The 57,671-nt window shown below is 54.9% G+C and carries 46 protein-coding genes (2 of these 46 running past the window's edge); 23 read left to right on the top strand and 23 right to left on the bottom strand.

Annotated features, from left to right (window positions below; translation table 11 throughout):
• From VK738_16125 to VK738_16105, 5 genes are all read left to right on the top strand, one after another.
• On the top strand, positions 1 to 717 hold the 3' portion of the coding sequence (locus VK738_16125) for an MdtA/MuxA family multidrug efflux RND transporter periplasmic adaptor subunit (protein ID HTD24186.1). Its footprint begins 513 nt before the window's first position; 717 of the gene's 1,230 nt are visible here — the last part of the coding sequence; its start codon lies off the left edge, out of view; its stop codon occupies positions 715 to 717.
• Entirely contained in the window at positions 714 to 3,824 is a 3,111-nt protein-coding gene (locus tag VK738_16120; protein ID HTD24185.1) for a multidrug efflux RND transporter permease subunit, read from the top strand. Before VK738_16125 ends, VK738_16120 begins: the two co-directional genes overlap by 4 nt.
• Before the next feature lie 3 nt (positions 3,825 to 3,827).
• The gene (locus VK738_16115) at positions 3,828 to 6,974 is read left to right on the top strand and encodes a multidrug efflux RND transporter permease subunit (GenBank protein HTD24184.1); all 3,147 of its coding nucleotides are present in this window, start codon (positions 3,828 to 3,830) and stop codon (positions 6,972 to 6,974) included.
• A 250-nt stretch (positions 6,975 to 7,224) separates the two neighbouring features.
• On the top strand, positions 7,225 to 7,782 hold the full coding sequence (locus tag VK738_16110; protein HTD24183.1) for a hypothetical protein: 558 nt from the start codon (positions 7,225 to 7,227) through the stop codon (positions 7,780 to 7,782).
• 288 nt (positions 7,783 to 8,070) lie between these two features.
• A complete protein-coding gene (locus tag VK738_16105; protein HTD24182.1) occupies positions 8,071 to 9,006 on the top strand; it encodes a universal stress protein in 936 nt (311 codons plus the stop codon).
• Between the two features lie 178 nt (positions 9,007 to 9,184).
• Here VK738_16105 and VK738_16100 read toward each other — a convergent pair whose 3' ends face one another.
• From VK738_16100 to VK738_16090, 3 genes are all read right to left on the bottom strand, one after another.
• A complete protein-coding gene (locus VK738_16100; protein ID HTD24181.1) occupies positions 9,185 to 10,561 on the bottom strand; it encodes an MFS transporter in 1,377 nt (458 codons plus the stop codon).
• Between the two features lie 100 nt (positions 10,562 to 10,661).
• Complete coding sequence (locus tag VK738_16095; protein HTD24180.1) at positions 10,662 to 11,570, bottom strand: 5-dehydro-4-deoxyglucarate dehydratase; 909 nt, start codon at positions 11,568 to 11,570, stop codon at positions 10,662 to 10,664.
• A 31-nt stretch (positions 11,571 to 11,601) separates the two neighbouring features.
• Positions 11,602 to 12,918, bottom strand: coding sequence for an enolase C-terminal domain-like protein (locus VK738_16090; protein ID HTD24179.1), 1,317 nt, complete (start codon positions 12,916 to 12,918; stop codon positions 11,602 to 11,604).
• A 79-nt stretch (positions 12,919 to 12,997) separates the two neighbouring features.
• Between VK738_16090 and VK738_16085 the strand changes: the two genes are divergently transcribed.
• Positions 12,998 to 14,632, top strand: coding sequence for an aldehyde dehydrogenase (NADP(+)) (locus VK738_16085; GenBank protein ID HTD24178.1), 1,635 nt, complete (start codon positions 12,998 to 13,000; stop codon positions 14,630 to 14,632).
• A gap of 6 nt (positions 14,633 to 14,638) precedes the next feature.
• Here the strand turns inward: VK738_16085 and VK738_16080 are convergent, their stop codons facing one another.
• Positions 14,639 to 15,553 carry a substrate-binding domain-containing protein gene (locus tag VK738_16080; GenBank protein HTD24177.1) on the bottom strand — a complete coding sequence of 305 codons (915 nt, stop codon included), beginning with the start codon at positions 15,551 to 15,553 and terminating at the stop codon, positions 14,639 to 14,641.
• A gap of 187 nt (positions 15,554 to 15,740) precedes the next feature.
• On the opposite strand from VK738_16080, the gene VK738_16075 reads away from it, so the two are divergent.
• A complete protein-coding gene (locus VK738_16075) occupies positions 15,741 to 16,418 on the top strand; it encodes a DUF1326 domain-containing protein (GenBank protein HTD24176.1) in 678 nt (225 codons plus the stop codon).
• Between the two features lie 82 nt (positions 16,419 to 16,500).
• Here VK738_16075 and VK738_16070 read toward each other — a convergent pair whose 3' ends face one another.
• On the bottom strand, positions 16,501 to 17,958 hold the full coding sequence (locus tag VK738_16070) for a DUF4118 domain-containing protein (GenBank protein ID HTD24175.1): 1,458 nt from the start codon (positions 17,956 to 17,958) through the stop codon (positions 16,501 to 16,503).
• Between the two features lie 53 nt (positions 17,959 to 18,011).
• Between VK738_16070 and VK738_16065 the strand changes: the two genes are divergently transcribed.
• From VK738_16065 to VK738_16045, 5 genes are all read left to right on the top strand, one after another.
• On the top strand, positions 18,012 to 19,136 hold the full coding sequence (locus VK738_16065; GenBank protein HTD24174.1) for a universal stress protein: 1,125 nt from the start codon (positions 18,012 to 18,014) through the stop codon (positions 19,134 to 19,136).
• Positions 19,137 to 19,152: 16 nt separating this feature from the next.
• Complete coding sequence (locus tag VK738_16060) at positions 19,153 to 19,842, top strand: response regulator transcription factor (protein HTD24173.1); 690 nt, start codon at positions 19,153 to 19,155, stop codon at positions 19,840 to 19,842.
• Positions 19,843 to 20,002: 160 nt separating this feature from the next.
• Positions 20,003 to 20,353, top strand: a complete 351-nt coding sequence (locus VK738_16055; GenBank protein ID HTD24172.1) for a hypothetical protein — start codon at positions 20,003 to 20,005, stop codon at positions 20,351 to 20,353.
• A 112-nt stretch (positions 20,354 to 20,465) separates the two neighbouring features.
• Positions 20,466 to 20,555, top strand: coding sequence for a K(+)-transporting ATPase subunit F (kdpF, locus tag VK738_16050; protein HTD24171.1), 90 nt, complete (start codon positions 20,466 to 20,468; stop codon positions 20,553 to 20,555).
• The gene (locus VK738_16045; GenBank protein HTD24170.1) at positions 20,555 to 20,704 is read left to right on the top strand and encodes a potassium-transporting ATPase subunit KdpA; all 150 of its coding nucleotides are present in this window, start codon (positions 20,555 to 20,557) and stop codon (positions 20,702 to 20,704) included. The genes kdpF and VK738_16045 overlap by 1 nt, the downstream gene beginning before the upstream one ends.
• An 815-nt stretch (positions 20,705 to 21,519) precedes the next feature.
• On the opposite strand, the gene VK738_16040 is transcribed toward VK738_16045, so the two are convergent.
• Positions 21,520 to 22,494, bottom strand: coding sequence for a metallophosphoesterase (locus tag VK738_16040; GenBank protein HTD24169.1), 975 nt, complete (start codon positions 22,492 to 22,494; stop codon positions 21,520 to 21,522).
• Positions 22,495 to 22,825: 331 nt separating this feature from the next.
• Between VK738_16040 and VK738_16035 the strand changes: the two genes are divergently transcribed.
• The 3 genes from VK738_16035 to VK738_16025 are packed head-to-tail and all read left to right on the top strand — an operon-like array spanning position 22,826 to position 27,514.
• Complete coding sequence (locus VK738_16035; protein HTD24168.1) at positions 22,826 to 25,381, top strand: PIG-L family deacetylase; 2,556 nt, start codon at positions 22,826 to 22,828, stop codon at positions 25,379 to 25,381.
• A gap of 10 nt (positions 25,382 to 25,391) precedes the next feature.
• On the top strand, positions 25,392 to 26,867 hold the full coding sequence (locus tag VK738_16030) for an APC family permease (protein ID HTD24167.1): 1,476 nt from the start codon (positions 25,392 to 25,394) through the stop codon (positions 26,865 to 26,867).
• 35 nt (positions 26,868 to 26,902) lie between these two features.
• Positions 26,903 to 27,514 (top strand): DinB family protein, encoded by a 612-nt coding sequence (locus VK738_16025; GenBank protein HTD24166.1) that lies wholly within the window; start codon positions 26,903 to 26,905, stop codon positions 27,512 to 27,514.
• 39 nt (positions 27,515 to 27,553) lie between these two features.
• On the opposite strand, the gene VK738_16020 is transcribed toward VK738_16025, so the two are convergent.
• The 3 genes from VK738_16020 to VK738_16010 are packed head-to-tail and all read right to left on the bottom strand — an operon-like array spanning position 27,554 to position 32,110.
• Complete coding sequence (locus VK738_16020; protein HTD24165.1) at positions 27,554 to 28,135, bottom strand: TIGR00730 family Rossman fold protein; 582 nt, start codon at positions 28,133 to 28,135, stop codon at positions 27,554 to 27,556.
• Positions 28,136 to 28,161: 26 nt separating this feature from the next.
• Complete coding sequence (locus VK738_16015; protein ID HTD24164.1) at positions 28,162 to 30,150, bottom strand: winged helix-turn-helix domain-containing protein; 1,989 nt, start codon at positions 30,148 to 30,150, stop codon at positions 28,162 to 28,164.
• A gap of 49 nt (positions 30,151 to 30,199) precedes the next feature.
• Positions 30,200 to 32,110 (bottom strand): winged helix-turn-helix domain-containing protein, encoded by a 1,911-nt coding sequence (locus VK738_16010; GenBank protein HTD24163.1) that lies wholly within the window; start codon positions 32,108 to 32,110, stop codon positions 30,200 to 30,202.
• 443 nt (positions 32,111 to 32,553) lie between these two features.
• On the opposite strand from VK738_16010, the gene VK738_16005 reads away from it, so the two are divergent.
• Positions 32,554 to 35,655 (top strand): FG-GAP-like repeat-containing protein, encoded by a 3,102-nt coding sequence (locus VK738_16005; GenBank protein ID HTD24162.1) that lies wholly within the window; start codon positions 32,554 to 32,556, stop codon positions 35,653 to 35,655.
• Positions 35,656 to 35,825: 170 nt separating this feature from the next.
• Here VK738_16005 and VK738_16000 read toward each other — a convergent pair whose 3' ends face one another.
• Together VK738_16000 and lysS are read right to left on the bottom strand one after the other, a co-directional pair.
• A complete protein-coding gene (locus VK738_16000; GenBank protein ID HTD24161.1) occupies positions 35,826 to 37,289 on the bottom strand; it encodes an aminotransferase class I/II-fold pyridoxal phosphate-dependent enzyme in 1,464 nt (487 codons plus the stop codon).
• Positions 37,290 to 37,541: 252 nt separating this feature from the next.
• Complete coding sequence (gene lysS, locus VK738_15995; GenBank protein HTD24160.1) at positions 37,542 to 39,086, bottom strand: lysine--tRNA ligase; 1,545 nt, start codon at positions 39,084 to 39,086, stop codon at positions 37,542 to 37,544.
• A gap of 334 nt (positions 39,087 to 39,420) precedes the next feature.
• Between lysS and VK738_15990 the strand changes: the two genes are divergently transcribed.
• The 6 genes from VK738_15990 (at position 39,421) to VK738_15965 (ending at position 43,443) form a co-directional block, all read left to right on the top strand.
• Positions 39,421 to 39,714, top strand: coding sequence for an AtpZ/AtpI family protein (locus VK738_15990; GenBank protein HTD24159.1), 294 nt, complete (start codon positions 39,421 to 39,423; stop codon positions 39,712 to 39,714).
• A 2-nt stretch (positions 39,715 to 39,716) separates the two neighbouring features.
• Entirely contained in the window at positions 39,717 to 40,190 is a 474-nt protein-coding gene (locus tag VK738_15985) for an ATP synthase subunit I (GenBank protein HTD24158.1), read from the top strand.
• A 25-nt stretch (positions 40,191 to 40,215) separates the two neighbouring features.
• Positions 40,216 to 40,953 (top strand): F0F1 ATP synthase subunit A, encoded by a 738-nt coding sequence (atpB, locus tag VK738_15980; protein ID HTD24157.1) that lies wholly within the window; start codon positions 40,216 to 40,218, stop codon positions 40,951 to 40,953.
• Between the two features lie 91 nt (positions 40,954 to 41,044).
• Positions 41,045 to 41,350, top strand: coding sequence for an ATP synthase F0 subunit C (locus tag VK738_15975; protein HTD24156.1), 306 nt, complete (start codon positions 41,045 to 41,047; stop codon positions 41,348 to 41,350).
• Between the two features lie 456 nt (positions 41,351 to 41,806).
• Positions 41,807 to 42,733: an ABC transporter ATP-binding protein gene (locus tag VK738_15970; GenBank protein HTD24155.1), complete on the top strand. Its 927-nt coding sequence runs from the start codon at positions 41,807 to 41,809 to the stop codon at positions 42,731 to 42,733.
• A gap of 5 nt (positions 42,734 to 42,738) precedes the next feature.
• Positions 42,739 to 43,443 carry a hypothetical protein gene (locus VK738_15965; GenBank protein HTD24154.1) on the top strand — a complete coding sequence of 235 codons (705 nt, stop codon included), beginning with the start codon at positions 42,739 to 42,741 and terminating at the stop codon, positions 43,441 to 43,443.
• A 23-nt stretch (positions 43,444 to 43,466) separates the two neighbouring features.
• Here the strand turns inward: VK738_15965 and VK738_15960 are convergent, their stop codons facing one another.
• The 12 genes from VK738_15960 to ndhC form a co-directional block, all read right to left on the bottom strand.
• Positions 43,467 to 44,960 carry an NADH-quinone oxidoreductase subunit N gene (locus tag VK738_15960; GenBank protein ID HTD24153.1) on the bottom strand — a complete coding sequence of 498 codons (1,494 nt, stop codon included), beginning with the start codon at positions 44,958 to 44,960 and terminating at the stop codon, positions 43,467 to 43,469.
• Positions 44,957 to 46,531, bottom strand: coding sequence for an NADH-quinone oxidoreductase subunit M (locus VK738_15955; GenBank protein HTD24152.1), 1,575 nt, complete (start codon positions 46,529 to 46,531; stop codon positions 44,957 to 44,959). The genes VK738_15960 and VK738_15955 overlap by 4 nt, the downstream gene beginning before the upstream one ends.
• Positions 46,532 to 46,533: 2 nt before the next feature.
• A complete protein-coding gene (nuoL, locus tag VK738_15950) occupies positions 46,534 to 48,513 on the bottom strand; it encodes an NADH-quinone oxidoreductase subunit L (GenBank protein HTD24151.1) in 1,980 nt (659 codons plus the stop codon).
• Positions 48,510 to 48,812, bottom strand: a complete 303-nt coding sequence (gene nuoK / locus VK738_15945; protein ID HTD24150.1) for an NADH-quinone oxidoreductase subunit NuoK — start codon at positions 48,810 to 48,812, stop codon at positions 48,510 to 48,512. The genes nuoL and nuoK overlap by 4 nt, the downstream gene beginning before the upstream one ends.
• A gap of 2 nt (positions 48,813 to 48,814) precedes the next feature.
• A complete protein-coding gene (locus VK738_15940; protein ID HTD24149.1) occupies positions 48,815 to 49,321 on the bottom strand; it encodes an NADH-quinone oxidoreductase subunit J in 507 nt (168 codons plus the stop codon).
• Positions 49,322 to 49,333: 12 nt separating this feature from the next.
• Entirely contained in the window at positions 49,334 to 50,389 is a 1,056-nt protein-coding gene (gene nuoH, locus VK738_15935) for an NADH-quinone oxidoreductase subunit NuoH (protein HTD24148.1), read from the bottom strand.
• Between the two features lie 25 nt (positions 50,390 to 50,414).
• Positions 50,415 to 52,778, bottom strand: a complete 2,364-nt coding sequence (gene nuoG, locus VK738_15930) for an NADH-quinone oxidoreductase subunit NuoG (GenBank protein ID HTD24147.1) — start codon at positions 52,776 to 52,778, stop codon at positions 50,415 to 50,417.
• Positions 52,779 to 52,844: 66 nt separating this feature from the next.
• A complete protein-coding gene (gene nuoF / locus VK738_15925; GenBank protein HTD24146.1) occupies positions 52,845 to 54,170 on the bottom strand; it encodes an NADH-quinone oxidoreductase subunit NuoF in 1,326 nt (441 codons plus the stop codon).
• Positions 54,171 to 54,247: 77 nt separating this feature from the next.
• The gene (locus tag VK738_15920) at positions 54,248 to 54,730 is read right to left on the bottom strand and encodes an NAD(P)H-dependent oxidoreductase subunit E (GenBank protein HTD24145.1); all 483 of its coding nucleotides are present in this window, start codon (positions 54,728 to 54,730) and stop codon (positions 54,248 to 54,250) included.
• Complete coding sequence (gene nuoD, locus VK738_15915) at positions 54,730 to 55,938, bottom strand: NADH dehydrogenase (quinone) subunit D (protein ID HTD24144.1); 1,209 nt, start codon at positions 55,936 to 55,938, stop codon at positions 54,730 to 54,732. The genes VK738_15920 and nuoD overlap by 1 nt, the downstream gene beginning before the upstream one ends.
• Positions 55,938 to 56,435, bottom strand: coding sequence for an NADH-quinone oxidoreductase subunit C (locus VK738_15910; protein HTD24143.1), 498 nt, complete (start codon positions 56,433 to 56,435; stop codon positions 55,938 to 55,940). Before VK738_15910 ends, nuoD begins: the two co-directional genes overlap by 1 nt.
• Positions 56,435 to 56,848: an NADH-quinone oxidoreductase subunit A gene (ndhC, locus tag VK738_15905; protein ID HTD24142.1), complete on the bottom strand. Its 414-nt coding sequence runs from the start codon at positions 56,846 to 56,848 to the stop codon at positions 56,435 to 56,437. Before ndhC ends, VK738_15910 begins: the two co-directional genes overlap by 1 nt.
• Positions 56,849 to 57,134: 286 nt before the next feature.
• On the opposite strand from ndhC, the gene VK738_15900 reads away from it, so the two are divergent.
• Positions 57,135 to 57,671 carry the 5' portion of a hypothetical protein gene (locus VK738_15900; protein HTD24141.1) on the top strand. The gene runs 99 nt beyond the window's last position, so only the first 537 of its 636 coding nucleotides appear in the window; it begins with the start codon at positions 57,135 to 57,137; the stop codon falls past the right edge of the window.

The following is a 57,671-nucleotide window of genomic DNA, read 5'->3' as shown; positions in this document are numbered from 1 at the left end:
CTGCAACTTATCTACTGTCATATCATCGCGCCCATAAGCGGCCGCATTGGTTTGCGGCTGGTTGATTCGGGGAACATGGTGCACGCCTCTGATCCCAATGCTCTGCTGGTTATCACGCAGGTCGAGCCGATTGCGGTTCTGTTTACCTTGCCGGAAGATAATCTTCCCGCAGTGGCCCAGCACCTGAAGCAAGCGCCGCTGCAGGTAGAAGCCTACAGCCGCGACGACCAAACCAAGCTGGCCACAGGAACTTTGCTGACTATTGATAATGAGATTGATCCCGCCACCGGCACAGGCCGCCTCAAAGCCATGTTCGATAACAAAGATGGCTCCCTGTGGCCCAATCAATTCGTGAACGTCCAATTGCTTTTAGAGGTGCGCAAGAACAGCACAGTTGTCCCTAACGTTGCCGTTCAGCATGGTCCGCAGGGAACGTTTGTGTATGTGGTCAAGACCGAGAGTCAGACGGCGGAAATGCGGAGCGTTTCCGTCGGCCTCACACAGGGCAACCTGGCCGCGATTACAAACGGTCTTGCACCCGGAGAGTTGGTCGTCACCGACGGACAGGACAAGCTGCAAAATAACAGCAAGGTTGATTATCAGATGGGCGGCGGTGGTCCAAAGGGCAAGAGCGGCGCTGGATCCCAATCTGGAACACCGCAATCAGGCGCACGAACGTCGCGAATAGCAGACTCGGGAACTCCGGCGTCATCATGACTCCATCACGATTATTTATTTTGCGGCCGGTGGCCACGTCATTGCTGACGATTGGCCTGCTGCTGGTGGGCATTGTTGCCTATCAACAGTTGCCGGTTTCGGCCTTGCCTGAAGTGGATTATCCGACCATCCAGGTGATGACTTTTTATCCGGGAGCTGACCCGGACGTCATGACGTCCTCGGTGACCGCGCCTCTCGAACGCCAGTTCGGACAGGTCCCCGGACTCAGCCAGATGACCTCCACGAGTTCGTTTGGCAGCTCGATCATCACGCTGCAATTCAATCTTGACCAGAACATTGATGTAGCTGAGCAGGAAGTGCAGGCCGCCATCAATAGCGGAAGTACGTATCTGCCGCGCGACCTGCCTAACCCGCCCATTTACAGCAAAGTGAACCCGGCAGATGCGCCTATCATTACGCTGGGACTTACATCGGACACACTGGCCCTATCAAAAGTAGAAGATCTGGCCGATACGCAACTGGCACAGAAGATTTCGCAGTTGCCCGGTGTTGGACTGGTCTCAATCAGCGGCGGTCAAAAACCTGCCGTTCGTATTCAAGCCAATCCAACGGCACTCGCTTCCTATGGTTTAAGTCTGGAAGACCTGCGTACGGCCTTGGGGCAGGCAAACGTTGACCAGGCCAAGGGAGTGCTGGAGGGGCCACGGCAGTCCTACACCATTGGGGCCAACGATCAACTGCTTTCGAGCGAGCAGTACCGGCCCATCATTATTGCGTACAAAAACGGGGCGCCGGTGCGTCTCTCAGACGTGGCCACCGTGATTGATAGCGCGGAAAACGTCAAGCAGGCTGCATGGATGAACCTGGCCCCGGCGGTCATCATGAATATCCAGCGCCAGCCCGGGGCCAACATCATCACCGTGGTGGATAAGATCAAGAAGCTGCTGCCACAACTTCAGGGAACTTTGCCTTCTTCGGTCAAGGTTGCCATTCTCACGGACCGTACCCAGACCATCCGTGCCTCGGTGCAGGACGTGCAGTTCGAGCTGATGCTTACCATTGCGCTGGTGGTGATGGTGATCTTTCTCTTCCTGAGAAATGTTGCGGCAACGGTCATCCCTGGTGTGGCTGTGCCTCTTTCCATTGTGGGAACGTTCGGGATAATGTATCTGCTGGGCTACAGCCTCAACAATCTGACTCTGATGGCGCTTACCATCTCCACTGGATTTGTTGTGGATGATGCCATCGTCATGATCGAGAACATCAACCGCTTTCTCGAACAAGGCGACTCACCCCTGGAGGCCGCACTCAAAGGGTCAGGACAGATTGGCTTCACCATCATTTCTCTTACCGTCTCGCTCATTGCTGTGCTCATTCCGTTGCTCTTCATCGGAGACATCGTGGGCCGGCTGTTCCGTGAATTTGCCGTAACCCTGGCGGTGACCATCCTGGTTTCGGCGGCGATCTCGCTAAGCCTGACGCCGATGATGTGCGCCAAACTGCTGAAGGCCAAGGGCAGCAACGCGCACGGACGCTTCTACGAGACCTCCGAAAATTTCTATCAAGGCGTGGTTGCTTTTTATGGACGCACGCTCAAGTGGGTCCTTGAGCATCAAACTGCGACCTTGCTGGTCACTGTGGGAACGCTTGTGTTGACCTTGCTTCTTTATACCGCCGTGCCCAAGGGGTTCTTTCCCGTGCAGGATACAGGTTTCATTTTAGGAATCTCAGAGGCTCCTGCAAGCGTTTCTTTTGACGCCCTGGCACAACGCCAGAAGGCGCTGGCAGCCGTGATTCTGCAAGACCCGGATGTCGAGAGCCTCTCTTCTTTTATAGGCATTGACGGCACCAATACCACGCCCAACAGCGGCCGCATTCAGATTAATCTAAAACCTCGCAACGTGCGCAGTACCACTGCTTCGGATATTATCCGCAGACTTCAGCCCGCGCTTGCCCAGGTGCAGGGAATCGCCCTCTACATGCAGCCGGTGCAGGACCTGACGGTCGAAGATCGCGTCAGCCGGACGCAATACCAATACTCTATCGAAGACGCCGACCCGCAGGAGCTGGCGCAGTGGGCGCCGAAGTTGCTTGCCAAGTTACAAGGCCTGCCGGAGCTGCGCGATGTTGCCAGCGACCAGCAGAACGATGGCTTGCGAGCTGAATTGACGATTGACCGGGATACGGCTTCGCGTCTGGGCATTTTGCCGCAGGCGATTGATGACACGCTGTATGACGCCTTCGGCCAGCGGCTGGTTTCAACCATCTATACCCAGTTGAACCAGTATCACGTAGTGCTGGAGGCGGCGCCCGACTTTAAGCAAGATCCGGATGCGTTGAGGAACATCTACGTGAAGTCAAGCAATGGCACGCAAGTGCCGCTTTCGGCCTTTACCACTTTGCAGACTTCCAACGCGCCACTCTCGATTAACCATCAGGGACAGTTTCCGGTAGTGACGCTTTCCTTTAATCTCGCGCCCAACGTTTCACTCGGTGCAGCCACGAAAGCCATTGACCAGGCGGAGCAGGAGATCCTCTTGCCCACAAGCGTGCATTCCAGCTTCCAGGGGACGGCGGCGGCCTTCCGCAATTCGCTCGCTTCGGAGCCTTTGCTGATTCTTGCGGCGATCATCACGGTCTACATTGTGCTGGGCGTGCTGTATGAAAGCTATATTCATCCCGTCACCATTCTTTCTACGTTGCCCTCGGCGGGCGTGGGCGCCATCGTGGCCCTTCTGCTGACGGGCTATGACCTGGGTGTGGTGGCGCTGATAGGAATCATCCTGCTGATTGGCATCGTAATGAAGAACGCCATCATGATGATTGATTTTGCCCTCGAGGCCGAGCGCGTGGAAGGAAAGCCGCCCGGAGAGGCGATCTATCAAGCTTGTCTGTTGCGTTTCCGGCCCATCCTGATGACTACCATGACCGCTTTGCTCGGCGGTCTGCCGCTTGCCCTCGGCGCCGGGACCGGCTCGGAGCTACGCCGTCCGCTGGGCATTACCATTGTGGGCGGCCTTCTGTTGAGCCAAATGCTCACGCTTTATACGACTCCGGTGGTTTACCTCTGGTTCGACCGGCTCTCCCGAAGATTTGAGCGCATACGAATCGGCAATACCATTGAGGAACCCGCATCGGCGGATTAGGCCATGAATATTTCAGCGCCATTCATCAAGCGTCCTATCGGAACATCGCTTTTGGCGACAGGCCTGCTACTTTCAGGAGCGCTGGCGTTTAATTTTCTTCCGGTTTCACCCCTTCCCCAAGTAGAGAGTCCTGTGATTCAGGTTTCAGCAGGATTGCCGGGAGCGAGTCCGGAAACCATGGCCTCAGCCGTAGCCACGCCGCTGGAACGCCAGTTTGGACGCATCGCTGGGGTCACGCAGATGACCTCGACCAGCCAGTTCGGCTCTACCAACATTACGTTGACCTTCGATCTAAATCGAAACATTGATGCCGCCGGCCGCGATGTGCAGGCCGCCATCAACGCGGCTCGTGGCCAGTTGCCGGCCAACCTTCCCAATAATCCTTCCTACCGCAAGGTTAACCCTGCCGACTCTCCCATCATGATCCTGTCTTTAACATCGGACACGTTCACACTACCTCGTATTTATGACGATGCCGATTCCATTCTGGCGCAGAAGCTTTCGCAGGTGAATGGCGTGGGTCAGGTGAGTGTCAGTGGCGGAGCGCGTCCGGCGGTGCGTGCTGAGTTGAATCCCACTCTGTTGAGCAAGCTGGGTGTGGGCATTGACCAGGTCCGTATCGCGCTGGGGTTGGCCAATGCCAATCGTCCCAAGGGAGAGGTGAGCAACGCAATCAACGCATGGACCCTCAACGATACCGACCAGCTTTTTCAGGCGGAACAGTACCGTTCGCTCGTCGTTGCCACTGACAAAAGTGGAGGCATAGTGCGTCTGGGCGATGTGGCCGATGTGCAGGACTCGGTGGAAGATACGCGCAATATCGGTCTGGCCAACGGCAAACCCGCAGTGCTGATGATTATTTTCCGCCAACCAGGCGCAAACATCATTGAAACCGTGGACCGGGTGCGCAATCTGCTGCCGCAGCTCCAGGCTTCGATTCCACCCTCCATCAAACTGGAGATCATCCTGGACCGCACTACGACCATCCGGGCTTCGGTGCGAGATACTGAGATCACACTGGTGATTTCCATCATTCTTGTGATTCTGGTGGTGTTTGCATTTTTGCGCACCACTCGGGCGACGGTGATTCCGAGTGTTGCCGTACCGCTTTCGCTCGTGGGCACGTTCGCCATCATGTACCTGCTGGGCTACAGCCTCGATAACCTTTCGCTGATGGCACTGGCCATCTCCACCGGTTTTGTTGTGGATGACGCCATCGTCGTCCTGGAAAACATTACCCGCTATCTCGAAAAGGGAATGACGCCGGTGCAGGCAGCTTTTCAAGGAGCAAGCGAGATTGGCTTTACGGTGCTCTCCATGAGCACATCCCTGGTGGCTGTTTTTATTCCTATTCTGCTGATGAGTGGCCTGGTGGGACGCCTGTTTCGCGAATTTGCGGTGACCCTGAGCATCGCTATTGCAGTCTCGCTGCTGGTTTCGCTGACCACGACGCCGACCATGTGCGCTAAGTTTCTTCGGCCTTTTGATAAAGACAGAAAAGAGAAGCACAATTGGATCTACCGCCTGAGTGAATGGATCTTTGACCAGGCTCTCGGCGGCTACAAACATAGCTTGCAGTGGGTGTTGCGGCACCAACTGCTGATTCTATTGGTCACGATCACGACTGCAGGTCTCAGTGTTTATCTGTACACAAAAGTGCCCACCGGTTTCTTCCCACAACAGGATACGGGCAGGATTGTCGGCTCCGTGCAGGCGGCCCAGGACATTTCTTTCCCCGCTATGCGGGAAAAGATGCTGCGGCTCACCAACCTGGCGCGCCAAGACCCGGCGGTTGATACGCTAGTGGGATTTGCCGGGGGAGGCTCAACCAATACCGGCCGCATCTTTATTACTCTGAAACCGCTGGCCGAACGCAAGATCCCGGTTGACCAGGTCATGAACCGTTTGCGTGGAAAGCTGGCTGTAGTTCCAGGGGCCACGCTCTTCATGCAACCAGCCCAGGACCTGCAGATTGGGGGACGCCAGAGTAGCGCACAGTTTCAATACACGCTGCAAAGCGAGAACCTCAACGACCTTAATACCTGGGCGCCACGCCTGCTGCAGAAATTGCGGTCGCTTCGCGAACTCGTGGATGTTAACACCGACCAGCAGGACCGCGGATTAGAGGCTCGTGTTGTCATTGATCGCGACACCGCAGCCAGGCTTGGGGTGAACCCGCAGGATATTGACAGTACACTCTACGATGCCTTTGGCCAGCGCCAGGTTTCTACCATGTACCGGCAACTCAACCAGTATCACGTGGTTATGGAAGTGGCCCCGGAATTCAAGCAGAGCGCGGAGGCGCTGCAAAACATTTATGTGCGTTCTTCCAATGGGAACCAGGTCCCGCTGGCGGCCTTTGCCCATTTTGAATCTTTGACCATTTCGATTGCCGTCAATCACCAGGGCCAATTTCCTGCAGCCACAATCTCATTTAATCTGGCCCCCGGCGTCACGCTTGGCCAGGCGACTCAAGCCATTGAGAGTGTCGAACGCTCTATCGGGTTTCCCGCAACCATTCAAGCCAGCTTTGCCGGGACCGCCGCTGCATTTAAGGATTCGCTTTCCAGCCAGCCCGTGCTTATCCTGGCGGCCCTGATGACCGTGTATCTCGTGTTGGGGATCCTGTATGAGAGCTACATTCACCCCATCACGATTCTTTCAACCCTGCCTTCTGCCGGCGTGGGTGCTCTGCTGGCCCTGCTGATTACTCACACCGAGCTCAACATCATCGCCCTGATCGGCATACTCCTGCTGATTGGGATTGTGAAGAAAAACGCGATCATGATGATTGATTTCGCGCTCGATGCCGAGCGCCGCGAAAAAAAGTCACCTGCAGATGCAATTTACGAGGCGTGTGTTCTTCGCTTTCGTCCTATTATGATGACCACCATGGCGGCCATGCTGGGCGGCCTGCCGCTGGCCTTGGGCACGGGCACCGGCTCTGAGCTGCGGCGTCCCCTGGGAATCACGATTGTGGGCGGGCTGATTGTCAGTCAGATGCTGACCCTCTTTACCACTCCCGTGGTCTATGTCTACCTCGACAGGCTGCGGCTATGGATCAACCGCCACCGCGGCGTGCGCCTTCAAGAAATAAGTACTGAAAAGGGAAGTACGCCAACTTCTCCAAGGCCGAGTCCGGCAAGTTAAGCGCGTAATCGGCATTTCACTAGGAGTTGAACAGGTAGGATCTCCCAAGCGGCCATTCACCCTGGGACGATCACGGCGAAGCCGCTTGGGATATAACTTGCTCTCAATCTTCTCACAATCAGGCATTCAAAGCCAGGTTACTATCGTAACCGTTTCCCAAAACAGACTTCTCCCAAAATGGGACTTTCATCGCGCAGAATGTGACTATCGTCACATAACAGGTTTACTGTTGTGCGGTTAAGATAGTGTTATGAGTTTAGAGAAGAACATGAATTTTTTCGAAACTGGCCCTCACCTGCCTTTTCAGGACATCAACGAAACTGGCCCTATATTCGGGGAACACATCCGAGACGGCAAGAACCAGGAAGATATGGCCGAGCATAAATTTACTCATTCCGCCTCAACATTGCTTGCCATCCTCGAAGCGGAATTGGAGTTTCTTGAAAAAGGCGGCTACCACCAATTGGCGCCCAAGTGGTATGCGTCGTTAATATTCGAAGAGGGGCCACATTGTGCGCAATTGGCCGAATACGAAGATTGCCAGAAGTGTCCATTGATCCAATTCGTACCTTTGGAAGACCGGCTTAAGCCGAGCCCTTGCCGCTATATTGTCTTAACCGCCAATGGCCAGACGCTTGAGTCACTCTACCGGACAGCGACCCAGAAGGAGATACAGGAGGTCGTGCGGAAATGGTTGATAGGTCAAATTCATGACCTGCGGAGATCTCTTGAAGAGGTGGGAACAGACAGTTTTGAAGTTCAGTCGTCTCACATTATGGAGAGTACAGCACGGGAGGTCAGGGTTTAACCTGACTTATTTGGCGCCAGCGAACAACAGTACCGTTTAAGCTCTTGAAAATGAACAACTCTACTCCGTCGAAGGCCAGGCAGGGTTTTCGCAAAATGGCCATCCACCTGGGAACGACTAAGCTGCTTGGGATGTAACTCGCACTTTCTTTGTCACAACCAGGCATTCCAAGCCTAGTTACTATAGTAACCATTCCCAAAATAAACCACTCCCACAATGGGAATTTAATCGTGCGGGAATGCATCTATAGTCATACGAGATTTGCTGTTATGCCGTTAAGATAGTGCCATGAGTTTGGAGGAGAAAATGAATTCTTTCGAACCTGGCCCTCAGTTGATTTTTCGTAACGTAAGCGAGCTCGATCCAGCTCCAGCGACTGAGATGCAGCCTTCAACACGTCGCGAAGCGGTCGTTCTTTCTCTACCGCAGCGGGTCCCGCTTGCCGCGGAAATTGCAAAAGCTTTGGGTATCCCCCCGGATGTCTTCGTGGTGCAAGCGCTGGGAGTTTGTGGTCTAAGGGAGTCCGCTATCATTGGTCTCCTGAAGCAACTAGAAGAGAGCCATCCAGACCTGCGGGTGCTGGAGATCAACAAGCGAACCAGAATAGGGAAGTGGCTGAATGGTTCGGTCACAGAAGCAATGTTTCAAAGAACAGGATGGCCGGTGCTTGTTCTTGGCCCCCATTCCTTCGAGACCGATATCCTACAAATTGGAGTCCGAAATGTATTGTGTGCCACTGACCGGTCCGCGGCCTCAGTCCATGCCTTGCAGCACGCGTTCAGGATCGCGAAAGACCACGAGGCGAAGCTGTTTGTCTTGCAAGTTGAATCAGAGTCGGGCGAAGGCGCAACCTGTGAATATGATGTTGCTTTAGAAGGACTGCGTGATTGGCTGCGCGTCAAGGCCGTGGGACAAGAAGAACAGGCATCAAGAAGAATAGGGTGTGTGGTGAGATTCGGTCAGCCAGAGCAGAAAATACTTGAAACTGCCGCCGAACTCCGCAGTGACATGATCATCATGGGAGCGCGCGGGCTCGGAGCCAATCCGCATAAGCCAGGCCATTTTGTCGGCGGTACCGCGTACGAGGTGGCCTGCTCATCCTATTGCCCGGTACTAGTCGTTCCCGAGCCTGTGAAAACCGAGGAGGGAAGCTCTATCCGAATTACATCAGGCATGATGCAACATGCGCCCCAGGCGACAGGAGTGCGCGCGTCTCGAAGGTAAATCTACGTATCTCAGGCATCGCCATTCGTAAGGCAGTGTGAAGATACAGCGATTTTCCCATCAATCTTTTTTTCTCGTCCCATCAATCTTTTTCAAGTGGAAGGGCTTCACTTGTTTGGCTATTTCTTCGTCCGACAAGAATCTTCCTGCCTGGTTGTCAAATGTGCGCACTGGCAGCTCACACACCCAGCTGCCCTTCAGCACGCAGGCGTTGCTGGTCTGCTTCCGAATAAACAATCACCTTGCGTGGGTTCACAAACAGCCAGGCTAATGACGCGATGAAGAACATAGCGGCGTAATAATACAAAGTCGCCTTCCAACTGGGATGGCCGGCTGTGCCGGCCCAGACCGCCATCCAGGCCACAATCGGTGGGCTCACAACCTGGCCGAGGTTGCCCAGCGAGTTCATCACCCCGGCAACGGTGCCGGAGTAACGATGGCCAACGTCAATCGTTGTTGCCCAGCTTGAGGCAAGGCCGAAATCCTTAATAAAAGAAGAAAGACAAAGTGCCACGTAGGCGAGCGCGACATGTTTGGCTGTGGCCAGGATGGTTAGCAGCAATAACGCTCCTGCTACGCCATAGGAGACCACGCCTAGCAGTGTGCGTCCCCAGCGCCTTCCCCATAGGCGGACTTGCCGGTCGGTGAGAAAACCACCGAGAAGACATGAGATGCCGCCAAAGAAGAGCGGTCCGCCCGAGGCCAACACCAACGAAAGACCTGAAAGGTGCAGATCTTTCTTCAAATAAGGAGTGATCCAGGAGCCAAAAAATGACCAACCGGCGTTGCTGCAAAAATACATCAAGCTGAGCGACCACAAAGTAGGACTGGCGAGCATGGTGGACCACGAGAGCGGCGCAGGCTTGGAGGTGTCCCGCGCCCCCCCGGCGATCAATGCGCGTTCGGCTTCGTTGGCTTTGGCGTCCTCGTGGGGAGTGTCGCGGAAATTCTTATAGAACGCCCACACCCATATGACGCCCAACATTCCCATCAGCACAAAGGCGCCACGCCATCCCCCGGGCTTTCCGAAGGGAAGAGCCAGGGTCATCATCAGTAGAGGTGCGATGGCGCCACCCCAGCGGGCGGACATCCATATCAAGCCTTGGGCCAGACCACGTTCCCTAAAAGGGAACCATTCACGCGAGGCGCGCGCTATGTTGGGGAACGCGCCGGCCTCGCCTGCACCGAAGAGAAAGCGGAAGAACGCCAGGCTTCCGCGGTTCCACGCGGCGCCGGTGAGCGCGGTGAAGGCCATCCAGCACAAGACGATTCGAGTGAGCACCTTGCGCGGGCCCAGTTTGTCGCCCAGCCGGCCGCTCGGTATCTCGAAGATCGCATAGGCCAGATTGAATGCGGAAAAAAGCGCCCAGGCGGTTATGTCAGGCGTCAGGTGCAGGCTGCTTTCGATGTCTTCACGAACCTGAATGGTGCCGATGCGGCCAATGTAGGTTATCGCTGCCAGGCTGCAGAGCCACGCCAGGATCTGCCAGCGTCTAGTCGTCGGGCGAACCGAGGTGACGGCCTGATCGGCCGGCTGAACAGTGGGTTGGGACATTGTTCGTTTATGAGAACACTGAGAACGCTGGTTCGATGCGCATCCAAAGTATCACAACTGAACCGGTCGTAGGATCGGCTACGGCATCAATTCGAAAGCGCTACAGCACCGGCTTCCAGAGTTCCATCATCTTGCGCAGCTCCGACAAGTCTTCCGGATTCATGGCGGGAAGCGGCGGCCGCACCGGACCGGCTGCCAGACCTGCGATGTTCATCATCTCTTTCATGACCGTGACCTCGTAGCCTTTGCGCCGTGCACGCAGAGTGTAAAGCGGAATTACATAGTCTTTCATGAGCTGCAAAAGTGCGGCGCTATTTCCAGCGGAAGCAGTCTCGTGAAGCTGCAGCGAAAGCTTAGGTGCAACTGTGGCGATGCTCGAGGTATAAGTGCGGATTCCGATACTGTAGTAACCCGGCACACAGTCGTCGCCGATGCCACCGATCCAGTAGAGCCGGTCACCTACCCGATTCATGATCTGCTGATAGCGCCGGATATCGCCTTGTCCGTCTTTCCATCCGACCAGGTTGGGGATCTTTGCTGCCAGCTTTTCAACCCACTCCGGCCCCGGATTTACCCAGTCGCGGCTGTAAACAAAAAGTCCCAGCGGAGTTGCGGCGCCGATGGCAGCGTAATACTCGGCAAGCGCTCCCTCATCGGCGCCAGGATAATAAGGAGGCAGGGCGAGAATCGCATCCGCACCCGCACGCGCCGATTGTTGCGCCAGCTCTATCCCAATTTGCCGGTTGAAGCCGGTGCCGGCAATTACCGGGACCTTGCCGCGTACTTCTTCTACCGTGGTCTTTACCACCTCTTGATGTTCCGCTGGCGTCAGTGAATACATCTCGCCCGTGCCACCGGCTGCAACCACAGCACTGATTGGATACTTAAGTAACTCTTGAAGATTTTTCTTCAATCCACTGATATCAAGAGAGAAATCATGCTTGAAAGGAGTCACCGGAAATGCAATTACACCGCGAAGTTTGCTGCGAAGTTCTTCAGGTTTAGTCATTGTCATTGTTCACCAAAATCAAATTACGAGTTTACCAACGGGGAAGTATGCGTTTCCAACCAGAATCTACATGTTTTCGCATTTGTTCTGCGTCGTCGCGCTTGCGGTAGAGGCAGGTAGCGTAACGCTCACGGCCACGGGCCAGTTGATCGTAATCTAACTCGACGCCCAGGCCGGGTTTATCGGGGATGCGCACGCATCCATCGATAATCGGCACGCGGCCGCCGGCCACGATCTCATCTTTTTCCGATTGCCAGGGATAATGCGTGTCACACGCGTACGTCAAATGTGGTGTAGCAGCGGCGGCGTGGGCCATGGCCATGAGCGAGACGCCGAGGTGAGTGTTGGAGTGCATGGAAAGTCCGAGGTTGAAGGTCCGGCAGACCTTGCCCAGGTGCTGTACCTGCCGCAAGCCGCCCCAGTAATGAGGATCGCAAAGGATAACCTGCACTGCGTCTTTCTTTACCGATTCGGGAATGTCGGCAAACGATGTTACGGCTACATTGCTCGCCAGCGGCGTGTCAATGCCTGCCTGCAACAGTGTGCGTCGTACCTCTGCCATGCCATCTATGCCGGCAGCGGGATCTTCGAGGTATCCGCCATTGCCCAATTCTTTGGCCAACGCCTTTCCGACGCGCACGGAGGTTTCTACTGACCATGCGCAGTTTGGGTCCATTCGCAAAGGCACGCCGGGTCCGAGCGCGGAGCGAAGTTGTTTGACCGTTTCAACTTCGACCTCTGGATCAAGTACGCCAGTCTTGAACTTGATATCCCGAAAGCCATACCTGGCGACCATCTGCTTCACTTGTTTGACCAATGCCTCAGGAGTGAGGGCTTCGCCGTATTCGTCCGGGCGGGCATCAGCGCCTTCACCGCCGCCGCCGGCATGCTTATAGAACGGATAGGCTGAAAACGGAACTGCATCGCGTACTCTGCCGCCAAGAAGATCGCAGACCGGCTTTCCCACTGACTTCCCAATGAGATCAAGAGAAGCAATCTCGATGGCCGAGTAAAGACGCGCCGCAGCGTCGAGCGGATTTTCCCCAGGAACGTGATAAGTCTGAGAGCGGTCGAGGCTCGTGCCTTTGGGATCGTCTTCGATCATCGGCAACAGCAACCCGGCTAGACGATACGGGTCGGCGCCTGCTCCGATGATACGTGGCTTCAAAGCTTCGAATCCGCGGGCGATGGTGTCGCCTCCGTGGGTCTCGCTGATGCCGGTAACCCCGTCATCGCTCTTAAGCTCAAGGACCGTTCGCAGAGCATAGGGCGCGTGCAGGCCATAAGAGCTGCGCAGCGGTGGGTCTGCGATAGCAATCGAGTGGACGCGCATTTCAACAATTCGCATAGGTCAATACCGTCGTGATTTTTCAATAACGCTTATCAAGTATACTTGCCTGTCATTGGTCGTCCAGTTTAGGTGAAATATGGAATTGCATGGTGGCAACATTCTTGGCGCAGAGATAGCGAAATCGGGTAAGACAACTTTTCGGGCGGTGAATCCCGCAACGGGACAGGAATTGGATCCTGTTATTCACCAGGCAACCGAAGCCGAGTCAGCCCATGCGCTTGATTTAGCGGAAGAAGCATTCGCGGAGTATCGCCGCCAGCCCGCCGAAGCGATTGCCAAATTTCTGGAAGCAATTGCTGCGGGCCTCGAAGGATTAGGTCAGGAGCTAATCGCGCGCGCTCACGCCGAGACGGCACTCCCCGAGCCGCGACTCCTCTCCGAGCGCGGACGAACGATGGGCCAGCTCCGGATGTTCGCGGCGCTAATCCGCGAGGGTTCATGGGTGGATGCACGCATTGATCGTCCTGACCCAGACCGCAAGCCTGTGCCCAAGCCCGATCTGCGAAGAATGCTGGTTCCTATCGGCCCAGTCGTCGTTTTTGGCGCCAGCAATTTTCCCTTAGCATTTTCCATCTGTGGAGGCGATACAGCCTCGGCGCTGGCGGCAGGGAATCCGGTTGTGACCAAGGCGCATCCCGCGCATCCGGGTACATCAGAGATGGCGGCCCGCGTGATTCAAGAAGCAGCACGCGCCTGCAAGATGCCGGCGGGAGTCTTTTCCATGGTGCAGGGCACGACGCCGGATGTCAGCTTAACCCTTGTACGCCACAGATCAACTCGTGCTGTCGGCTTCACTGGTTCGCTCCAGGCCGGGCGTGCCCTGTTTGATGCAGCCGCCACCCGACCCACACCCATTCCGGTTTTTTCCGAGATGGGCAGCATCAATCCGGTCTTTGTGTTTCCAGGAGCGTTGAAGGAGCGCGGGGCGGAGCTGGCCCAGAGTCTGGCGAAGTCAGTGACCGTGGGTGTTGGGCAATTCTGTACCAAACCGGGATTGGTGGTCGGCTTGGGCGGCGCGAACCTGGATGAGTTCGGACAAAGGCTAGGCGCGGGCGTGAGCTCGACGCCCGCAGGCACGATGCTCCATGCCGGAATCGCTGCGCGTTATGCAAGTGGTCTTGGCGAGAGGCTCCATACTGCCGCTCTTCAGCTTGTTGCCGCTACTCCACCGGTGTCTCCGGAGAAATCCCCGCTCGAAAAATCAAAGAACCAAGCGCAAGCGGCAGTGTTTGCCACTAAAGCGCAATCGTTCCTGAAAAATCCCGAGTTGCATGAAGAACTTTTTGGCCCTTCCACCCTGGTTGTAGCGTGTGAGTCAGGCGATCAGCTAAAAGAGATTGCGCAGAGCCTTGAGGGCCAACTCACGGTTACTATTCACGCCACTACACAAGACCTGAAAGAGCACGGCGAGTTAATCGAAATCCTTCGAGAAAAAACGGGGCGGCTGGTCTTTGGCGGTGTTCCTACCGGTGTGGAGGTCGCACCCGCCATGCACCACGGCGGACCTTATCCCGCGACCACGGACTCGCGTTTTACATCGGTTGGTACGGCGGCCATCTTGCGCTTCGCGCGTCCGGTTTGCTATCAGGACTTTCCCCATGAATACTTGCCGGCAGAGTTGAAAGACGAGAATCCGCGGGATATCTGGCGCTTAGTGGATGGAGAGTGGACGAGAGCAGCCGTCGCCAGCGCCGTCACAGTTAAGGCATAGCAGCTTCTAATAAATCCCCTGCTTTTTCAATTCTCCGACCGACGGAAAGGACTTGGGTTCAGTCAAGATACACTCAGGGAGCTGCAACCCCGTCTGAATTGCGTTCGCGAGTGCTTCGATCGCCAAACCTGTGTTCGGTGGAACAACGATCGTAGCAGTCAGTGAATTCTTACGGACCCAGGTTTGTCCTGTTTTGGGAAGACCATCAACGCCGGTAAACGGCAAGTGCATCCATCGTTCGCGGTCAGCGTCTCTAAGGACCTCGCTGAATGCCTTTCTTGCGCCAATGGCGATCACGTCATTTTGCGCGGCAATCAAATCAATGCGCTCGGTCTGGGCTGTGGAGAGTCGCAGCCACGAGGTAACCGCCTTGTATCCGGCTTCTTCGGTCCAACTGGCAGCTCTTAGCATTTTTGCTTGTATGTTCTCGGGCTTTTTCTCGCTCATTCCCACAGTTCGCTCTTGGGCCCCGAAGCTCGCGGCGGGGCCTTGGATATACAAAACCTTGCCACCCTGGGGCAAGAGAGCTTCAAACTGCTGTGCTTGGATGTGCCCGATTTCTCTATGGTTGGAGGTGTAGATAAATATCGGGACCAGGGACTTTGCACGAAGTTCAGCTACATAGTCGGCGCGCCAGTTGAGCACCGCGACCCCAATGCCGGCAGCCACTGCGGCCCGAGCGACCTGGGGCAGGGCCGTGCCGCCGAATGGATGAAAGAGAATTGCATCAGGGCGCGAGCCTGCCGGCGATTGGACCACCTTCAATAGCTGCTGACTTTGCGCGATCGGATCGTTTTCCGCATACATGACTTGTACGCCTACGCCAAGCTTCTCAGCGGCCGCTTGCGCAGCGATGGCCATTTCGACCTGAAAGTCATTGGTGTTGGTGGAGAGGGAAACCACAAAATTGAGTTTTTTCATGATGGCTGGGTGCCCACCGGAAAATTGATACCAAGAGTTGTATCACGAGATGGCTTGACGTGCCCACATCCGGTCATTCGTTGGTCAACCGCGGGGAAAAGAGACTGGCGTTTTTTGCATTTGGCAGTTGGAAGCCGATATCAATTCGAGCTAAACTAGAAAGCAATTCGTTTGCAGGAGATCGGTCATGCGCAAGCTAGCAACCATATTTTCTCTCGGACTATTAATACTCATGTTTGCTGTTATCAGCCACGCCCAGGAGCAGATTACCGGGGACTACATCGAAAGCCGCAGCGCCGATGTTTACGTGGCCCAGTGCTTCGCCAATGGCGAGGTAGGAACAGCCGGCGACGAAGCCACTCTCGCCTGGCACATCCGCAGTGGAAGCTGGAACGGGCAGAAGCTCGACGGGTTGACTGTGATGGCCTCCGTCAAGGCGCAGGCCACGCTGGGCGATCCGTTTGGAAGTCCTTATCCGGCAAAAGCAGTTGTGCTGGTGGATGAGAAGGCTGCCCCTGAGCAGCGCGATGCTCTGGTGAGCTTTGCCAAGCACATGGGCGGCGATCTGCTGGCGCATGTGAGCCGCGTGATTCCTACATCCATTGATATGCAGGTGCTGCACGATGCCCAGGACCACGGCCGTGCCACGCTGCGCGCCGGCAGCTTTGCCGCGATTGTGACCCGGCCCATTGACGAGAAGGACCATATCTGCGGAAACGAGACCACGTTTTATCCGCCGCTCACTCAGCTCACGCACTCCATGCCCGCAGTAGCATTGACCGATGAATATCACGGGCCCGATTTGGGCGTTGACTGGGAGCTGCATGATAAGCGCAGCGCGTTTGTAGGCACGTTTGCGCAGTGATTTACGATTTTTGATTTGCGATTTACGATTTGTTGAGTTCAAATCGTAAATCGCAAATCGTAATTCGTACTTCCCCAAAACCTCATGAGCCGGTTGGTCCCATGCCGGCAATGGGCAGCCCAAAAGAAAATACTGATCCCTGACCTAACTGGCTGGTGACGCCGATCTTGCCGCCGTGGGCTTCAACGATGGCTTTGGCAATTGCCAATCCCATGCCCGTGCCCTGGACCCGGTGGCGTTGGCCCTGTCCACGAAAAAACTTATCGAAGATCATGGAGCGCTCCAGATCGTCTATGCCAACGCCGCGATCGGCAACGTTGGTCACCAGCCGGCCGTTTTGCACTTCACTGCTGATAAAGATAGGAGACTCCGGGGGCGAGTACTTGGCTGCGTTCTCCAGCAGATGCCGCAGGACTTCTTTAATGCGGTCCACATCCATAAGCACTGGGGGCAGATAACTGGGCATTCGCACTTCTACGGAATGCGAGCGCAGGCTGGGCTTGGATTCTTCCAGAGCGGCATCAATAGCTTCACGGATATTCTGGGGCTCGATATTGAGCTTGACCTCGTGGGCATCGAGCTGCGCCATCTCAGTTGCCTCTCCCACCAGGCGGTTCAGGCGGTCGCTTTCTTCATTAATGATGGTGAGTAATTCCTGGCGTTGGGCCTGGTCCAGTTGAAAATCAGAGATCAGGCTGGTAACTGAGGCCTTGATGGAAGTTAGCGGGGTGCGGAACTCATGCGTAACCGAATCCAGCAGCGCTGAACGCAGCCGTTCGTTTTCACGCGATGCTTCTGCGCGTCCCAGCTTTTCCACCGCCGCCGCTCTTTCGGTGGCAATGGCAATCAGGCCGCCGAGCGCATCCAGGGTTTCGCGAGATAAGTGTCCGGCAACCCCCAGCGCCCCCAGAGCGCGCACTCCCATGCGGACCGGGGCCAGACAGATGTTGCGTTGTGCGTCAATCACGGTCTCGCCGCGCGCCGTCACCCCTCGCAGCTCTTCGCTCTGCAACTGAGTGATATCGGGGCCGGAGCGGTAAATCTTGTCACGCTCGGAAACGTAAACTGCAGCCGCGCTTACACCAAACGTCGCCACAATGTGGTGCGGAATTTCGTTCAGCAATTCCAGTACGTTGTCGGTGACCAGAAGCTGCTGGCTGAAGGCGTAGAGCTTTTCCACCTCGCGGCGGCGCTGGTTGGCTTCATCAGCCTCCTGCCGTACGCGCGCCGAAAGTTCGCTGGCGATAACTGCAGTCAGCAGAAATGCGATTAGGGCCACCCAGTTTTGTGTGTCGGCGATGGTGAAAGTCCCTACGGGTGGAAGGAAGAAGTAATTGAACGCCAGCGTGGCAACAATGGAGACGAAGACAGCATAGCGAAGCCCCCAGACTGCTGAGATCCCAAGCACCGCCACCAGGAAGGTCAAAGCGACGGTAGTCGGATTGACCCTGATGACCCGGGTGTAGAGAAAAACAATTACAAACACCAATGCCGCCGAGATCAGAAACTGAAAAACCGAGAGCAGGACTGATCGCCTCATGAGCCGATTGTAGCCGATTCGACAAGTCTCCACAGTTTCGAGAAAATAGGCGCATGCCCAAAAGTCCTGAACAGTGGCTGGAACATGCGACCCCGCCGGAAAAAAAGGCGGGTGTTTTTAAGCTTTTCCTGGGCTACGCTCCCGGTGTGGGAAAGACCTTCAACATGCTGAGCGAGGCCATCCGGCGCAGCAAACGCGGTGAGGACGTAGTCATCGGAATCGTAGAAACCCATGGACGCAAAGGGATTGCAGAGTTGGCCTCACAACTGGAGACCATTCCGCGCCGCAAGATGGAATACAAAGGCACGATTTTTGAAGAGATGGATCTCGACGCGATTCTCGCGCGCAAGCCCCAGGTTGTTCTGGTGGACGAGTTGGCACACACCAACGTGGAAGGCTGCAAACACAAAAAGCGGTATGAAGATGTGCTGGAAATATTAGAAGCGAAAATTGATGTCCTCTCGACCATGAACGTCCAACACCTGGAGAGCATAACGCCCACGGTACAAAGCATCACCGGAATCCAGGTGCGCGAGACGGTTCCCGATTGGGTGCTGCAACGTGCCGGCGAAATTGTGATGGCCGATCTTACCCCTGAAGCCCTGCAGACTCGCATGCGGCGTGGTGATATTTATCCGGTGGATAGGGCCGAGAAGGCGTTGGGTAATTTTTTTCGCCCCGGTAATCTGATTGCGCTGCGGGAGCTGGCTTTGCGCTGCGTTGCGCAATGCGTAGACCAGAACCTGGATTCGTATTTGAAACAAAAGCATATTGACCGCAACTGGGGCGTGCGCGAACGCATTGCGGTGTGCATGAGCGCGAGTCCTGCAGCGCAAAAATTGATTGCCCGCGGCGCGCGCCTGGCCAAGGGCATTGACGCGGAGTTTTACGTCGTCTATGTGGAAGTAGATCATGAAAAGAATCCGGAAGACCGGCGCACGCTGGAGGCCAATATCCGATTTGCTGAAAATCTTTCTGCCACGGTGGTTCGTTTGAAGGGCAAAGATGTTGCCAAAACCGTGGCTGACTTCGTGCGTGAATATAAAATTACGCAAATTGTTTTTGGCCGCTCAGCCGTAAGCGGCTGGCGAAAATACATGTATCTTTCCGCCGTCCAGAGGTTCCTGCGCAATGCTCCGCCGGTGGACATGCACATCGTCACCCAGGAGAGTGATTAAGAGACACTGATTAACTATGAGCGAACCCCGCCATATCCTCGTAGTGGATGACGAGCCCCAAATCACCCGGGTGTTGCGTACCACGCTTTCCACGCACGGCTATGATCTTCGTGTTGCCAACGATGGCGATGCTGCTCTGGATGTGATGAAAGACTGGGCCCCCGATCTGGTGATCACCGATCTTTCCATGCCCAACATGACCGGAATTGAGCTGTGCCGCAAGATTCGCACCCAGTCACAAATTCCCATTATTGTGCTTTCCGTCAAAGGCGAAGAGCGCACCAAGATTGAAGCGCTCGATTCCGGCGCCGACGACTACGTAACCAAGCCTTTCAATATGAACGAACTGCTGGCGCGAGTGCGGGCGCAACTGCGGCGCGTTCCTGCCCTGCCCAAGGGCGCAACCTCGATTGAAGTTGGCGACTTCCGCATCAACCTGGAAGCGCATTCTGTTGCCGTGCGTGGCCGGGAAGTGCACCTTACCCCCAAAGAATTCGAATTGTTGGCTTATATGGCCCAACACCCCGGCAAAGTGATCACCCATCGCGCGCTGCTCAACGCCGTCTGGGGAGGCCAGAGTGTGCAGCAACCGGAATATCTGCGTGTCTTTATAGGACAGTTGCGAAAAAAGATCGAGAAGGAAGACTCTCCACATTACATCATCACTGAGCCCTGGATCGGCTACCGTTTCGATCCAGGTGAATAAACTTTTAAAACAAGAACTTAGTGGCATCTTTACTTCCCATACGCTGCATCTTTATAACTTTTTTATGAACTTCTTAGCCGATCTTTATAGCCTCTACGCTCCAATAGATTAGTGCTGCAGTGATCTTGAGTAACGACTGTAGCGCATGGGAGGTGATGCTATGACTAGCATCGTAATTCTTGCCGTTATCAGCACCTTAGGGATTGGTTGCCTTCTGGTTTGTTTATACGGCTTGCATCAAGCCGGGAAAGAGCAGCCCGTGAGGCGACTGCTGATCACCCGTGTCATCGAAGTCGAACAGACTTTGCCGAAACACCAATTCGGCAGCGCTTTAGTCTCGCCTGCGGGCGAGAGGCCCACTTTCAGCGCGCGCGTGCTGCAATTTCCTGTGCCGCAATCTGAGATCGCAGCTCGTGCAGTCTCGGTGAATACCGCAAACGGTCCCGCAATCGCTCAGAAGACGAGAACGGGTTCTGGTGGGGAAGTGCGTTACCGCAGGTTTGACCAATGATGGATGAGGTGTAGACATGCTTGATTGAATGATGGTTTTATTCACGTTCGGGTTTTTCGCAGTCGCAATCGCCTACACGCTGGCTTGCGACAAGCTCAAGTGAGGGCTTCTTATGAGTCTTGAAACTATAGTGATGTTGCTGGTGACTGTCCTGATGATGGTCTACCTGGTTTATGCGCAACTGCGTCCGGAGAAGTTCTAATGACACTCAACGGCTGGTTGAACGCACGCAACAGTGGGCAGCCGCTTTGGTTGAACCCGCAAAAGTTCGCCGCCATTCCGCAAGACCTTGCCTTCAACACGGCTGCCTCGTTTGCCACCAATACCAACTGCCAATTGATATCAATCTGATATCAAATCATTGATTTCTTAAGAAATCGTAGGCTATCCTTGGCTAGACGTGTGTTTGCATTAGGCATTCAAGAATGCGGGGCTCTTAGCCCTTGAGGTTCTTTGAAAACTCATTTGCGATTGGGGATTCTGGTCCTGAGGACTGTTGCAGAAGTACTAGCCAGCAAGTCTCCACCCCGATCTCGACTTTCCCCGCCAAATACGCGGCAATCAGCGCTGTTTTTAGGGCTTCACCCACTTGCTGCAAGTACCCCATCGCCCAAGACTTGAGCAGGCCAAGGTGATCGTGCCTCACCCTGAGAACTGAGAACTGCTTCAGCAAGTCCCCCACCTCAGATCGATTTTCGCCAATAAAGACGCGGTCCAGACGCGGTTTTGGGCACTTAAACTACAAGCCAGCAAGTGGGGAGGCCCGGGTGGCGCAAATCCTCTAAAATCCGCGTTGATCTGCGGCGAAGAGCTTTTGCGTTTGCTTTTTCTGAGTACTGAGTACTGAACAACTGAGTACTCTATTACCAGCAAGTCCCCCACTCCAGATCGATTTTCGCCAGTAATGACGCGGGTCAGGCGTTGATTTTGGGCACTTCAACCACAAGCTAGCAAGTGGGTGCCGGGCCGACAGATCCTCTAAAAATCCGCGTTTATCTGTGTTCGTCCGCGGCGAAAGATTTTGCTCTTCTCTGTGCCTCTGTGTCTCTGTGGTAAAAAAACCGGCAGTTAGCCAGCAAGTCCCCCACCCCAGATCGATTCTCGCCAATAATGACGGGGGTCGGACGCGATTTTGGGCACTTCAACCATAAGCTAGCAAGTGGGGACTAATGGCAGACCCCGCTGCCCGAATCTTTGAACGTCTTGCCTTCTTCCGGAACAAACTCCCAATCATAGCTCTTGGGGTGCAGAGTCAATTTCAACACTCCGTAGGTATCGGCGTTTCTGGCTTCGCTGTTAGGTTTAGTCTCGCCAAATGAGCGATGGCTGTTCTTGCCGCCACTTCCGACAACAAACTCGCGGATGCCGCGCGCGTTATCCACCTTGCCGTCAGGGTCTTGCGGAGCGAAGCGCTCGTAGTCATGATCGTGCCCGTTGATCACAAGGGTCGCGTTGGCAGCATAAAGGTCCTGCCAGAAAGGTTTCATCTCGGGATCATTGCCGTGTGCCTTGCCCGAGCTGAACAGAGGATGGTGCCAATACGCCACGGTGCAGGCGGTTGGATGCTGGGCAAGGTCCTGGCGCAGCCATTGCTCTTCGGGAGAATCCTTGGCGCAGCCACCCGGCAGGTCAGAGCAATTGCTGTTGATGACGATCACATGCCATGCGCCCAGCTCGTAGCTGTAGTATCCCTTTTTGGGATCACCTGCGGCAGCCCCGAAATACTCGAAATAAGGCGTAGCCCCACCGGCATGAAATTCGTGATTGCCCGGCGAGGGCCGCGTGCGGGCCTTGTGGCGTCCCCATGTGGGGCCGTAGCAGTTGGCGAACTGCTCGGCACTACCGTCGGGGTAAGCAAGATCACCCGCGACAAAAACCGTGCCCGGGATCGAATCCAGCAGTTTGGCCGTGGCCTTAGCCCCGGCCAGATCGTCACAACTGGCCACATCACCTGCGCCAACAAAGACCGGATCGGAATTGTTTGCCGAAGTTGTGCTTGCGGTGGCGGCTGGAGTTGAGGCCGGAGCGGCCAGCACACTTGCTTCCTGGTTTTGCTCATGTGATTTCTGGCAGCCAGTCGCCAGGGCGATCAAGCAGGCACAGACGGCAATTATCGTTTTCGTCTTTATCCAATAACACATGTGGTATTCAACCAACCCTTTCATATGAAGGCACTCGGATTCTACATGCAGCCCAGCACTACTGCGCCGACTGCAAAAATGCAGCCAAGATCATACAAATCGTCTGTTAACGTTTGATGAATTGCTATGCTGCTTTCTTATCGGGGCCAATTCAACTAAAATTTTGGTTCTTTGCCGGCGGCAGGGCTGTCTAATTGGTATCCGGTTGATTTCGCTGAATCTTAAGTCCGGTGTCTGGAGGCATGGGTTGATCTCTTGGGCTCGCCGTTTTCGGGTTGTACTTTCTCTTCTATTACTAACTTGCTTTGCTCTTTCACAGCAGGCGGTGTTGGTGACGCCACGTCGCGAACGCCTGCCGCAGGATACTGGCGCTCCTGGCCTGGATCAGGCGCTCAGAAAACTCAAAACAACTGCACGCCTGCTGCAAACCACCGCGCATCCTGACGACGAAGATGGCGCCATGCTGGCCCTCGAATCGCGCGGCAAGGGCGCCAAGGTGATGTTGATGTCGCTGACCCGCGGCGATGGCGGACAGAACAAAACCGGAAGCAATCTTTTCGATGAACTGGGTGTGTTGCGTACGCTCGAGCTGCTGGAATCTGCCCGTTATTACGGCGTGGATCTCCGCTTTGCCCGTACTGCCGATTTCGGATATTCCAAGACTCCCGAGGAGACATTTCAGAAGTGGGGAGGCCACGAGATCGCTTTGGCCGACATGGTGCGCGTGATTCGCGAGTTCCGTCCCGATGTGGTCGCTTCCGCGTGGGCCGGCACAGCCAGCGATGGTCACGGACATCATCAGGCCTCAGGTATCCTCACGCCTGAAGCCGTGGAGGCCGCGGCTGATCCCAAGCGCTTTCCCGAACAAATAAAAGAAGGGCTCTTGCCCTGGCAGGTGAAGAAAGTCTACATCCGTATGCGAGGCAGTGAAGACTACACGGTGCGATTTGAGGCAGGAACGGTTGATCCTGACCTCGGTACCTCTTACGCGCAGTTTGGCATCGAAGGATACAGCCAGCAAAAATCGCAGAACGCCTCGTTTTTTCCGGCGCGACCAGGCCCCAATTACCGGCCCTATAAGCTGGTGCAATCCGTATTTTCCAGCAAGCCTGACCCGAATAAACGTGAAGAGGATTTTTTCGATGGTATTGACACTACGCTCCCCGGACTTGTTGCCCGCCTGGGAGCGGAAGAATCTCAGGTGCTGTTCCTGCTGCCCGCGTTAAAGGAAATTGAGGCGAATGTTGACCAGGCAATTGCCACCCGCTCTCCCGAGCCGTTGCTGGCAGCAGGGGAACAGCTCAACAAGCTTATTCCCCTGGTCGAGCAGTCAACCCTCTCCACCGCGTCGAAACAGGACTTGCTGCTTAACCTCAGGACAAAATCGCAGCAGTTCGAAGAGGCATCTCGTTTGGCGCTGGATCTTGATTTCCGCGTCTCGCGCGATAAATCTTCGCAGTTGCTGGTGCCGGGTGAAACCGTCAAACTCACCGCCCGGTTGCAGAACAACGGCAAGCACGCGGTTACAGTGAAGCAGATTACCTTGGATTTGCCCCAGGGATGGCAGCAGAAAACCACTCCTGCACAACCAAAAGCACCGTCAAAAGCACTGGCGCCGGGCGAATCAGCCAGCGTTGACTTTACGGTGACCGTGCCCGGTAATGCCGAGATCACACGTCCTTACTGGCATCGCAACGAGCCGGATAAAGAAAATATTTTCACCATTGACGACCCGCGATATCAGACTTTACCGCTTCCGTCTCCGGCGGTTCGAGCACACGCCAATTATGAATTTTCCGGGAAAGCAGCGGTGATTCACACCGACGCCATTGCCGACGTCAATGGCAAAGCGACAACGCTGGCGGTGGTGCCGGCCTTCTCTGTGCTGATGCAGCACGCTACCGCGGTGATTCCGGCAGGCAAAAAATCGCCCATGGATGAAGACGTAATCATTCGCAGCAACCTCTCTACACCAGCCGAAACGATTGTGCACCTTCAAGTTCCCAATGGCTGGCATGTGAGCCCGGCATCGCAGAAGGTTACATTCGATAAAGCTGGCGACGAGAAAACTGCTCACTTTGAAGTTGAGCCGGTGGCTTTGAGTGAAACCCGCACCCAAATCAGCGCCGAACTGGAATACAAAGGCAAAAAATATGATGAAGGGTTTAGCGAGGTCGGGCGGCCCGACATTGCCACCTTTTATTATTATCAGCCCTCCATTCAAAAGATCAGCGCGGTCAAGGTTGTTCTTCCTGAGAACCTCAAGGTTGGTTACGTGGAAGGCGCGGGGGATGACATTCTGTCCTCCCTGCAACAGCTTGGTTTGGATGCGCGTTTGATAAGTAGCGACGAACTGGCGCACGGCGATCTGAATCACTATGGCACCATCATTCTGGGCATACGCGCCTACGATACCCGCGAAGATGTGCGCAAGCATAATCAGCATCTGCTCGATTTCGTAAACCAGGGCGGCACCCTGCTGGTGCAAAATAATTTTGATGTGGATGCATTCAACACGGGCAAATACACTCCCTATCCTGCGCAGCTCAGCCGCCAGCGGGTGAGTGTAGAAGAGGCGCCGGTTGAGGTATTGGCTCCGCAAGATTCGGTTTTCAATTCCCCCAACAAGATCTCAGCCCACGACTTCGATGGATGGATACAGGAGCGTGGCGTGAATTTCATGGGGCAATGGGACGAAAAATTCCAGCCGCTGCTGGCTTCGAGCGACCCCGGCGAACAGCCGCTCAAAGGTGGATTGCTGGAGGCGAAAGCAGGAAAAGGAACTTACATCTACACCGGATACGCATTCTTCCGGCAGCTTCCCGCCGGTGTTCCGGGCGCGATCCGGTTGTATGTGAATCTTCTCTCTGCGGGACACGAGCACTGATGCTGATCTCATGACCATAGAAAAATCAGAACTCAGGCGGGATGTCGGGCTTTTGAGTGCGACCGCCCTGAACATGATTGACATGATCGGCGTCGGCCCCTTTATTACCATTCCGCTGATCATCAGCGCCATGGCGGGCCCGCAGGCCATGTTGGGCTGGATTCTCGGTGCCATGCTCGCCATGTGCGACGGCATGGTGTGGGCTGAGCTGGGTGCGGCCATGCCGGGCTCGGGCGGTTCGTATCGTTATTTGAAAGAAATCTACGGGCCTAAACTGGGAAAGCTGTTTTCGTTTCTCTTCATCTGGCAGCTCTCTTTCAGCGCGCCTCTTTCCATTGCATCGGGATGCATCGGGCTGGCGCTGTATTCCGCCTATTTGTTTCCATCGCTGACCCCGGCATGGCTGGAGCACACGCTCTCCGTTTCGCTGCCGTTCTTGGGAATGTTGCAAATTCGTGTTTTGGCAAATGGTTCAACTTGTGTCGCTATTGGCGCCTGCCTGTTGGCGATGATTCTGCTTTACCGGCGTATCGCGCTTGTGAGCAGGCTTTCCCTCTTGCTGTGGGGCGGAGTGCTTGGCACCATCGCCTGGGTCATCACTACCGGTCTCACACATTTCAGCGCTGCCCGGGCTTTTGATTTTCCTCCCCATGCATTTCACCTGGATAAAGGGTTCCTGCTGGGATTAGGAGCTGCGTTGCTCATTTCCGCCTATGACTATTGGGGCTATTACAACGTCTGTTTCTTGGGCGACGAGATCAAAGATCCCGTGCGAACCATTCCGAGGGCGCTGGTGTATTCCATTGCCGCGGTCGGTGCGATTTACATCGTGATGAACATCAGCATTCTGGGCGTGTTGCCCTGGCGCGAACTGGAAGCGGCCGCGAAATCCGATACACACTACGTGATCTCCACCATGATGGAGCGAGTCTATGGCCACTGGGCAGGAGTTCTGGCCGCACTCCTTATTATGTGGACAGCTTTTGCCTCGGTGTTTTCACTGCTCCTGGGATATTCGCGCGTGCCCTACGCCGCTGCCATGGATGGCAACTATTTCAAAATATTTCGGCGGATTCATCCCGTGCACAAAATTCCCCACGTGTCTCTTCTGGCACTGGGTGCAGTTGCAATCTTATGTTGTTTTTTGCGCCTGGCAGATGTCATCGCGGCCCTGGTGGTGATCAGGATTATCATTCAGTTTCTCGTGCAATCCGTGGGATTGCTGATTCTGCGTAGCACGCATCCTGAGGCTTCCCGGCCGTTCCGCATGTGGTTGTATCCGCTTCCCGCAGTGCTGGCCATTGCAGGATTTTTATATATTTTGGTTTTTCGCAAGAATTTTGCCAGGGAATTGCGCTATGCTGCTGTGATTCTTCTGACCGGGTTGGTTGTTTTTTTTATCCGCGCCTGGAAGAACCGCGAATGGCCGTTTGACGAAAAAAATCCACCAAAAGAAGTTCCGGCTGCTTACCAATCCCAAGGCTGAACGTCCTAATTGCTTGCGCTAAGGAGAGTACGAATATGAAAAATGCGATTATGGCAATTTTGTTTTCCCTGATATTGGCGGCTGGAGCGATGGCCCAGGGCAATTCAAAAGACAAGCCGAAAGAACAGCAACCTGTTGCCACTCCACAACCGGCTGTCTCACAGCCGACCATCGCCCAGGTGCTCGACCGGCAGCTAAGTACTTTGGAAAAGGACTTTGTCCCCGCAGCCGAGGCTATGCCGGAAGATAAATTCAATTTTGCTCCGACCAACGGCGAATTTACGGGCGTGCGTACCTTCGCACTCCAGATCAAGCACGTAGCTGCCACCAATCTTGCTCTCTCATCGGCATTGTTGCAGGAAAAACCTCAAATTGATCCTACGCTCGATAACGGTCCTGATGATATCAAGAGCAGGGAAGACGTCTTGAAGCTACTGCGAGACTCCTTTGCCGCGGCCCATCGCGCAGTCGCTACGGTCAACGATCAGAACGCAACAGAAATGATCACCAGCCCATGGAATCCCAAGAGCAAGATGCCTCGTCTGGCTATGGCTACTATGCTGACCTGGCACAGCTTCGATCATTATGGACAGATGGTGGAATATCTGCGCATGAATGGAATTATTCCACCCGCCAGCAGGAAATAATTCGGCGTCGAACTGAAGGATCACGCGCTGTAGAACACTTTACCTGTTGCCGCGGTCGAGCCACGGTCTTTTCGACACAGGCTTGAAGGTCAACAACGTATCCAACAGAACCTCAGGTTCGGGATGTGCCAGCACGATTTTGCGGTTTTCGGGCATGAGAAAGCCTTCCTCTACGGCGTGGTCAAAGAGCGCGAGCAGAGGCTGGTAGTAGTTCTCTACATTGAGGAGCCCGCAGGGCTTTTCCTGCAGTCCAAGCTGCGACCATGTGACGATCTCGCAGAATTCTTCGAAGGTGCCGAACCCGCCCGGCAGGGCGATGAAGCCATCTGAAAGATCGGCCATCAGCGCCTTGCGCTCATGCATGGAGCCCACCACGCGCAGGTTCTGGATGCCCCTGTGCGCTAATTCCTGGGCGACCAGCACCTCGGGAATGACCCCCGTCACCACGCCTCCTTTTTCCAGAACAGCGTTGGCCACGATTCCCATCAATCCCACGTTGGCGCCGCCGTACACCAGTTCGAGGTTGCGTTCGGCAAGCAGATGTCCGATGGCCACGGCTGCCTCGCGGTAGGCGGCTCGTCGCCCAGGATTCGAGCCGCAGAATACACAGATTCGTTTCATAGTTGCTTTTGTGCTCCCCAAGAATTTTATTGGTCCGCCAGTTTCATGCGCTTGAGCAGATCTTTGAATTCCGGATCATTACGAAGCCGGTCAAAGCGCGAGTCAATTTTGAGGTTAATGAGAGGCGTCATATGCGATTGGTAGGCAAGCTCAAGGAAGCCAAGCGCCTGTTTTCTGTGGTCGAGCATGGCGTTTAAATAAGCAAGATTCAGTTTTTCCCATTCCACGCCGCGGCGGAAATTTTTCTGACCTAGTTGAACGCGCGCTTCCAGATACTCTTGTTTGGCCGCATGGAATCCGCGCATTCTATAGGTTTCCATGAAAGGAGCAACATCGGGTTTTTGGTCTTCCGCAGTCTCATATTTTTGCCAGCATTCAGCTGCCCGTTCCAGGTCTCCTTGCTTTTCGTAAGCCTCGGCCAACCCGGTGAGGGCGGAGATGTTATCGGGAATGACTTGAAGGACCTTATTGAAGTCGACTTCAGCCTCATCATAGCGATGCATATAGAGGAGGTAGTAGCCGCTGGAGAGAAAATAATAGAACTCCAGGGGATCAAGTTGCTGAGCGCGCCGAATTTCATCCAGGGCCTCGGGCAGACGGCCCATGACTTTTAAATATTCCGCGTAGAGGGAATGCACTTCGGCCTCGTTAGGGTTCAGTTCAATCGCCTGTTTTAACTGTTGTTCTGCTGCTGGCCAATTCCAGTCGTGATAAAAATAAATTGATCCCAGAATGGCATGTGCCTTCGAAGATTGCGGGTCAAGTTCCACCGCTTTCAGGGCGAACGACTCCGCATTCGATTCCTCGTGCGAAATGTAGTGCCGTGTCTCTTGCCACTGTAAACACTGCGCCATTCCCGTATAGGCGGGCGAGAAGGCCGCGTCCGCGGCAATCGCACCCTGAAAGGCGCTGCAGCTCTGCTGTATATCAGCCCGGTCGAGCTGCTGCTTATGAAACAGGTAATGCCCCTTGAGATAGCTTAAGTATGCTGCAGGGACCAGAGGGTGTGAAGTCCGCGCAAAAAACTGTTCTTCACTGGGATCAAAGTTAGCATGCACTTCACGCCCAATCATCTTCGCCAGGTCAGTTTCGGCGGTGATTACGTCGCGCAAATCGGTGTCATAACTTTTCACCCAAAGTATCGAACCCCGCACCGGTTCCGTCAGTTGAACCGTGATGCGGATCCTGTCTCCCACCTTGGTCACCGAACCTTCCACTAGGGCGTCCACACTCAGTTCACGGGCAATATCCGCGGGCGATTTGTGCGCGTTCTGGTAGCGTATGACCGAAGTAAATGAGCGCACATGGAGTGATTTGATCTTGGCCAGATTGGTAATCAATTCGTCGGTAATCCCCTCAGCGAAGTAATTCTCTGAAGGATCGCCGGAAAGGTTCTCCAACGGCAGTACTGCAATGGATTGGAAGTGATAACCCGGATTGCGGGCCGGCCACCAGCGGATTGCGCGAACTGCGCCAGCGACAATGGCGACGGCGAGCACCACCAGCAACGCGAGCCGTAGCCGCATACGCCTATGCGCGAAGAGATTGGGAGCAGGGAGCGGTACCGGATTAACAATCTCTGCTTGCGATGTGTCTGCTATGGGGCTGCCGCGACCATTTTGCACGGTGCTAACTACCGTGCCTGATAACGATACTTGCGATGAGATTGCGGTGGTTACCGGATACAGAAAGCGATAACCTACGCGCGGAACCGTCTCAATATAGCGCGGGTTTGCCGGATCATCGTTCAGAGCGGCGCGTAATTTGGCGATGGCTTTGTTGAGGCCCAGGTCAAAATGAACGAAGGTATCTTCCGGCCAGATTCTTTGCTGCAACTCCAGGCGCGTAACAATATCTCCCGGCTTCTCCAGCAGCGCAGCCAACACCTGAAAGGGCTGGCGCTGAAGGTTTAATCGAAGGCCAAATTTACGCAGTTCGAGTGTTCGCAGGTCGGCTTCGAAATTTCCGAAGCGCAACAGGCGTTGCTCCTGCACCAAATCGCGCAATGGCGCCATAATGAATCGAAATTCCTTTCGGCGGCAGAAAATAGCAAGACTTTGACGGTCAACTTCCAATCTTCTGTAGTAATTGCTGGAATTGGGGCTCAGAGCGCAGGCCGTCGAAAAGAGAGTTCACTTTGAGCTGAATCATCTGGCTGTCACGCTCATCGTAGGCTTTCTGCAGATACTCGAGAGCCTTCGATTTGTTTCCCAGTTCGACGTTCGCGTAGGCAACAGTGAAAGACGAGTTGTGTTTCGGATCGAGGTCGTGTTGGACGGCATATGCGCGCGCGGCTGAGTAGCCACTGTGTTTGTAAATCTGCATCATCTCTTCCGTGAGATTTTCCTCATGACCTGCGAGCAGCAACTTGCGGCGTTCTTCGATCGCATCCCAATAATCTTTCTTGGCTTCGTAGTCGTGCACCAAGCCCCAATGCGTCCAAGGAAAATTCTCGTCTAAATCTATGCACTTGTTGAACTCCGTTATGGAGTCATCGTATTTCGCCGCGAACAAATACGTCATGCCCAGGCTCGAGCACACAAAGGGCGTGACCGGATCGAGCTTCTGCGCCAATTTGGCTTCCTCTGCGGCTTTATCCATCTCTCCCACGGCATGGTAGTACGAGACCAGCCGCAAGTGGGCCTCAGGATTATTGGGACTCAGATCAGCCATCTTCTGCAGTTCAATGTAGGCCGCAGGATAGTTCCAGTCATAGTTCAGCAGAATGGTTCCCAGCACACCATGAGCCTGCGGAAGCGAAGGGTTCAATTCCAGGGCTTTTTGCGCGAACTCCTTGGCTTTCGCCATGGCCTCATCAGGCTTAAGCAGACCGTTGGATGCCCGCGCGGTGTAGCAATCTGCCATGCCTACATAAGCTTCGGCATAGGTGCTGTCACTTTGAATCGCCTGTTGGAAGCTATCACAGCTTTTCTGCACACCTTCGTCTGTCCATTGCAGAAAGTAGTGGCGCCCTTTCAGATAAGCTTCATAGGCATCTGCCGGCGGAACGTGAGATGCCGGGATCATCCGCTGCTCCTGCTCGGTGGTCAGGTTAACGCGAATTTCGTGGGCAATGGCCCGCGCCAGGGTGTTCTGCACGCTCAGGATGTCGCGTATCTCGCTGTCATAGCTTTCCGCCCACAGGTGTTGGTCTTTACCGGCGTCGATGAGTTGCGCCGTAATGCGGACTTTATTGCCGATGCGGGTCACCGAACCTTCAACGATTGCTTCAACTTTCAGCTCTTTTGCGATCTCAGGCAAGGCTTGGTGGGCATCCTTAAAGCGCATCACGGAAGTGCGCGAGCTGACACGCAGATCGGGGATCTTGGCAAGGTCGGTGGTCAACTCTTCGGTGATCCCATCGGCAAAATAATCTTGCGATGCATCGCCCGAGAGATTTTCCAGCGGCAACACGGCTATGGAATTAAATTGACGCCCGGTGCCGCCACGCCACTCTGTCCATTTTTCATGCAGCGCAGGATACAAAACCGAACCGGCCACAATGAGTGCCAGAAGCGATCCCACATAGATTGGCCACTGGCGCCGAGAGCGCGGTAATGGGGGCAGATTCTCTGCAGATGGAATTGGACTAACCGCTTCGCTAGTTGCTGGGGAACTCTTTTCCTGGGGAACATCTGGTTCCTTTTCTGGGGCGGCATCGCGTGGGGCAGTCACTACTGCGCCAAGAAAACGGTATCCAACCCGGGGAGCGGTCTCGATGAAGCGAGGATTGGCCGCATCATCATCCAAAATCGCCCGTAATTTGGTGATGGCCTTATTCAGCCCCAGATCGAAGTCAACAAACGTGTCTCCGGGCCATATTTTTTGCTGTAACTCCTGGCGTGTGACAACTTCCCCAGGCTTTTCCAGCAGGGCCGCCAGCACCTGAAAGGGCTGCCGTTGAATGTTGATCTTGTTGCCGAATTTGCGCAACTCAAAGGTCCGGAGATCGGCCTCAAAGACACCAAAGCGCAATACACGTGGCCCTGGGAGCGAATTTTGCAGTGGGGCAGCCATCAGGGAAGAAGGTAATAAAGTCTAACACCTCTCTTTGGAGAGAAAATGGGAAAATGCAATTTCGGGAATGTCTTGTACTAAGAATTGCTAAATCAATAACTTAGATGGGAATAGTCATTCCTCTCCGGGAACATTGACCCGCTACCGGGGCAGAGTTTACAAGCTAACCATCGTCAGTGAAATTGGGGAAGGAAGTAGACATGGCCGGTTCCCGAACTTCGGAACCGGCTCATGTGTTTCAAAGCCTTCCTGAAGCATGCTAAACAGAACAGGCGGGTAAGATTCAATTGAGCTTGCTGCGATCATTCCTGGTAGTGGTTTGTCTTAGGCTTACTAATGTCGTATTAACCCTTGCGGGCAAACTGGCATCTGAACCGGCCCCGGTTGTTTCGGTAAGGCCAATGGCGCAGCGGAACTCAATTCTGATTCTGCTGGCTATCATTCTGTTTCTGCCGGCCACGGGCAATGCCGGCGGATTTCAGCCCGCCGTTCCTTACACAGCCGGTTCATACCCTGGAGCGGTGGCGGTCGGTGATTTCAATGGGGATGGAATACCGGATTTGGCCGTTGAAAATAACGGTGGCAGCATCAGTATTTTCACAGGCTCAGGGACTGGAACTTTTTCGTCAGCCACAAACTACACCACAGCGTCTTCCAGTGGAGTCGTAGTAGCAGACTTTAACGGAGATGGGAAACCTGATATAGCGACCGCCGACTATTTTGGTGGCAAGGTCAGGATTCTCATCAACAATGGCTCTGGTGCATTCCCCACGAATATGGAATTTGCGGCAGGGAGTGGTCCCGTCTTTGTTGCGGTCGGAGACTTCAACGGTGACGGTAAGCCTGATTTAGTGGTAGCCAACTCTTCGACAAGTCAAATCAATGTATTGTTGAATACCAGCACCGGCGGCATCTTGAGCTTCGGCGCTCCAACCCCTTATACGGTGGGGATGCAGCCTTTTTTTGTGGGCGTGGCCGACTTGAACGGGGATGGAAAGCTCGACCTTGTGACCGCCAACAGCGGCAGCAATAACATCAGTGTCTTGTTAGGTGCCGGCAATGGCACATTTGGCGCCGCAAATAACTTTGCGGCGGGAACGGGCCCCAGTTCGGTGGTAGCGGGAGATTTTAACGGAGACGGCAAGACCGATCTGGCGGTTGCCAATTACGGCCCATCCAGCGTGACCATCCTGCTTGGCAACGGCAGTGGGAGCTTTCAACTGCTGAACAGCGTTAACGTGGGGGCGAATCCTAATTCCATAGCAGCGGTTGATTTGAATGGTGATGGAAAGCTAGACCTGGTTACCGCCAACTACACTGATGGAAACGTGAGTATCTTGCTGGGGCACGGGGATGCTACTTTCCAAGCCTCAGCGCAGTACGCGGCTGGCGCGAGTGCAAATTTCGTGGCCGTCGGCGATTTCAACAAAGATGGAGTCGTGGACCTCGCCGTCGCCGATAATAATGCCTCTGGCAGCGGCAACACGGTCAGCGTTTTACTCGGGAATGGTCTATTCGCTCCCAAGAACGACTTCGCCGCCGGAACCAGTCCTATTGCTGTGGTGACTGGCGATTTCAACAAAGATGGAAACCAGGATGTAGCTGTTGCCGACAGCGGTACTGACAACACCGTAAGCGTACTTTTTGGTAATGGTATGGGTGGTCTGACGGGACTGACTCCGTATCTTACCGGGAAAACTCCGTTTGATGTTGCTGCCGGTGATTTCAACAATGACGGCAATCTTGACCTGTTTGTGGTCAACAACGTCGGTAGCTTTGGAACTCCATTGCGCGGCAGCAGTAACGGGACCTTCGCAGTACAATCAGGGGTTTTCGACAGCAACACGTTCAGCCCTGCCGATGCGGCTCTTGCCGATTTCAATGGTGACGGCATACTGGATGTAGCCATGGCTGAAAACGGCAGCAACAAAGTCAGCGTTTTTTTGGGCATGGGCGATATCCATCTTAAATTTCAACCTGGGGTTGACTATGCCGTCGGTGCAAATCCCATTTCGATTGCCGCTGGCGACTTCAACGGCGATGGCAAGCCCGATCTCGTAGTTGCTGATATCGGTGGGCCGGCCGGGGCCAATCTCAGCGTGCTGCTGAACAAGGGCGATGGCACCGGCACTTTTCTCCCTGCTGTTCCCTATGGCGCTGGAACCAATCCCAATGAGGTACAGGTAGGAGATTTTAATGGCGACGGCAAACTCGATATTGCCGTTGCAAACTTCAGCAGCAACAATGTCAGCATCCTTTTGGGAAATGGCGATGGCACCTTCCAGAACGCGCACAACTTTCCTGCCGGGACCAATCCGGCCGCGCTCACGGTTGCCGATTTTAATGGTGATGGAAAACTTGATCTCGCTGTGGCCAACTATGGCAGTGGCGATGTCAGCGTGCTTTTGGGCAATGGCGATGGTACTTTCAATACGCAGACCCGGTACCCGGCGGGCTCTTTGCCCAACTCCATTGCCGCTGCCGATTTTAACAACGACGGCGCACCAGACCTGGTAGTGGCCAACAAGGGCGGAAATGTAAGTATCCTGCTGAACCGTGCAGGAAGCACGCTTTCTTCCTCCAGCTCCCCCAATCCGTCGCTCTTGACGCAAAGCGTGACCTTCACAGGCGTAGTCGCAGCCAGTATTTCCGGATCAGGCATTCCCACCGGTACTGTGATCTTCAAAGAAGGCGCAACCGTGCTGGGACCACCTGCCACGCTGGATGGCAGCGGTCATGCCACTTTCTCGATCTCATCACTCTCGCTGGGAACACACGTGGTTACGCCTGTTTATTCCGGCGATCTGAACTTTGTTTCCCGCACCCTGCCCGCCGTTACACAAATTGTGAATGTGAATACCGTTACCACGCTGGTGAGCAATCAGAATCCATCCGGTGATGGGCAGGGCATCATCCTCACGGCTACCGTGACACCGGCTGCTGGCAGCAGCATCCCACCGGGAACCGTAACGTTCTTCCAGGGAGCATCTATGATTAGCACCTGCATCAATGTGCCCCTGGATAACACTGGTACAGCGATATGCTATCCATCCAATGTCCTGACCTTAGGGACCTACACCTTTACAGCCGCTTACAACGGCAGCGGAAATCACCTGAGCAGCACATCGCAGCCGCTGACCCAGGTTGTAAAGCTGTCCAGTACCTCGTATGCGGCACTATTTGATCCTAATTATGGTTGTTGTGTCGCGATCTCTACCCTGAAGTTCCGCCAGAGGATCGCCATTTTCGCTTCTGTGAATTTTGAAAGCAATGCTGCGGTCCCCACAGGTACAGTCACGTTCTACGTGGATGGAAAGCCTTTTGGGTCACCCGTGCCTTTGGATGGGATCTCGCATAATCAAGTCCTCCAAATTGTCTCCCAGCAGCCGAACCAACTCATAGTTGGACAGCACACAATCAGCGCAATCTATAGTGGAGACGCAAATTATGCAGGCTTCACTGCAGGCCCGCAGCCCTTTACCCGTCTGCTGCGCCCACATTAGGATTGAACTGCATGCGCCGCGATATTCGGCGCTGTGTGACCACACAGCCGGAAAGTGTCCAAACCGGGGCGCCCCACTCGCGCGCGGTAGCGCCTGTGGGGATCAGCTTTATAGCATGGAGCTGCTTAGAGTGTTCCTTGAAAACATTTGCATTTCTTGAGGACTGAAGACTATTGACTGAGGACTGTTCCTGTGGCAGTTACGGTGAACCTCTTCGCAGCCGTATCCAAAGCGTGTTGTAGCTCCTGCATGTTCTTTTCTGTGGTCAGATAACTGATGATCATCACTCGGATAACGCTGCGTCCATTTACAGTGGTCAGCGAAATCCAGCGCTTGCCGTCACGCGTGACTTCATCCACCACGCTGGCGTTGGCGGCGGCAACTTCCACTTCAGTTTTGCCTTTTACTCGCAGGTTCAGGATAGGCAGTTGAAGCGGCGCGGCCAGCTCGTAATTTTCTGACTGCTTTACCCAGGCCGCAAAATCTCTGGCCAGTTGCAACTGCCGATCAATCAGTTGTTCGTAGGCCTGACGTCCGTGCACGCGCAGCGTCAGCCACAGCTTCAGCGAATTCATGCGTCGCGACCATTGCACGCTGACTTTAAAGTTATCAATCAGCGGGGCCCCGGTGATTTTAGGCATGTAAGGAGTCGAAACTCCGAAGGCACGTTGCAGCAGCTCCGGTCGCGAGGTCAGAATGACTCCGGCAGCAAAGGGCATGGCCAGCCACTTGTGCGGATCAAACGTTACCGAGTCCGCCAGTTCGATGCCTTTGACTAAAGCACGATGCCGGTCGCTGAAGATGGCAGCGGCGCCATATGCCCCATCCACATGCAGCCAGAGACTATGCCGCCGGCAAACTTCGGCAATTGCAACCATATCGTCAATTGCGCCGGAGTTGGTGGTTCCCGCAGTAGCAACAACACAAAACGGCTTGTGCCCGGCGCGCGTGTCTTCCTGGATTGTGGCCTCCAGCTTCTTCACATCCATTTGCACCTGATCGTTGACTGGCACGCGTCGCATGGCTTTGCGGCCTAGCCCCAGCAGCCCAGCGGATTTGTCAAGCGAGTGGTGCGATTCCGTGGAGGCGTAAAAGACCGGCTGCGCGCCAATGGAGGCGATGCCGTCTTCAACCGTTTGCGGAAAGTGTGCCGCCAGGGCCAATGCCAGAGCGCTGAAGTTGGCTTCGTTTCCGCCGCTGGTAAAAGTTCCATCGAAAGCGCGGTTCCAGCCCACGCGTTCGCCAATCCAGCGCACGGTTTCATTCTCAATCTTCGAGGCCAGTTGCGAGCGCGCCAAAGTTGCAAGCTGCGGATTGAGCGCTGCCACCAGCATCTCGGCCAGCACCGCCATGTACGTGGGCGTGGGATTCATCAGGCCAAAGTAGTTGGCACTGGGGACATGGAAGCCTTTTTCGATCAGCTCGCGGCAAATCTCGTCGAGTACGGCCTCGGCGTTTTCGCCGATCTCGGGCATGTGGTCGTGCAACTCGCCAAAGGTGCGTTTTTCGAGAGGAAGTTGTACGGCGCGATCTTCAAGAGAGGAAAAGTATTGGTTGATGCGGTCCACCAGTTTGTATCCAAGCTGGCGCCGCTTTTCTGCGTCAAATTGAAATTCGCTTAAGTCAAATCCCATGATTGCTCGTGTGGTATAGCGCGGCAAGCCGCAATAAAGACTATATCTTTTCGCCCACTGTCATCCTGAGCCCCGTCGCGAAGGACCTCCGATGGCGATGGAAACCACCCACGGCTGAAATCGGACTTTCGCTTGGATTTTTCCCTCGCCGGCTGTGTTGTAGTACCGACAATCCGCCTCCCACCAAATTCAAAAACAGCCACAAGCTAGTAGCTAAACAATTGGATGGGCAAACAAGCTCATTTGGCTCGATTATTTGTTTTCAGGTTCACTGCCACTAGCACCCTTCTCCGGCCGCAAAAGTGGAAACAAGATCACATCACGAATCGAGCGCGAGTCGGTGAGCAGCATGGTAAGCCGGTCAATGCCAATGCCTTCTCCGCCGGCAGGCGGCATGCCGTAGGCCAGGGCGCGGATGTAGTCTTCATCCATGGCGTGGGCCTCTTCGTCGCCGCGGGCACGCTCGCCAATCTGTTGCTCAAAACGCCGCCGCTGCTCCTCGGGGTCATTCAGTTCGCTGAAGGCGTTGCCGATCTCCAGGCCTCCGACAAAAACTTCAAAGCGTTCTACCCAGTCGGGCTCGTCGCGCTTGTTTTTGGAAAGCGGCGAAATCGCGACAGGGAAGTCGTAGAGGATGGTCGGCTGGATCAGATGCTCTTCAGCAACCGCCTCGAACATCGCCGCAATCGTTTTTCCCGCAGGTTCGTTAGGATCGTAGGGCATGTGCGGCGTGTGAGCGGCGTTCAACCGCTTCACCAGCGCGCCCACGGAGGCAGCATCGGCAAAATCTTTCATCTCCGGTTTGGCGCCCGCTTCTTCCGGCCAGAATTTGATAATCGCCTCACGCATCGAAAGCCGCTGCCAGTTGGCGAAATCAATCTCGTGTCCGTTGAAAGTAGTTTTAGTGCTTCCGTTTACGTCGCGCGCAACCTGCGCCAGCATCTCTTCGGTCAGGCCCATAAGATCTTTGTAGTCGCTGTAAGCTTCGTAAAACTCCAGCATGGTGAATTCCGGGTTGTGCTGCGTCGAGATGCCTTCGTTGCGGAAGTTGCGGTTGATCTCATACACCCGGTCCAACCCGCCGACGACTAGCCGCTTGAGATACAACTCCGGTGCAATGCGAAGGTACAGGTCAATATCCAGCGTATTGTGATGCGTAGTAAAAGGACGCGCCGTCGCTCCCCCGGCGATGGGCTGCATCATCGGGGTCTCAACTTCGATGTATCCGCGAGCGTCAAGAAAACGCCGGATCGCCTGCACCACCTTGCTGCGCTTCACAAAAACCTCGCGCACCTCGGGATTCATGAACAGATCAACGTAGCGCTGGCGGTAGCGCAGCTCCACGTCCGTGAGGCCATGAAACTTCTCAGGCAAGGGAAGCAGGTCTTTTGACAAGAACGTTATGGTCTCAACGTGGATCGAAAGTTCGTTGGTCTTCGTGCGGAACAGATATCCGCTCACGCCAATGTGGTCGCCCAGGTCGAGCAACTTGTAGAGCGCGAACGCATTTTCGCCGACAGCATCCATCCGGACATAGATTTGCAAACGCTGCCCAGCCTGCTGCAGATGGGCGAACCCAGCCTTGCCCTGTCCGCGAATGGACATCAGCCGCCCCGCCACCTTTACGGTAATGCGGTCTTTTTCCAGTTCCTCGGCAGACTTGCTCGAGTACTCCGCCAGGATTTGTGGAATACCATGCGAAGCCTCAAACTTGTAAGGATAGGGCAACTGACCCAGAGCAGAGATCTTGCCCAGCTTCTCAATTCGTTCGGCGTAAATTTTATCGTCTAAGGACACGGTTCTCTTTCAATGTGAAAGTTAAACCTTCGATTATAAATTAGGCCGCGTGCTCAGGTGCCCGGACGGGCAGCAGCAAGGTCTGATTATTCTCGCAGCTTTATTGATTCCTGCATTGGTAATGTCCTTTTGCGCCACTTTGCGGCGCGCCCCGGCCTTTAGGCCGGGGTAAAGGTTCTTAAGCTTTAGGCTTTAGCCCCGGCGCACCGAAATGTAGACGTCAAATAGCCCTGAGGCAGCTCTTCCGAGGGCTAAGGGTATTTTTGAAACACGACTCCCCTCACCGTAAAAGCTGCATTCCCCCGTGAAATCCGATACATTCTTGAGAAGACCTATGAACTCCCCAGAGCCAGAAGACCCCTCTTCGAAGCTGCAGCCCACAGCGGAAGATAAGCAGGATGAAAAGCGCAGCATGTGGCTATTGATAGCCCGTTACAGCCAGATTGGATTTATGTTACCGGCGGCTACTCTGATTGGCTGGTTTTTGGGATCGCTTCTCGACAAGTGGCTTCACACCACCTGGATTTACATTGCCGGCCTGGTGTTGGGCATGATCACCGGGTTTGTTGAATTAATTCGCATGCTCTTATCTGAAGCCGACGCCGAGACCAAAGCTGGAAGCAAATAGATATGATTGAGGACTCCAATCCCCTGCAGGAGCCTTCAAATTCTCGTGAGGTCCCACCATCAGATCCTGAAACGGAGCAGTTTTACGCTCAAGCCTATGCCCGCATGATGCGCTGCATGTTGGTGGTTGCGCTCTTCGCCGCCCCGGTTTTCTTCTGGCGTCCCGGATGGAAATTTGCCTTGGCTTTTCTGCTGGGTGCCACGCTGTCGCTGCTCAATTTTCGATGGCTCGAAAGGACTGTCTATGGTTTGAGTGAACTCCTCATCAAGAGTCCGAAGGCTCAGCCCTCAGGCCGCGTTGTACGCCGATTCCTCTTCCGGTATCTTTTGATCGCAGTTGGCGCCTATGTTATATTCAAGAGTTCGGTTATAGCAGTTTATGGCTTCTTTGCAGGGCTATCTTTGCCGGTAGTCGGCGTTTTCTGCGAAGCTGTTTACGAGCTGTTTACCACTTTAAGATCAAGATCTCAATCCTAAGCGAGTTTGGAACCAGACATCAACAATGCCTGAGCAACTTTGGTTTACACAGTTCCTGAACCAGCACCTTGCAGGTGTGGTTACGCCTCTATTGCAGAAAATTGGCTTCGCGCCTCACTATCCCGAGGCTCCGTTCTCTAATTTCGTCGCCATGGAGCTGCTGGTATTTGTTCTCCTGATTGTCTTCTTCGTATTGGTGCGTACACGGCTTTCCGTGGAAAGTCCCAACGGTTTGCAGCACATCGTGGAAACTATCGAAGAATTCATCAATCACCAAAGCGAAGAAATTATTGGCCATCACAGCGAGAAATTCACTCCTTTTCTGGTGGCGTTGGGCCTGTTTATTCTTGTGAGTAACCTGTTAGGGTTGATTCCAGGCTTTGAATCACCGACAGCAAGTCCCGCAGTGCCCCTGGGCTGCGCAATTCTTTCGTTCTTTTATTACAACATGCATGGCCTCCGCAAACACGGAGCACTCAAGTATGCTAAGCATTTCCTGGGGCCTTTGGGCATCGTGGGCGCGGTCATCATGCTGCCCATCGAGATCGTGAGCCACCTGGCGCGTCTGTTGTCGTTGACCGTACGTCTTTGGGCCAATATGTATGCCGGAGACTTGGTCACCATGGCGTTCTTTTCCATGGTTCCTATCCTGGTGCCGGTGGTCTTTCTCGGGCTGCATTTAGCTGTAGCATTTCTGCAGGCCTACATTTTTGTTTTGATGACCATGATTTATCTCTCCGGCGCAGTCGCCGAAGAGCACTAATTTATAACGGCTTTATAGAAGCATCCGCGAGTGTGAGGACGCTTGCACGGTAGCGTCAACCACCGACTGGCGGAAATCATAAGGAGATAAAATGCGTAAATTTTTGTTCTTGTTCATGCTTGTGGCAATCATGATGGTTGCCGCTCCAGTGTATGCCCAGGGGACCGGGAGCCCGGCTTCTGTTAATTGGGCTACACCAATTGCTGCCGGCATTGGTATGGCCATCGCCTCCGGCCTCTGCGGATTGGGCCAGGGTAAGGCCACGGCCGCAGCCTCCGAAGCGATTGCTCGCAACCCGGGAGCCACCGCCGGAATCCGATTCGCTCTGATTCTTGGCCTGGTACTTATCGAGTCGCTGGCTCTCTACACGCTGGCCATCATCATCATCAAGGTATAGTAAGGTCTACAACGCAAGGGCCTCCGCTGCCGCGGAGGCTTTTCTTTTTGCGCTCAGCGTAAAATTGATGCTGATGTCTTAGCGGCGCTCAGATTGTTTCCAGAGAGGCTTCGAGTTTGCGACTCGAAACAGCTATCGCAGCTTTGGTATCAAAACGGCATCAAACCGTTGGCTTTTGAGGAATTCTAGTTCATCATCTGCAAGGGCCATCTCGTGCAGATTGTCAGTGCGCCCACGTCAAAGATTGCGAGGATACTTTGCCGGGGGAAAAAAGATGTATGAGGGATACTAGGGACTGCATTAGCCCCGGTTTGGCGGTCGTAAGTTATTGAATTCAAGTGGTTTATGACTGGTGGGACTACTCCAAGTAATACCCCCACCCCCACTACTCGAGGACAGGGGCAGAACAAGGGAAATGTGGCAGTAGGACCGCCGCAAACTGAAAGAAGTTGAAGAATGGCTTACGCTCTCGAATACGACCATGTCTCCAAGCAATACGGCGGCGTGTGGCAAAGCAAGCCGGTGCACGCCCTGAAAGATTTCAACCTGCAAGTTGAGCATGGCGAGATCTTCGGTTTTCTGGGGCCAAACGGCGCAGGTAAGACCACGGCTATTCATATTGCCTTGGGATTTGTTCGTCCTACCAGCGGCGCCGGGCGCATGTTGGGAGAGAGTTTTGGCCACGCTCCCACCCGCCGCCGCGTCGGGTTCCTGGCCGAAAACCCTACTTTCTACCACCTTTCTGCGCGTAATCTCATACGCACCTATGGCGCGCTGAATGGCATGCGCGATCCCAGGTTGCGCGAGCGTGTACGTGAGATGCTTAAGGTCTTTGATCTCGAAGAGGCCGCCGACCGCAGTGTAGGCAAGTTTTCGCGCGGCATGTTGCAGCGGGTAGGCCTGGCGCAGGCCCTGGTGAACGACCCGGATCTGCTTGTCCTGGATGAGCCGACCTCGGCGCTCGATCCGGTGGTGCGCGTGGCTGTGCGCGAGCTGTTGTTGAAAGCGCGGGAGAAGGGCAAGACGGTTTTTATCAGCTCCCATCTGCTTTCAGAGATCGAGATGATCTGCGACCGCGTGGCCATCCTGCATCACGGTAGTGTGGTGCGCCTGGGCAAGACTTCGGAGTTGTTGGAATCATCGGATCAATGCGAGGTCGTGGTCCAACGGGTGAAAAACGAAGTCTTCCCTGAAGCCGTAGCGCGCGATGGCCGCTTGCATTTGCTGGCACCTCTCTCCATGCAGCGGAACATCATCGAGCGCGCCTGGGCTGCAGGTGGAGAAGTTGTGAGCGTTAATCCCGTCAGAAAGTCGCTGGAGACGGTATTCCTGGAGTTGGCCAAAAGCGATGCCAATGAGAAAAATCACAAGGAGGGCGCATGAGCCCGGTGCTGCTGATTGCCGCCAACTTCCTGCGCCAGAGACGCTGGTTTGTCCTGATCTATCCCTTGCTGGCGGTTGCCTTTGCCTTGATGATGGTTCTTCCGGAAAACTCTGTAGATCAGGAAGTCCTGCAAGCCTATTTTTTGCAACTATCGATCTATGCCATCACGATCGCCACCTTGCTGGCATCACAGGCTGATTTTAATGAACGCAAGAGCCGGCGCGTGCTCGGGGTGCTCTCCAAAGGCATCGAGCGGCGGGATTATCTTGCCGGTCTGCTGGCTGGTGTCTTTATCTCCTGCGGTTTGTTTCTGACCGGAACAATGCTGGGAACGTTATGGATAGCCTCGAAACTGTCACTTCCCTGGACTCCGGTATTGGAAGCAGTGCTGCTGATGTGGCTTGCCTGCTGTCTGATTGCGACTATAACTACCTTCTTCGCAACATTTCTGCATCCGCTGTTGGCAGTCGTGGGGGCGTTCGTTCTGGCAGGGGGTGGATTGGCCGCCCACTTCATGAAAACACAAGGAGGAATAATTTTTCCGGTTGTCGAACTGATGTCAACGGCGCAGCAACTTTTGGTTGGTAAAGAGATCAGTGTTCATACCATCCTGATTACCGTGCCGGTGGCAGTGGTGGAAGTTATTGTCTTCTGGTTGCTGGCCGGGCGGATCTTTGCCCGTCGCGATGTTGCCGTGGCGATTGAATAATTGGGTTGAATAAAATTGAATAATCAACGCATCAGGTCATGGGCCGAGCGTACCGCATAATCCAGGACGCGTTGCGGCCAGATTCCCAGATATAGCGTGGCTGCCGCGCTTAGTATGACGGCCACACCCAATGAGGCAGGAACGGGAAGCACAGGAGCATCAGTCTTACTCTCCTGCATATACATCACAACGATCACGCGCAGGTAATAATAAGCGGCGATGGCGCTGTTGATCATGCCAATGACCGTCAGTCCAACCAGGTTCGCGTGCAAGGCCGCATTGAAGACGTAATACTTTGCAAAAAAGCCACCAGTCAGCGGAATTCCGATAAGCGACAGCATGAAGATGCTCAGCATCGCAGCCAGCCACGGCGAGCGCTGGCTCAGACCTGCATAGTCGTCAAGGGTGACGTAACGCTCTCCGTCTCCCGCCAGATGACTCACAATGCAGAAAGCTCCCACATTCATTGTGGCATACGACGCGGTGTAAAAGATTGCCGCTGATATGCCGTTTTCAGGACCCGTCGCCGGGCCAAGAAAAGCCACCAGTAGATATCCGGCGTGGGCAATGGAGGAGTAAGCCAGCAAGCGCTTCACATTGTTTTGCACCAGCGCTCCGATGTTGCCCAGGGTCATTGACAGTGCGGCAGAAACCCAAACCAGCCAGGACCACGCCGAGTGGAAAGCATCGGCTGAAGCCGCAGCGAACAGGATGCGAAGCAGCACGGCAAAGGCTGCGGCCTTGGGTGCAGTGGACATAAGTCCCACAATGGGCGCAGGAGCGCCTTCGTACACGTCAGGCGTCCAAACATGAAAGGGTGCGGCAGCGATCTTGAAGCCGATTCCTACAAACATCAGTGCAATGGCTACATACGCCAGCACACCGGTGTTTCCTCCCCGCAATGCTGTAGCGATTTCCGTGATGTTGGTCGAGCCCGTCGCGCCGAACATCAGTGCGATGCCATAGAGGAAGAAGGCGGTAGCAAACGACCCCAGCAGGAAATATTTCAGCGACGATTCACTGCTGCTGGCAAATTTGCGGCGAAACCCGGCCAGAACATACGTCGCAATGGAAGAAATTTCCAGCGCAATGAAGATCAGCACCAGCTCCGTGGCCGAAGACATCAGCATCATGCCCACAGCGCCGAACAGGATCAGCCCGTAGTATTCGCCCAGGTTGATGTGCTGGACATCCAGATACTCGTACGAAGCAAGAATGACGACGATGACAATCAGTGCGATCAGAAGATGAAAGAAGATGCTGAAGGTATTGACGGCAACCATGCCGAAGAAGGCTTTGCTCATGGCATCGGCATCGCCTGGAGTAGACAGGTAGGTGCTTTGTGCAACTGTGGCTAGGGCTGAGGCAATCGCGCCGCACAGGGCCAGAATCCCTAAGGACTTCCGGCTGCTCTTAGGGGCAAAAAGGGGATCTGCCATCATTATCGCGATGCCGAAAACGGTCAGGATAATTTCAGGAAGAACACAAATATAATCGATGCCGTGGATCTGGTTCATCGGCGGCTAACCTCGAAGGATTTTTTCTCACTTCCCAGAGCGGCTGGTTGGCCCTGACGCGAGGCTGACGCTCGCTTTTGGGCGGCTTCCATGCCATGCGCAGCAGAAGGAATGGCAGCCCGAACCGCAGGATCAATAGCGTTCATCCACAGCGAGGAAGCAACGCCCATAATGAGGGCGAAGACCACGGTGGGCCACAGCGCAATGCGCTCACGCAGATTGGCATCCGGCAGTGTGTTGTTCACCGGCACGGTGACCTGGCCGTAGAAGACGCGCTGGTACATCCAGAGCATGTAGCAGGCGCTCCAGATGACGCCCGTGGCCGCCAGAACGCCAAACAAGGCCTTTGCCTGGAAGGCTCCATTCAAAACCAGGAACTCGCCTACAAATCCATTCAGCAGCGGCAAGCCGATGGAAGAAAGAGTGATCAATAGAAAGAAGGTGGCATAGATCGGCATGGGCGTAGCCAGGCCGCCAAACTCACTGATCTCATATGTATGCCGCCGTTCGTAGAGCATGCCTGCGAGCATGAAGAGAGCTCCGGTAGAGACACCGTGGTTCAGCATCTGGTAGACAGCGCCGTCGGTCCCCATGGCAGTGAAGGTGAAGATGCCGAGTACGCAGAAACCAAGATGGCTCACCGAAGAATAGGCGATAAGCTTTTTCAAATTGGGTTGCACCATCGCCACCAGCGCTCCGTAGATGATGCCGATGATGGCCAGCGCAACAATCCACGGCGCATGGCGCCGGGCTTCATCCGGAAAGAGTGCGACGTTGAAACGCAGCAATCCATAAGTTCCCATTTTGAGCAGCACGCCAGCCAGTAAGACAGATCCGGCGGTCGGCGCTTCCACGTGCGCGTCTGGCAACCATGTGTGCAGGGGAAAGATGGGAACCTTTACGGCAAATGCGATAAAGAACCCCAGGAAGAGCCACAGGGCAGCGTTGCCGCCAAGAGCAATCTCGCCAGTGGCGAGTTTCGTACGAATCGTCGCGTAATCAAAGCTGCCCGCGTGGACGTACAGCCAGATGATCGCCGCCAGCATGAATACCGAAGCGACCATGGTGTAGAGGAAAAACTTTACGGCGGCATAGACGCGCCGTTCGTGTCCCCAGATTCCGATGAGCAACGCCATCGGGATAAGCGTCGCCTCCCAGAAGACATAGAAGAGGAACATGTCGAGCGACAGGAAGACACCCAACATGGCGGTTTCCAGCACTAGCAACAGGGCGAAAAATTCTTTTACCCGGTCATGCACCGAATGCCATGAGATCAGCACGCTCAACGGCACCAGGAAGGTGGTCAGCAAAACCAGCCAGAGCGAGATGCCATCCACACCCAAGTGATAGCGGATGTTGGGGCTGCCAATCCAAGAGTGATCAACCGAAAACTGAAAGCCCACTTTGCTGTTATCAAAATGAAACGGAAGATGCAAGGAGAGCACGAAGGTGAGCAGGGAAATGGCCAGTGCACCCCAGCGAATTGCATTGTCGTTGCGCGGGAACAAGAGCAACAGCAGCGCCCCGGCCAGAGGGACAAAAGCTACCAGCGTGAGAATTGTGTTGTCCATGGTCATCGCAATCCCACCCAGATCATGTAGGCCACTACGGCTGCGGCCCCTAGCGCCACCCATCCAGCGTAGGAGCGAATATTGCCCGACTGCATCTTGCGCGCCTCATTGGAGACAAGCTGGGCGCTATCAGCGGCTTCATTCACCAGCGTGTCAATCGTGCCCACGTCAATTTCCTGCCACAGCAGCTTGCGCGAGCCTTCTACCACTGGCTGGACAAAAAGCCAGTTATAGAGTTCGTCTATGCGGTATTTATCGCGCACCAGTGTGTAGAGACCGTTGAGCGCAGCGGCAAACTTGTCGGGCAAATCGCGGCGTTTGCAATAGAACAGCCAGGCTAGGAACAACCCAACAGAGGCGACGGCCACTGAGGTGATGGCTAGAGTTACCTCCAGGCTGGGGTTTTCTGGCTCTGCCGACATCGTCCCTGTGCTCAGCACAGGCGACAGGAATTCGTCAAAGTGATTGTTGCCGCCCAAAGCTTTAGGTATGTTCACCCATCCCCCTGTGAAAGAGAGGAACGCCAGTATCATCAGGGGCACCAGCATGATCAGCGGACTCTCATGCACGTGGTCTCCGTTGTTTGCATGTCCATGATTGTCGTGTCCGGCACCGTGCTCGGCCTCACGCCGCTCACCAAAGAAAGTCATGAACCACAGGCGGAACATGTAAAACGATGTGATTCCGGCAGTGATGATTGCTGCGACCCAGAGGGCCTTATAGCCGTTTGCCCAGACCTTCCACAAGATTTCGTCTTTACTGAAAAACCCAGCCAGAGGAGGGAATCCCGCAATCGCAAAGGTCCCTATCGTCATGGTCCAGAAAGTCACAGGGATTTTCTTGCGCAGGCCACCCATGTTGCGCATATCCTGCTCGCCGCCGAGGGCATGAATGACCGAACCGGCGCAGAGAAAGAGCAGCGCTTTAAAGAAGGCGTGCGTCATCAGGTGGAAGATTGCCGCCGAATATGCCGCTACACCGCAGGCCAGGAACATGTATCCCAACTGCGAGATCGTGGAGTAAGCCAAGACGCGCTTGATATCGGTTTGCGTCATGCCAATGGTCGCGGCAAACAGCGCGGTTACGCAGCCGATGATGGCAACTACGACGAGGGCGAGAGGTGAGCGGCTGAAAATAGCATTGGAGCGCGCTACCATGTACACGCCTGCGGTCACCATGGTGGCGGCGTGAATCAGCGCGGAGACCGGTGTGGGGCCTTCCATTGCGTCCGGCAGCCATACATACAGAGGAACTTGCGCCGACTTGCCGGTAGCACCCAGCATCAGCAGCAGGGCAATGGCGGTCAGGATGCCAACCCCGCCGGCGGTTTCCACCGGTAGACTGGAAGCCTTACTAAAAACATCACTGAAGTTCAGCGAGCCAAATTTCTGGAACATCAGGAACATGGCGATAAGAAAGCCGAAGTCGCCGATGCGGTTCACGATAAATGCTTTTTTCCCTGCGTTGGCCGCCGAGTCTTTTGTGAGGAAGAACCCGATCAGCAGATACGACGCCAGGCCCACGCCCTCCCAGCCCACAAACATCAGCAGATAGCTGCTGGAGAGCACCAGGGTGAGCATGAAGAACATGAAGAGGTTCAAATACGAGAAGAAGCGGTAGTAGCCGCCCTCGTGCTCCATGTATCCGACCGAGTAAACGTGGATCAGGAAGCCGACCCCAGTCACCACCAGGATCATCACCATCGAAAGCTGGTCGAGGTAAAAAGAAAAATCAACCCGGAAATCCCCTCCCGCCGTAATCCAGGGCAAGTGCTCTTCAATGTGAGGGATCTTCAGCGGCAGATGAGTAAGCTGCCAGCTTGCCCACGCAGAGAGGAGAAAGGCTGCAGCCACAAAAACCAATCCAACCGTCGCCACGACCTTTTTGGGAAAACGGCGTCCAAAAAGTCCATTGATAGCGGCGCCGGCCAGCGGCAGCAGCGGAATAAGCCACAGATATAAATTCGGTTCGTTGTGGTTCATAGTTTCAGCAAATTGACCCGGTCAACGTTCAAAGTCTCACGCGTGCGGAAGACGGCGATAATGATGGCGAGGCCGACGGCGGCCTCGGCTGCAGCCACCACCATCACAAAGAAGACGAAAACCTGTCCGTTCAGCGTGTGCAAGTAGGCGCCGAAGGCAACAAACGACAGGTTCACTGCGTTCAGCATCAGCTCGATGGACATGAAGATGGTGATGATGCTGCGCCTGATGAGAAAGCCCAGCACGCCCAGGCAGAACAAAACTGCGCTCAATCCCAGGTAATAGGACAATGGGACCATGATTAGTTGTCTCCTCTCTTGGCCAGCACAACCGCACCCATGATGGCGATCAGGATCAGCACCGATGTCACCTCAAACGGCAGCAGAAACTTGCCGAAGAGTAGCTTCGCGATCTCCTGCACGGAGCCGATCATCGAATTCGAACTGACAGAAGCGTTTCCAGTTTGCCCCTGGTGAAGCAGGAGGCTGTAAACCACCAGCGCAGCCAGCGCGATGACGCTCGGAATGCCGATAAACCAGGCAACATAGCTCTTGCCGCTGTGCTCTTCTGTGCCCGCGTTGAGCAGCATGATGACAAACACAAACAGCACCATGACAGCGCCGGCATAAACGATGATCTGGATGGCGGCCACAAACTCGGCGCCCAACAGCAGGTAGAGCACCGCCAGCGACCCCATGACCACAATCAGCGAAAGTGCGCTGTTAATGGGATGGCTCTGTGCCAGCAGGTTGATTGCTGCTGCTATGCACACCGCCGCGAAGATGAAAAACAATATCAGATGCAACATGGGTACGAGGTTTTAAGACTGCCAAGCAACAATGAAGCTGGTGATGATAATGTTCGCAATTGCCAGCGGCAAAAGGAATTTCCAGCCGAATGCCATCAATTGGTCATACCGGAAGCGCGGCAGCGTGCCCCGCACCCAGATATACACAAAGATGAAAACAAAAACCTTCAATGCAAACCAGAACAGTGGCGCAAGCGCTTTCACAAGCGGCGGCAAAGACTGTGGTGTGAGCCCGGGCCAGGGCTCGGACCATCCGCCAAAAAATAGCAGCGTCGCAACGCAGGCCACCGTGAACATGTTGGCGTATTCCGCCATGAAGAACATGGCAAACTTCATAGCGCTGTACTCGGTGTGATAACCCGCCACCAGTTCCGTTTCCGCTTCCGGCAAGTCGAAAGGAATTCGGTTGGTCTCAGCATAGGCGGAGACCAGGTAAATAAAAAATCCGATCAACTGCGGCCAAATATACCAGTGAACAAGTCCACCCGATTGCGTGTTTACGATCTTTCGCAGGCTGAGCGATCCAGCCAGCAGCAGCACGCCTACCAGTGAAAGGCCAAGAGAAAGCTCGTAGCTGATCATCTGGGCGCTGGCGCGCAGCGAGCCCAGCAGGGAATACTTGTTATTCGACGACCATCCCGCCAGAGCTATGCCATAGACCGCAATCGAAGTCACACCCAGCAGGATCAGGAGCGCAATGTTGATGTCTCCCGTTCCATCGGCAGTCGAAGTTATCTGCAGGCCTGTGCTCCAACGGCCGAGCGGGAGTTGACCACCCAGCGGGATCACCGCAATTGAGGTCAACGCCATGACCACCGCAAGAAAGGGCGCCAGAATGAACAATGGCTTATAAACGTAGGGCGGTGTGAGGTCCTCTTTCAGAATGAACTTCACTCCATCCGCGATCGGTTGCAAAAGGCCAAATGGACCAACGCGCGTTGGTCCCCAGCGGTTCTGAATGCGTCCTACAACTTTGCGCTCCAGCCAAACGGTGTAGGCCACAGCTCCGAGCAGAACGTGGATGAGAACCAGGCTTTTAATTGCCGCAATTACGATATAAGTGAGCATCGAGTGTTTAGCGAACGAATCTTTCTTAGTCTCCAGCCAATGCAGGCGGCACGGGTTCCGTGCGCCGGCTTTCCACCACCGAATTCAATATCTGGGAGTAACGCCCCAACGTTCCTGAAGCAAACAAATTATCTTCCGCCGGCACGATGGCCTGCGCATCCGACTTCGCCCCGCCTGCGCTGGTTTCTAGCGCCGTTGTGTGCACGTCATTTCCCGCCAGCAGGTTCAGGCGCGAAATTTGATGAGTCTGATAGCCGGGCACCAGGCGCTGAATCTCATCGAGAATCGCCGCTGGATCGAACGGGCTGAGTTTGGGCTCCAGATTATTGGCGCGCAGCCAGACGGCATGCTGATCAGCTTCACCCGATTGTGCTCCACGCGATTGGCCCATATCTGCGCGAGTGGCCCCGCCAAACGGGACCAGTTGGCGCACATTGAAGCCCATGCGGTCGGCGATGTGCACGATGATTTCAAAATCAGGACGCGACCCGGCAAAGTCTCCTGCTTTGTTGACCAGTTGCAAGTCGCCGCATGTGTTGGTGAATGTCCCTGATTTTTCGTAGGCGCAAGCCGCCGGCAAAACAACGTCGGCCAGGGTCGCGGTCTCGGTGAGGAACATATCCTGCACAATGAGGAACGGCTTGGCCGGACCGAGCGAATCTGTACGATAGCGAGCAATTGGGTTCGAGCCGACAACGTACAGTGCTTTTAATTTTCCGCTGGTTGCGGCCAAGAGCATCTGCTGAATACTCAGGCCTGGCTCAGAAGGGAAGTCGGATTGCCACTCGTCGGCAAAACGCTGCCCTTGGCCCAGAGACGCATAGCCGGGCAGTAAATCGGGATACAGGCCCATATCGGCAGCGCCACGGGAGTTGGCGTAGTCACCCAGGCAAATGTATTTTGCCCCTGTGAGCGACGAGCCGAACTTCACCAGGGTAGCGATATCTGCGCCGCGCAGCTCAGAGCCGAAGATGATAACCAAATTTTGCTCGGCGCGAACTTTGTCGCGCAACGTGGAAAGCGCCTGGCGCGAGGCTGCGTCTACGGCTTTGTCATCTCCTGCGAGGAAGCTGACGGCCTTGCCTTCAGTGCCGGCAGTGATTTTTGCGGATGCGCTTGCCTGGCGAAGCAGCTTGATCTCTTGCGAGTTGATGACGTACAGGCGTCCGCCGTTCAGACGAATATTAGTGCGTATCTGCCATGCCAGCAGCGGATGCCGTTCAGTCGGGTCATTCCCAATCAGCAGAATCGCCGGCGCGGTGAGCACGTCGCGCATCGTGGCCGTGACGTTGCTCTTGCCTGCAACCGCATTGGCAAAGCCGGGATAATCTGCCGTGCGGTGATGATCAATGTTGTTGGTCTTCAGCGCAATGCGGGCAAACTTCTGCAACAGATAATTTTCTTCGTTCGTGGTGCGGTTTGATCCGATCACGCCCACGCTCGTGCCACCGTGCTGGTCCACGGTTTCACGCAATTTCTTGCCGGCAAACTCCAGCGCATCTTCCCACGAGGCTGGGACCAGGCGTCCATCTTTGCGAATCAGGGGTTGCTGCAGGCGGTCTTCGTGATTAGCAAAATCGAAGGCGTAGCGGCCCTTGATGCAAAGGAAGTCTCCATTGATGCCGCTCTTGTCGCGGTTGTCTCCGCGGACGATTTGCATTCCGGTATCGGCGCGGCGGACGCCCAGCGTGGTCTTGCAGCCATCCCCGCAATGCGTGCAGGTGGTGCCCACGTGGTTCATCTCCCACGGCCGCGTCTTGTAGCGATAGGCGCCAGAGGTCAGAGCGCCCACCGGACAGATATCAATGCACATGCCGCACTCTTCGCACTCCAGGTGGTCTCCCTTGTTGGGAGCGATCACCGAGTTGGCCGCGCGGTTCTGGATGCCCAGCGCAGCCACGTCCATGCCTTCGTTACAGACGCGCACGCAGCGATAACACAGGATGCAGCGCGGGCGGTCGAAGAACACTACCGGCGACCACTGCTGTTCTTCCTTGTGCTGCTTGGCCTCCATGAACTTCGATTCGGCCGCGCCGTATTTGAAGGTCATGTCCTGCAACTCGCACTCGCCGCCAGCGTCGCACACCGGACAATCCAGCGGATGGTTACCCAGCAGCAGCTCAATCGTGGCTTTGCGCGCCTGCTTGACCTCATCGCTCTCCGTAATGACTACCATGCCGTCGGTGATGGGAACGGTGCAGGCGGTTTGTAGCTTGGGCATCTTCTCGATGCGCACCACGCACATGCGGCATGCGGCCTGCAACGACAGGCCGGGGTAGTAACAGAACGATGGGACTTCGATTCCCGCAGTCTTGCAGGCCTCAATCAGCAGCGTGCCCGCAGGCGCGGTGATCTTTTTTCCGTCAACGGTAATGTTTACGTCAGGCATAAAATTTTGCGATCGTGCGATTGAGTCATTAGGTCATTTGTTCAAATGACTCAATGACCCGATGGTTCAATGAGTCAATATTGGCAACTGGCTTACCGCTCCCTTTGGATCAAACGGGCACGGCTTGCCTTCCAGGTGGTCCTCAAACTCTTTGCGCCACTTATCCACAATGGATATCGTCGGGATCGCGGCGGCATCGCCCAGCGGACAGAAGGTACGTCCCAGCATGTTCTGCGCCAGGTATTTAATGTTGTCTATGTCCTTCTTCAAACCGCCACCGGAGTGAAAGCGCGTCAATGTCTTTTCCAGCCAATCTGTGCCCTCGCGGCAGGGGATACACCACCCGCAGCTCTCATGCTTGTAAAACTTCATGATGCGCAGGGCAAACTTGACCATGCAGGTGTCTTCATCCAGAATCACCACGCCGCCCGAGCCCAGAAATTCGCCGCGCTTCGCAAAAGTGTCGAAGTCCATGTTGAGCTGCTCGGCTTCTTCGGCGGTAAGCACAAAAGTGGATGAGCCTCCAGGCACGACCGCCTTCAGCTTTTTCCCGCCAGGAATCCCACCGCCCACTTCATAAATCATTTTCTTAAGCGGATATCCCAACGGCAGCTCGTAAACGCCTGGCTTGTTGATGTGTCCACTCAGGCAGAACAGGCGTGTGCCGCCGTTCTTGGGTGTGCCCAGATCGGCAAACTTTTGTCCGCCCATCATGATGATGTGCGGCACAGAAGCCAGCGTCTCTACGTTGTTGATCACGGTTGGGCCGCCCCAGAGACCGACGACCGCAGGGAACGGAGGACGAATGCGCGGAATGCCGCGTTTGCCTTCCAGGGATTCCATCAGCGCCGACTCTTCACCCACTTCGTATGCGCCCGCGCCGGTATGCCAGTAGACGTTGAACTCGCGCCCGCTGCCGAAGATGTTCTTGCCCAGGAAGCCGCGCGCGTAGGCATCAGCCAGCGCCTTGCGCATGATGTCCACCAGGTAGCGATACTCGCCACGGATGTAGACGTAACCCGTCTGCGCGCCCACTGCCAGGCCGGCAATCAGGACGCCTTCGATCACAGCATGCGGATCGTGCTCCAGAATAAGGCGGTCTTTGCAGGTGCCGGGTTCGCTCTCATCGCCATTCACCAGCACATACTTGGGCTTGCTCGCCTCTTTGGGCACAAACGACCACTTCATGCCCGTAGAGAAGCCTGCGCCGCCGCGCCCGCGCAGGTTCGAGGTCTTGACCTCGTTGATGATCTCCTCGGGCTTCATCTTGAGCGCTTTCTGCACGGCTTTGTAGCCATCGAGCTCCAGGTAGCGATCAAGGCTGGTTGCGCCTTTGCCGAAGCGGTTCGAGACCACTCTAACTTCGTCGGGATGTGATACCAGATCAGCCATTTTTATATTGAGTCATTGTTTGATTGGATCATTGATTCATTGATTTTCAATGATTCAATGACCCGATGATTCAATGACTAAATTGATTGCTTCTTCCTGTAATCTTCCAGAACCCGGTCCAGCTTTTCCGGCGTCAGGTTCTCGTGAAAGTCATAATTCACCTGTACCGCCGGAGCCCAGGAGCAGGCCCCGATGCACTCAACTTCTTCCAGTGAAAACAAACCGTCGGCCGTCTTCTGTTTGTGGCCGATGCCGAGCTTTTGCCGGCAGTGCTCGAAGGTTTCTTCTCCACCGCGCAGCATGCAACTGATGTTGGTGCAAACCTGGATGTGGTACTTGCCCATGGGCTTGGTACGCAGCAGCGAGTAATAGCTGATGACGTTGCGCACCTCCAGTTCGGTCAGATCAGTCTTTTTCGCGAGGTGAGCAATGGCTTCGTCAGGCAGATACCCAAGCTCGTCTTGCGTATAGAGCAGCATGGGAACGAGGAAGGAGCGCCGTGTCGGGTATTCCTTTATTTTTTCGTCGAAGAACTTATCGAGTTTTTCCGAAATCACCATTATCTGTCTATCTCACCCAAAACAATGTCAATGCTGCCAATAGCAGCCACCACGTCTGCAATCAACTTGCCTTCGCACATCGTGTTCAGCGCCTGCAGGTTGGCATACGAAGGCGAGCGCATGTGCACACGATATGGCTTAGCGGTGCCATCGCTCATGATGTAGTAACCCATTTCGCCGCGCGGCGACTCGATTGCCTGGTAAACTTCGCCGGCCGGCACGGTAAAGCCCTCAGTCACAATCTTGAAGTGATAGATGAGCGCTTCCATCTGCGTTTTCATCTTTTCCCGGTCGGGGAGAACTACTTTCGGAGCGTCAGCTTTGACCCGCCCCGCGGGCATTCCCTCCAGCGCCTGCTTCACAATCCCAATGGATTCGCGCAGCTCCCGCACGCGGCATACATAACGCGCCCACACGTCGCCATCTTGCGAGACCGGTACTTTGAACTTGAAGTTTTCGTAGCCAGTGTAGGGCATGTCGCGGCGCAGGTCCCAATCAACGCCGCTGGCGCGCAGCGCCGGGCCGGTGACACCCAGCGAAATCGCGTCTTCTGCGGAAAGATGGGCCACGCCTTTCAGGCGCTCGATCCAGATGCGGTTGCCGGTCAGCAATCCTTCGTATTCATCCACCCGCGACGGGAAGATATCCACGAACTTTTTTACTTTTTCAAAAAATCCCAGGGGTGCATCCAGAGCAAGACCACCCACCCGGAAGTAGGAGGTCATCATGCGCTGTCCGCTGACCATCTCAAAGATGCGCAAGATCTCTTCACGTTCGCGGAAGCAGTATAGAAACACTGTCATCGCGCCGATATCGAGTGCGTGTGTTCCCAGCCAGACCAGGTGCGAGGCAATGCGTGTCAGCTCGTTGAGCATCACCCGCATCCACTGCGCGCGCGGTGGTATCTCCAGTCCCAGGAGTTTTTCCACTGCCAGCACGTAGCAGAGGTTATTGGTCATGGGGCAAAGATAATCAATGCGGTCGGTCAGTACCACGACTTGCTGGTAGAACTTGGCTTCGCAGGTTTTTTCGATTCCGGTGTGCAGGTATCCGATATCGGGCGCCATGCGCACCACGCTTTCGCCGTCAATTTCGAGCAACAACCGGAGCACGCCATGCGTAGAGGGGTGCTGCGGCCCCATGTTGAGAATCATGGTGCTTTCAGTGACGTCGAGCTGAGCGACTCCGGTTCCAGGCAGGTGGGCCATTAGCGATAACCCTCCACGGGATAATCTTTACGCAGCGGATGGCCTTCCCAATCCTCCGGCATCAGGATGCGCCGCAGGTTAGGATGGCCCTCGAAGCGTACTCCGAAGAGATCAAAAATTTCGCGCTCAAAGAAATTGGCGGCCGGCCAGACCGAAGTAATGGATTCCACGCTGGGGTCGTTTCCTGCCAGCTTGACCTTCAGCCGCACGCGCTCTTTGCGTGTGTGCGAGAGCAGGTGATAGCAGACTTCAAAGCGCGGCTCGCTGGGATACAAATCCACGCAAGTGATATCCGAAAGAAAATTGAACTTGGTTTCCGGGTCGGATTGCAACAGCGCGCAGGCTTCACGAATGAAGGCTCCGTCTACGTAGATTGAAAGCTCGTCGCGGTCGAACTTCGCGCCCTGCACGGCACTGCTCTTTACATCTGTGAGGCGGGCGACAGCAGGCATGTCCTTTAACTGGCTAAGGTCGGTAACTGCGGGGGAGAGCGACATTAGGTGTCTTCTCCTTCCGGCTTGTTCCAGTCCAGAACGCCCTTCTTCCATGTATAGAAGAAGCCGACCAGCACAATTCCGATGTACACCAGCATTTCGACGAAACCAAAAAATCTGGTTCCGTATGTCCTGGGATCGCTCAGTTCTCGGTAGATGACCGCCCATGGATAGAGGAAAACTGCCTCTACATCGAACAAAATAAACAGCATAGCTACGAGGTAGAACCTGACTGTAAAGCGCCCGCGAGCGTCTCCGGTGGGCAATATGCCGCACTCATATGGGGTCATTTTGGCCCGCGTGGGACGGCGCTTGCCCAAAAGGGCAGAAAGCATGACCATTCCCGCCGCAATACCCCCGGCGAAGAGTATATGGATAAGCAACGGCAAATAAGGGGCGAAATAGTTGTCCGGCATATGAAGAGCTGTATATACTGAGCGCCACTAACAAGTAGCAAACTTTTGAGTTTAGTTTTTTGCGTTGGAGGGTGTCAAGTTTCTGCTGCAGCCATTCCAAGGCGAGTTAAAATATGATGAAAGCTTGCAGTACAGAGGATTCCTAAAGGTTCCGGCGGTTTTCCGGCATCAATATGGGCTCAAAGGGGGCGCCGGTGGTAGAAACGGGTGAGCACGGAGCGAGCGCCGTGCAGCGCGAGCAAAGTGCGAGGGCGCAGCAGCGTAGCGTTGCGGAGCCCTTAGAAATATGATTTTCGGATTTAATACCGACATAAAATATGAGGATGTGGTGTACCACGTCCAGAGCGAGGCGCGGCAGGCCGACCTGCTTCTGCAAACCCAGGTGTTCGTGCGCGGGCGCTGCATCGGCAAGCACGCCACCTCTTATGCCGATTGGGTGGTCAAGCCCGATTTTTCTGATGAGCAGATGCACGAGCTGCTCAAAATCCAGCACAAAAATGTGATTGATACCATCCGTGCCGGCAACATTAATACCTTGTTTGCGCCTACGCAGTCGCTGGCTCGTGAAGGGGCGGAAATTCAGGATGCCAGCCAGCACGGTGATGGGCTCTCCTTGCATTGGTTGAACGCCGACGCGGTCTATCAGGACAATTCGATTTTGATGAAATTCAAAGTGACCCGCCAGGGTGAGCCGGTAACCGGCGCGCAGCTTACCTCGCGCCTGCATATCGCCAGCGATGCTCCTATTTATTCGGAGACCACCACTAATGAGCAAGGCCTGGCGGAAATGAAGATTCTCTTGGATGAGTCCGATTTAGCCGAG

The sequence above is a fragment of the Terriglobales bacterium genome (assembly GCA_035487355.1).
Taxonomy (GTDB): Bacteria; Acidobacteriota; Terriglobia; order Terriglobales; family Acidobacteriaceae; genus QIAW01.
Note: the sequence above shows the minus strand (reverse complement) of the source record. Positions and strands in the feature narration are given on the sequence as shown.

Coding starts and splice junctions, on each gene's coding strand:
- VK738_16120 (HTD24185.1), top strand. CDS start 714: ATGACTCCATCACGATTATTTATTTTGCGGCCGGTGGCCACGTCATTG.
- VK738_16115 (HTD24184.1), top strand. CDS start 3,828: ATGAATATTTCAGCGCCATTCATCAAGCGTCCTATCGGAACATCGCTT.
- VK738_16110 (HTD24183.1), top strand. CDS start 7,225: ATGAGTTTAGAGAAGAACATGAATTTTTTCGAAACTGGCCCTCACCTG.
- VK738_16105 (HTD24182.1), top strand. CDS start 8,071: ATGAGTTTGGAGGAGAAAATGAATTCTTTCGAACCTGGCCCTCAGTTG.
- VK738_16100 (HTD24181.1), bottom strand. CDS start 10,561: ATGTCCCAACCCACTGTTCAGCCGGCCGATCAGGCCGTCACCTCGGTT.
- VK738_16095 (HTD24180.1), bottom strand. CDS start 11,570: ATGACTAAACCTGAAGAACTTCGCAGCAAACTTCGCGGTGTAATTGCA.
- VK738_16090 (HTD24179.1), bottom strand. CDS start 12,918: ATGCGAATTGTTGAAATGCGCGTCCACTCGATTGCTATCGCAGACCCA.
- VK738_16085 (HTD24178.1), top strand. CDS start 12,998: ATGGAATTGCATGGTGGCAACATTCTTGGCGCAGAGATAGCGAAATCG.
- VK738_16080 (HTD24177.1), bottom strand. CDS start 15,553: ATGAAAAAACTCAATTTTGTGGTTTCCCTCTCCACCAACACCAATGAC.
- VK738_16075 (HTD24176.1), top strand. CDS start 15,741: ATGCGCAAGCTAGCAACCATATTTTCTCTCGGACTATTAATACTCATG.
- VK738_16070 (HTD24175.1), bottom strand. CDS start 17,958: ATGAGGCGATCAGTCCTGCTCTCGGTTTTTCAGTTTCTGATCTCGGCG.
- VK738_16065 (HTD24174.1), top strand. CDS start 18,012: ATGCCCAAAAGTCCTGAACAGTGGCTGGAACATGCGACCCCGCCGGAA.
- VK738_16060 (HTD24173.1), top strand. CDS start 19,153: ATGAGCGAACCCCGCCATATCCTCGTAGTGGATGACGAGCCCCAAATC.
- VK738_16055 (HTD24172.1), top strand. CDS start 20,003: ATGACTAGCATCGTAATTCTTGCCGTTATCAGCACCTTAGGGATTGGT.
- kdpF (HTD24171.1), top strand. CDS start 20,466: ATGAGTCTTGAAACTATAGTGATGTTGCTGGTGACTGTCCTGATGATG.
- VK738_16045 (HTD24170.1), top strand. CDS start 20,555: ATGACACTCAACGGCTGGTTGAACGCACGCAACAGTGGGCAGCCGCTT.
- VK738_16040 (HTD24169.1), bottom strand. CDS start 22,494: ATGTGTTATTGGATAAAGACGAAAACGATAATTGCCGTCTGTGCCTGC.
- VK738_16030 (HTD24167.1), top strand. CDS start 25,392: ATGACCATAGAAAAATCAGAACTCAGGCGGGATGTCGGGCTTTTGAGT.
- VK738_16025 (HTD24166.1), top strand. CDS start 26,903: ATGAAAAATGCGATTATGGCAATTTTGTTTTCCCTGATATTGGCGGCT.
- VK738_16020 (HTD24165.1), bottom strand. CDS start 28,135: ATGAAACGAATCTGTGTATTCTGCGGCTCGAATCCTGGGCGACGAGCC.
- VK738_16015 (HTD24164.1), bottom strand. CDS start 30,150: ATGGCGCCATTGCGCGATTTGGTGCAGGAGCAACGCCTGTTGCGCTTC.
- VK738_16005 (HTD24162.1), top strand. CDS start 32,554: ATGGCGCAGCGGAACTCAATTCTGATTCTGCTGGCTATCATTCTGTTT.
- VK738_16000 (HTD24161.1), bottom strand. CDS start 37,289: ATGGGATTTGACTTAAGCGAATTTCAATTTGACGCAGAAAAGCGGCGC.
- VK738_15990 (HTD24159.1), top strand. CDS start 39,421: ATGAACTCCCCAGAGCCAGAAGACCCCTCTTCGAAGCTGCAGCCCACA.
- VK738_15985 (HTD24158.1), top strand. CDS start 39,717: ATGATTGAGGACTCCAATCCCCTGCAGGAGCCTTCAAATTCTCGTGAG.
- atpB (HTD24157.1), top strand. CDS start 40,216: ATGCCTGAGCAACTTTGGTTTACACAGTTCCTGAACCAGCACCTTGCA.
- VK738_15975 (HTD24156.1), top strand. CDS start 41,045: ATGCGTAAATTTTTGTTCTTGTTCATGCTTGTGGCAATCATGATGGTT.
- VK738_15970 (HTD24155.1), top strand. CDS start 41,807: ATGGCTTACGCTCTCGAATACGACCATGTCTCCAAGCAATACGGCGGC.
- VK738_15960 (HTD24153.1), bottom strand. CDS start 44,960: ATGAACCAGATCCACGGCATCGATTATATTTGTGTTCTTCCTGAAATT.
- VK738_15955 (HTD24152.1), bottom strand. CDS start 46,531: ATGGACAACACAATTCTCACGCTGGTAGCTTTTGTCCCTCTGGCCGGG.
- nuoL (HTD24151.1), bottom strand. CDS start 48,513: ATGAACCACAACGAACCGAATTTATATCTGTGGCTTATTCCGCTGCTG.
- nuoK (HTD24150.1), bottom strand. CDS start 48,812: ATGGTCCCATTGTCCTATTACCTGGGATTGAGCGCAGTTTTGTTCTGC.
- VK738_15940 (HTD24149.1), bottom strand. CDS start 49,321: ATGTTGCATCTGATATTGTTTTTCATCTTCGCGGCGGTGTGCATAGCA.
- nuoH (HTD24148.1), bottom strand. CDS start 50,389: ATGCTCACTTATATCGTAATTGCGGCAATTAAAAGCCTGGTTCTCATC.
- nuoG (HTD24147.1), bottom strand. CDS start 52,778: ATGCCTGACGTAAACATTACCGTTGACGGAAAAAAGATCACCGCGCCT.
- nuoF (HTD24146.1), bottom strand. CDS start 54,170: ATGGCTGATCTGGTATCACATCCCGACGAAGTTAGAGTGGTCTCGAAC.
- VK738_15920 (HTD24145.1), bottom strand. CDS start 54,730: ATGGTGATTTCGGAAAAACTCGATAAGTTCTTCGACGAAAAAATAAAG.
- nuoD (HTD24144.1), bottom strand. CDS start 55,938: ATGGCCCACCTGCCTGGAACCGGAGTCGCTCAGCTCGACGTCACTGAA.
- VK738_15910 (HTD24143.1), bottom strand. CDS start 56,435: ATGTCGCTCTCCCCCGCAGTTACCGACCTTAGCCAGTTAAAGGACATG.
- ndhC (HTD24142.1), bottom strand. CDS start 56,848: ATGCCGGACAACTATTTCGCCCCTTATTTGCCGTTGCTTATCCATATA.